48 protein-coding genes (2 of these 48 cut by a window edge) are annotated in these 57671 nt (G+C 42.4%); 25 read left to right on the top strand and 23 right to left on the bottom strand.

What is annotated here, in order from left to right; translation table 11 throughout:
- From L4C39_RS12020 to deoD, 10 genes are all read right to left on the bottom strand, one after another.
- Nucleotides 1-1627, bottom strand: the 5' portion of a protein-coding gene (locus L4C39_RS12020; protein ID WP_429746084.1) for a bifunctional metallophosphatase/5'-nucleotidase. The gene continues 362 nt to the left of window position 1, outside the view; the window shows 1627 of its 1989 coding nt (coding positions 1-1627); it begins with the start codon at nucleotides 1625-1627; the stop codon falls past the left edge of the window.
- Nucleotides 1628-1886: 259 nt separating this feature from the next.
- Nucleotides 1887-2726 carry an energy-coupling factor transporter transmembrane component T family protein gene (locus L4C39_RS12015; protein WP_017054372.1) on the bottom strand — a complete coding sequence of 280 codons (840 nt, stop codon included), beginning with the start codon at nucleotides 2724-2726 and terminating at the stop codon, nucleotides 1887-1889.
- A complete protein-coding gene (locus L4C39_RS12010; protein ID WP_429746081.1) occupies nucleotides 2713-4416 on the bottom strand; it encodes an ABC transporter ATP-binding protein in 1704 nt (567 codons plus the stop codon). Before L4C39_RS12010 ends, L4C39_RS12015 begins: the two co-directional genes overlap by 14 nt.
- 6 nt (nucleotides 4417-4422) lie before the next feature.
- Nucleotides 4423-4971 (bottom strand): ECF-type riboflavin transporter substrate-binding protein, encoded by a 549-nt coding sequence (locus L4C39_RS12005; protein ID WP_113798487.1) that lies wholly within the window; start codon nucleotides 4969-4971, stop codon nucleotides 4423-4425.
- Between the two features lie 357 nt (nucleotides 4972-5328).
- Nucleotides 5329-6459 carry an HlyD family secretion protein gene (locus L4C39_RS12000; protein ID WP_017054375.1) on the bottom strand — a complete coding sequence of 377 codons (1131 nt, stop codon included), beginning with the start codon at nucleotides 6457-6459 and terminating at the stop codon, nucleotides 5329-5331.
- Complete coding sequence (locus L4C39_RS11995) at nucleotides 6459-6896, bottom strand: DUF3302 domain-containing protein (RefSeq protein ID WP_113798483.1); 438 nt, start codon at nucleotides 6894-6896, stop codon at nucleotides 6459-6461. The genes L4C39_RS12000 and L4C39_RS11995 overlap by 1 nt, the downstream gene beginning before the upstream one ends.
- Before the next feature lie 247 nt (nucleotides 6897-7143).
- Complete coding sequence (locus L4C39_RS11990) at nucleotides 7144-8730, bottom strand: GGDEF domain-containing protein (RefSeq protein ID WP_429746078.1); 1587 nt, start codon at nucleotides 8728-8730, stop codon at nucleotides 7144-7146.
- Nucleotides 8731-8741: 11 nt separating this feature from the next.
- Complete coding sequence (locus L4C39_RS11985) at nucleotides 8742-10196, bottom strand: hypothetical protein (protein WP_371729766.1); 1455 nt, start codon at nucleotides 10194-10196, stop codon at nucleotides 8742-8744.
- Between the two features lie 206 nt (nucleotides 10197-10402).
- Nucleotides 10403-11872, bottom strand: a complete 1470-nt coding sequence (locus L4C39_RS11980) for an IS1 family transposase (protein ID WP_113798477.1) — start codon at nucleotides 11870-11872, stop codon at nucleotides 10403-10405.
- Between the two features lie 62 nt (nucleotides 11873-11934).
- Nucleotides 11935-12645 carry a purine-nucleoside phosphorylase gene (gene deoD / locus L4C39_RS11975; RefSeq protein ID WP_017054380.1) on the bottom strand — a complete coding sequence of 237 codons (711 nt, stop codon included), beginning with the start codon at nucleotides 12643-12645 and terminating at the stop codon, nucleotides 11935-11937.
- Between the two features lie 312 nt (nucleotides 12646-12957).
- Between deoD and L4C39_RS11970 the strand changes: the two genes are divergently transcribed.
- The 3 genes from L4C39_RS11970 to L4C39_RS11960 all read left to right on the top strand — a co-directional run bounded on the left by L4C39_RS11970 (nucleotide 12958) and on the right by L4C39_RS11960 (nucleotide 15795).
- Nucleotides 12958-13905: a YbgA family protein gene (locus L4C39_RS11970; RefSeq protein WP_429746075.1), complete on the top strand. Its 948-nt coding sequence runs from the start codon at nucleotides 12958-12960 to the stop codon at nucleotides 13903-13905.
- A complete protein-coding gene (locus tag L4C39_RS11965; RefSeq protein WP_171755526.1) occupies nucleotides 13895-14758 on the top strand; it encodes a MerR family transcriptional regulator in 864 nt (287 codons plus the stop codon). Before L4C39_RS11970 ends, L4C39_RS11965 begins: the two co-directional genes overlap by 11 nt.
- Nucleotides 14759-14880: 122 nt before the next feature.
- Nucleotides 14881-15795: a L,D-transpeptidase family protein gene (locus tag L4C39_RS11960; RefSeq protein WP_429746073.1), complete on the top strand. Its 915-nt coding sequence runs from the start codon at nucleotides 14881-14883 to the stop codon at nucleotides 15793-15795.
- A gap of 26 nt (nucleotides 15796-15821) precedes the next feature.
- On the opposite strand, the gene L4C39_RS11955 is transcribed toward L4C39_RS11960, so the two are convergent.
- Nucleotides 15822-16091 carry an Lpp/OprI family alanine-zipper lipoprotein gene (locus L4C39_RS11955; protein ID WP_017054384.1) on the bottom strand — a complete coding sequence of 90 codons (270 nt, stop codon included), beginning with the start codon at nucleotides 16089-16091 and terminating at the stop codon, nucleotides 15822-15824.
- A gap of 308 nt (nucleotides 16092-16399) precedes the next feature.
- Here L4C39_RS11955 and L4C39_RS11950 point away from each other — a divergent pair, with 308 nt between their 5' ends.
- Nucleotides 16400-17743 carry a DEAD/DEAH box helicase gene (locus L4C39_RS11950; protein WP_113798469.1) on the top strand — a complete coding sequence of 448 codons (1344 nt, stop codon included), beginning with the start codon at nucleotides 16400-16402 and terminating at the stop codon, nucleotides 17741-17743.
- Between the two features lie 77 nt (nucleotides 17744-17820).
- On the opposite strand, the gene L4C39_RS11945 is transcribed toward L4C39_RS11950, so the two are convergent.
- Entirely contained in the window at nucleotides 17821-19464 is a 1644-nt protein-coding gene (locus tag L4C39_RS11945) for a methyl-accepting chemotaxis protein (protein WP_429746070.1), read from the bottom strand.
- Nucleotides 19465-19812: 348 nt separating this feature from the next.
- Between L4C39_RS11945 and L4C39_RS11940 the strand changes: the two genes are divergently transcribed.
- The 6 genes from L4C39_RS11940 to L4C39_RS11915 all read left to right on the top strand — a co-directional run bounded on the left by L4C39_RS11940 (nucleotide 19813) and on the right by L4C39_RS11915 (nucleotide 26547).
- A complete protein-coding gene (locus tag L4C39_RS11940) occupies nucleotides 19813-20634 on the top strand; it encodes a phosphate ABC transporter substrate-binding protein (RefSeq protein WP_113798465.1) in 822 nt (273 codons plus the stop codon).
- Between the two features lie 82 nt (nucleotides 20635-20716).
- Nucleotides 20717-21646, top strand: coding sequence for a phosphate ABC transporter permease subunit PstC (pstC, locus tag L4C39_RS11935; protein ID WP_113798463.1), 930 nt, complete (start codon nucleotides 20717-20719; stop codon nucleotides 21644-21646).
- A gap of 71 nt (nucleotides 21647-21717) precedes the next feature.
- Nucleotides 21718-22581 carry a phosphate ABC transporter permease PstA gene (gene pstA / locus L4C39_RS11930; protein WP_113798766.1) on the top strand — a complete coding sequence of 288 codons (864 nt, stop codon included), beginning with the start codon at nucleotides 21718-21720 and terminating at the stop codon, nucleotides 22579-22581.
- Between the two features lie 63 nt (nucleotides 22582-22644).
- A complete protein-coding gene (pstB, locus tag L4C39_RS11925; RefSeq protein WP_017053521.1) occupies nucleotides 22645-23394 on the top strand; it encodes a phosphate ABC transporter ATP-binding protein PstB in 750 nt (249 codons plus the stop codon).
- Between the two features lie 247 nt (nucleotides 23395-23641).
- Complete coding sequence (locus L4C39_RS11920; RefSeq protein WP_113798461.1) at nucleotides 23642-25756, top strand: sensor domain-containing diguanylate cyclase; 2115 nt, start codon at nucleotides 23642-23644, stop codon at nucleotides 25754-25756.
- A gap of 170 nt (nucleotides 25757-25926) precedes the next feature.
- Nucleotides 25927-26547 (top strand): hypothetical protein, encoded by a 621-nt coding sequence (locus L4C39_RS11915; protein WP_429746066.1) that lies wholly within the window; start codon nucleotides 25927-25929, stop codon nucleotides 26545-26547.
- 213 nt (nucleotides 26548-26760) lie between these two features.
- Here L4C39_RS11915 and L4C39_RS11910 read toward each other — a convergent pair whose 3' ends face one another.
- The 6 genes from L4C39_RS11910 to L4C39_RS11885 all read right to left on the bottom strand — a co-directional run bounded on the left by L4C39_RS11910 (nucleotide 26761) and on the right by L4C39_RS11885 (nucleotide 33814).
- Nucleotides 26761-28431 carry a BatD family protein gene (locus L4C39_RS11910; protein WP_429746064.1) on the bottom strand — a complete coding sequence of 557 codons (1671 nt, stop codon included), beginning with the start codon at nucleotides 28429-28431 and terminating at the stop codon, nucleotides 26761-26763.
- Nucleotides 28432-28436: 5 nt separating this feature from the next.
- Entirely contained in the window at nucleotides 28437-30392 is a 1956-nt protein-coding gene (locus L4C39_RS11905) for a vWA domain-containing protein (protein WP_429746062.1), read from the bottom strand.
- A complete protein-coding gene (locus L4C39_RS11900; RefSeq protein ID WP_429746159.1) occupies nucleotides 30385-31287 on the bottom strand; it encodes a vWA domain-containing protein in 903 nt (300 codons plus the stop codon). The genes L4C39_RS11905 and L4C39_RS11900 overlap by 8 nt, the downstream gene beginning before the upstream one ends.
- A 67-nt stretch (nucleotides 31288-31354) precedes the next feature.
- Nucleotides 31355-31837, bottom strand: a complete 483-nt coding sequence (locus L4C39_RS11895) for a DUF4381 domain-containing protein (protein ID WP_113798452.1) — start codon at nucleotides 31835-31837, stop codon at nucleotides 31355-31357.
- Nucleotides 31834-32772 (bottom strand): DUF58 domain-containing protein, encoded by a 939-nt coding sequence (locus L4C39_RS11890; RefSeq protein WP_113798450.1) that lies wholly within the window; start codon nucleotides 32770-32772, stop codon nucleotides 31834-31836. Before L4C39_RS11890 ends, L4C39_RS11895 begins: the two co-directional genes overlap by 4 nt.
- Before the next feature lie 70 nt (nucleotides 32773-32842).
- The gene (locus tag L4C39_RS11885; protein WP_017053529.1) at nucleotides 32843-33814 is read right to left on the bottom strand and encodes an AAA family ATPase; all 972 of its coding nucleotides are present in this window, start codon (nucleotides 33812-33814) and stop codon (nucleotides 32843-32845) included.
- 267 nt (nucleotides 33815-34081) lie between these two features.
- On the opposite strand from L4C39_RS11885, the gene L4C39_RS11880 reads away from it, so the two are divergent.
- From L4C39_RS11880 to L4C39_RS11870, 3 genes are all read left to right on the top strand, one after another.
- Nucleotides 34082-35998, top strand: a complete 1917-nt coding sequence (locus L4C39_RS11880) for a methyl-accepting chemotaxis protein (protein ID WP_429746157.1) — start codon at nucleotides 34082-34084, stop codon at nucleotides 35996-35998.
- Nucleotides 35999-36214: 216 nt separating this feature from the next.
- A complete protein-coding gene (locus L4C39_RS11875; protein ID WP_017051643.1) occupies nucleotides 36215-36415 on the top strand; it encodes a hypothetical protein in 201 nt (66 codons plus the stop codon).
- Between the two features lie 236 nt (nucleotides 36416-36651).
- Entirely contained in the window at nucleotides 36652-37326 is a 675-nt protein-coding gene (locus L4C39_RS11870; protein ID WP_429746059.1) for a LuxR C-terminal-related transcriptional regulator, read from the top strand.
- A gap of 54 nt (nucleotides 37327-37380) precedes the next feature.
- Here L4C39_RS11870 and L4C39_RS11865 read toward each other — a convergent pair whose 3' ends face one another.
- Complete coding sequence (locus L4C39_RS11865; RefSeq protein ID WP_429746057.1) at nucleotides 37381-38097, bottom strand: LuxR C-terminal-related transcriptional regulator; 717 nt, start codon at nucleotides 38095-38097, stop codon at nucleotides 37381-37383.
- 279 nt (nucleotides 38098-38376) lie between these two features.
- Here L4C39_RS11865 and L4C39_RS11860 point away from each other — a divergent pair, with 279 nt between their 5' ends.
- From L4C39_RS11860 to L4C39_RS11835, 6 genes are all read left to right on the top strand, one after another.
- A complete protein-coding gene (locus L4C39_RS11860) occupies nucleotides 38377-38880 on the top strand; it encodes a hypothetical protein (RefSeq protein ID WP_240697149.1) in 504 nt (167 codons plus the stop codon).
- An 84-nt stretch (nucleotides 38881-38964) separates the two neighbouring features.
- Complete coding sequence (locus L4C39_RS11855; RefSeq protein WP_017051647.1) at nucleotides 38965-39453, top strand: hypothetical protein; 489 nt, start codon at nucleotides 38965-38967, stop codon at nucleotides 39451-39453.
- A 67-nt stretch (nucleotides 39454-39520) separates the two neighbouring features.
- Nucleotides 39521-40231, top strand: coding sequence for a fimbrial biogenesis chaperone (locus L4C39_RS11850; RefSeq protein WP_136995086.1), 711 nt, complete (start codon nucleotides 39521-39523; stop codon nucleotides 40229-40231).
- A gap of 3 nt (nucleotides 40232-40234) precedes the next feature.
- Entirely contained in the window at nucleotides 40235-40924 is a 690-nt protein-coding gene (locus L4C39_RS11845) for a fimbrial biogenesis chaperone (protein WP_429746054.1), read from the top strand.
- Entirely contained in the window at nucleotides 40921-43428 is a 2508-nt protein-coding gene (locus tag L4C39_RS11840) for a fimbria/pilus outer membrane usher protein (RefSeq protein ID WP_429746052.1), read from the top strand. The genes L4C39_RS11845 and L4C39_RS11840 overlap by 4 nt, the downstream gene beginning before the upstream one ends.
- Nucleotides 43418-44332 (top strand): hypothetical protein, encoded by a 915-nt coding sequence (locus L4C39_RS11835; RefSeq protein WP_429746050.1) that lies wholly within the window; start codon nucleotides 43418-43420, stop codon nucleotides 44330-44332. Before L4C39_RS11840 ends, L4C39_RS11835 begins: the two co-directional genes overlap by 11 nt.
- Before the next feature lie 73 nt (nucleotides 44333-44405).
- Here L4C39_RS11835 and malK read toward each other — a convergent pair whose 3' ends face one another.
- A complete protein-coding gene (gene malK, locus L4C39_RS11830; RefSeq protein ID WP_113798436.1) occupies nucleotides 44406-45524 on the bottom strand; it encodes a maltose/maltodextrin ABC transporter ATP-binding protein MalK in 1119 nt (372 codons plus the stop codon).
- Nucleotides 45525-46191: 667 nt separating this feature from the next.
- Between malK and malE the strand changes: the two genes are divergently transcribed.
- The 3 genes from malE (at nucleotide 46192) to malG (ending at nucleotide 49932) form a co-directional block, all read left to right on the top strand.
- Nucleotides 46192-47373, top strand: a complete 1182-nt coding sequence (malE, locus tag L4C39_RS11825) for a maltose/maltodextrin ABC transporter substrate-binding protein MalE (protein ID WP_171755516.1) — start codon at nucleotides 46192-46194, stop codon at nucleotides 47371-47373.
- An 85-nt stretch (nucleotides 47374-47458) separates the two neighbouring features.
- Entirely contained in the window at nucleotides 47459-49030 is a 1572-nt protein-coding gene (gene malF, locus L4C39_RS11820) for a maltose ABC transporter permease MalF (protein WP_017051654.1), read from the top strand.
- Nucleotides 49031-49041: 11 nt separating this feature from the next.
- Nucleotides 49042-49932, top strand: coding sequence for a maltose ABC transporter permease MalG (malG, locus tag L4C39_RS11815; protein ID WP_113798432.1), 891 nt, complete (start codon nucleotides 49042-49044; stop codon nucleotides 49930-49932).
- A gap of 327 nt (nucleotides 49933-50259) precedes the next feature.
- On the opposite strand, the gene L4C39_RS11810 is transcribed toward malG, so the two are convergent.
- Both L4C39_RS11810 and L4C39_RS11805 read right to left on the bottom strand, forming a co-directional pair.
- A complete protein-coding gene (locus tag L4C39_RS11810) occupies nucleotides 50260-50505 on the bottom strand; it encodes a hypothetical protein (protein WP_029203259.1) in 246 nt (81 codons plus the stop codon).
- 177 nt (nucleotides 50506-50682) lie between these two features.
- Nucleotides 50683-51168: an acyl-CoA thioesterase gene (locus L4C39_RS11805; protein WP_017051657.1), complete on the bottom strand. Its 486-nt coding sequence runs from the start codon at nucleotides 51166-51168 to the stop codon at nucleotides 50683-50685.
- A 285-nt stretch (nucleotides 51169-51453) separates the two neighbouring features.
- On the opposite strand from L4C39_RS11805, the gene sbcD reads away from it, so the two are divergent.
- The 3 genes from sbcD (at nucleotide 51454) to L4C39_RS11790 (ending at nucleotide 57196) form a co-directional block, all read left to right on the top strand.
- On the top strand, nucleotides 51454-52686 hold the full coding sequence (sbcD, locus tag L4C39_RS11800; RefSeq protein WP_371711715.1) for an exonuclease subunit SbcD: 1233 nt from the start codon (nucleotides 51454-51456) through the stop codon (nucleotides 52684-52686).
- Nucleotides 52686-56360, top strand: coding sequence for an SbcC/MukB-like Walker B domain-containing protein (locus L4C39_RS11795; protein ID WP_429746046.1), 3675 nt, complete (start codon nucleotides 52686-52688; stop codon nucleotides 56358-56360). Before sbcD ends, L4C39_RS11795 begins: the two co-directional genes overlap by 1 nt.
- A 254-nt stretch (nucleotides 56361-56614) precedes the next feature.
- Nucleotides 56615-57196 (top strand): acyl-homoserine-lactone synthase, encoded by a 582-nt coding sequence (locus tag L4C39_RS11790; RefSeq protein ID WP_017051660.1) that lies wholly within the window; start codon nucleotides 56615-56617, stop codon nucleotides 57194-57196.
- Between the two features lie 134 nt (nucleotides 57197-57330).
- Here the strand turns inward: L4C39_RS11790 and L4C39_RS11785 are convergent, their stop codons facing one another.
- Nucleotides 57331-57671: the 3' portion of an autoinducer binding domain-containing protein gene (locus L4C39_RS11785; RefSeq protein WP_017051661.1), read on the bottom strand. It continues 382 nt past the right edge of the window; 341 of the gene's 723 nt are visible here — the last part of the coding sequence; its start codon lies beyond the right edge, outside the window — the gene reads right to left on this strand; it ends in the stop codon at nucleotides 57331-57333.

Below are 57671 nucleotides of genomic sequence, written 5' to 3'. Positions count from 1 at the left end.
ATTTCGGTGAAGAAGGAGTACCAGTATTGATTTCAATTGAGCTCAGCTTTCCTTTAACACCAGAGATAGTTTCATCGAAGGTGTAACGAAGGTTACCGCCGTAAGGGAATTTACCAGCATGTGCACCTTCAGGAAGGGTTGCTGTAATGCTTGAGCTGATCAATGCCTTAATGTTCTCCCCGCTCATTGGAACAATAGATAAAGCATTAGAGAAAGGAAGCAGCTCAAGAGAGATATTTCCTTCGCGTAAATCCCCAAATGCGATGTCCTGACGCACGCCACCTGCACCGACTAGTGATAGATCAGCTTTGATGCCAGCAACCTTAGCGACTTCATCAGAAGCAGCCCAAGCGTATTGACCCCACGCTACAATCGGTGCGACATCTGAACCATGAGCATCGGTTCCGCCATCATTTGGACGTCTTTCGTGGTTAATTGTATCTGGAACAAAAGTGATCACATCACCATAAGCTTCATTTAGGTGAGGTTGGTATTTTTGATCAATCAGCTTACGTAATTCGCTGTTCTCTTCTGTGATCGTAATGTTTTTGGTGTTATCGATGAATGTTTCAACTTTTTTCGTCTCTTTGGCCGCGAGTTTGTTGGTGCGATATTTATCGCCATAGAACTCATCGTTACTTAATAGAGTATTGTGGCCTTTACAGCTGGTGATGGCACCTTGATCATTGAAGTTTGCCTTTACAAGACCGATAGCCTGCGCTGATTCACCCGCTTGAACGATGCATGTTTTACCGCCATCTGGGTTAGCAACAAGGTTTGCGTATGTTCCGTTATCGGCTTTACCTAGGTTTGTGAAATCACCAAGTAAAGTATGAGAGTGACCACCGACAATTAAATCAATACCGTTAACTTTTGACGCTAATTCAACATCCTTTGCATTGCCAATATGAGTGACCGCGACGACTTTAGTAATGCCCATCGCTTTCAATTTATCGACACTTGCTTGAGCCGACATCACCATGTCTGAAAATTCAACGCCGCCCGTTTTGCTGGCGATATCTTTCATATCATCCAGAGCCAGGCCAATAACACCGACTAAGTTGTCACCACTTTTAATGGTTGCCATATCCGTGATTTGAGTCTTCTTGTTACCATCGAATTGGTAAATAAGGTACGGCTGGATATTTTTGTTGCCGTTTAAATACTCGTCACCTTCGATATCGATATTGGCCGCTAGCATTGGAAAATTGATTGATGAAACAAACTCAGCGAGCTTTTCAGTACCAAGATCAAATTCATGGTTACCCATAGCCATTGCATCGATGCCCATCTTGTTAAGCAGATCGGCATTCATCGCGCCATGGTTAAGCTTGAAGTAAGCGCTGCCTTGGAATGCATCACCACCATGGAGAAATAGGAAGCTGTCATTAGCGTCTTTTGCTTGTTGCTTATAAGCAAGTGACTCTTGGTAAACTCGTGGGTAACCACCAAATTCATTGTAAACAAGTTCTTCATTTACTTTGAAGCTTGATTTAACCGCATCAAATGCAGAGTGAGTATCGTTGACGTGCGCGACAGTGAGCTCAAAAGAGTCTTGGGCAATAGCTTGTGCGCCATGCAGGCAAAAGCCAACAGATAATGCAAGAAGAGTGTGATTGAGTTTCATCAGAGAACCTTATTGATTTAATAATGGCGTTTTTATAAATCAATTAGTTACATTAAAAAGTGATCGAGGTAGTAAAAATTTGATTGTTTACTCTATTTTTCATTTATAAATGCGATGAAAGTTTTGCTTTCAATAATAAGAGTAAGCATTGGATGATGTTTGAACCGTCTTAAAGGGGATATGCAAAGTGAAGGCGTATGAAAAAGGCCGCATGTTTATACGGCCTGTTTTCGTTCTTATAAGGATGGAGCGAACGCCATTAGAATGGGTACCAAAATAGGGTTGGCTCGATAACTCGTTTGGTAATGGCTAACATAACGGTAATGCCGATTATAGCCAATAGAATATAGTCGGTTTTAGTCATGGCTTTCAGGCTATACCATGTCCGTGACTTGTGACGACCAAACCCACGTAGTGTCATCGCATTCGATATTTCATCTGCTCTGTCTAAACTAGAAAAAATCAGCGGACCCAGAATTTTGGCCACGTTTTTCATTCGAGTGAAAAAGGGGGCTTTTTTAGATAACTCCACTCCACGTGCTTGCTGAGCATGCATAATATTGACAAAGTCTTTCTTTACTTCTGGCAAATAACGCAGCGTTAAACTCACGGCATAAGCAATCTTGTATGGTACACCTAAGCGATTTAGGCTTGCCGCGAATTCCGTTGGGTGGGTTGTAAACACAAACACCAAAGCGATAGGGAACATGCTGAAGTATTTTAGAGTCACCGTTAACAAATAAAACAGTGTCTCTTGTGTCAGCGAATAACCGCCCGGTAGAGCAAGCAGTATGGTTTCACTGCCCATGAATTCAGTCCCTTGACTCGGTGCGAGCAAATACATAAATAGGGCGTTGAGTAGCAATACACTCGCCGTGCCTATCAGAAGCGGTTTGTATACTTGTACTGGGACCTTGGTCATTTTTAATAACCCCAATCCAACCACTAACAAGCCTGTGATCATACGCAAGTCAAATGTAGTGAGAACTACCGTTACCCATGCCAAAAATAGGATGAATTTAGTGATGCCATTTAGAGCATGCAGAGGGGAGTTGGTATTAATGTAGTTAATACCAAATTTCATTTTAGATGCTTTCATGCTGACCTCTTTCATGTTGAATGAAGTGCTGCATAAATGCGTCCGTTTGGGTGATACCTACCTTAAGTGCGAGTTCGTATAAGCTCGTTGTTGCTAAGTTTGCACTATCCAGTAGCGCTGGTTGGCTGAACACTTGTGTCATTGGAGCATCTGCTATCAGTTTGCTGTCAGAAAATACGATAGAGCGGGTGGTGTACTCTAAGACTAAATGCATATCATGAGAAATGATAACCACAGTAATACCCAACTCGCGGTTTAGCTTCTGAATGAATGCCAGCATTGAGGTGTAATTTCGATAGTCTTGACCTGCGGTTGGCTCATCCAAAATCAGAAGTTCAGGCTCAAGAACCAAGATAGACGCGATAGTGACACGCTTTTTCTGTCCGTAGCTCAGAGCTTCAATTGGCCAATTGCGATATTTGCTTAATCCACATAGTTCTAATATGTGCATGACTTTCTCTTGAACTTGCTCTTCACAAACTCCTCGGTTACGTAAACCGAAAGCAATTTCATCGACGATCATATGGTGCGAAATCATATGATTTGGGTTTTGCATGACTACGCCAACTTTCTGGCTTCGCTCAAAAATAGATAGAGTATCTAGATTGATCCCATTAAGTGAGATGTTGCCTTCATCTGGATCGATAACACCCATGATCAGCTTAGTTATGGTGGACTTACCTGATCCATTTTTGCCTAAGATGGAGACAAACTCGCCTCTGTTGACTTGAAAGGAAACGTCTTGAAGGGCGTTCTTCTCACCATCATAAGAGTAAGTCAGATCTTGAATCGATAGGAGTGGCTCAGTGTAGGGCGTAGGTGTTGTTTCTGGGCGAGCATTAAACCAATTATTCAGTGTTTGCTGGTGTTTCTCGATATTGAATGACACGAGTGACGATAAGTTTTCGTCAGCACTAATTGAAGCGTTTGCCGCTTTTAGTGCTGATAAATAGAGCGGTTCACGGATACCATGTTGCCCTAAAAGAGGTGAAGCAAGCAGCTCATTCGGCGTGCAGTCAGCAACGATTTCACCTTGCTCCATCAATATAATTCTATCAACATGGCGATGTAAGACATCTTCTAAGCGATGTTCAATAATGATGATGGTTTTGTGAGTGCTCTTATGCAGTTGATCAATGATTTCAATCGTCGCTTTACCCGTTTTTGGATCTAAGCTTGCCAATGGTTCATCGAACAAAAGTGTGTCGACATCATCAACGAGAACACCACCAAGTGAAACTCGCTGCTTCTGCCCACCAGAAAGATCATGTGGAGAGTGATCGAGCATCTCATCGAGATCGACCATTTTCGCAGTATTGGTGACAACACTGTGCATTTCATTGGTCGCCATCTGCTGGTTTTCCAGAGCAAATGCGATATCTTCACCAATACTAAGCCCAACAAACTGGCTATCCGTATCTTGTAATACGGTTCCAATTTGTTCGGTAAATTCATGCATGTCGAAATGACGAGTATCGTGATTATTGAGCGATAGTGTGCCCGAGACTTCGCCTTTTATTGCATGTGGAATCAGACCATTTAAACATTGGCCAAGTGTTGATTTACCGCTACCACTTGGGCCAATAATGACGATTTTCTCCCCTTGCTCTATCCGTAGATTGATATTTTTTAGCGTCGGTTTATCCAGCGACTCATATCTAAAAGAGAAGTTCGAAAATTCTATTGTCATTGCCGTTTACGCCTCAGTTAGGTTACGGCTTTGTTTGTTTCTTTTCGCCACAGATTTAAGAATGAAATAACCTACGATAGCGATAAGAACGGTGTTACCAGCAGCAATTATCGATAACTGAGTAAACACTTTAGTAAATGGTTCTGCATATAAAATGGTATCGAGGAACGCTGAACATCCGTAGCCTGCGATATTGCCGACGAGAGCAAGCAGAACGAATAGGATGAAATCTTTATGGTTAAAGTCACCTTTCTCAATGCGATTTTGTGTGAGCGCAGGGAAGAAGCCAATGACTAAACCAACAATGCCTGAGCCAAGTACCCAAGTGATCCAGACGCCCCAACCTGCAAAAAGGTCAGTGACCCAGTGACCGATGAACCCAACTAAAAAACCGACTAATGGCCCAAAAAGTACAGAGAAAAGGGCTAAAACTGCCATTGCTGGTTTAAGAGTGGTGTTGGCAAAGACTGGAACGCCAAACATTGGCAAGCCGCCAATACCGTAAAGGGCTGCGCCAATTGCGATAACAACCACGGTTTTTGCTGAAAGATTCATAGATAACCTTAATTACTAAAATGTTCTTTTTAAAGAGCGGAATGGATCTGCTTTTATTTGCATTTTTCTATTGAGATTAAATAATAAACAAATAGAAAAATAAGCCGCGCATTATACAGGACAACTGACACCCAAGGGAACCTATGTGTCTAGATGTCTAAAAATAAAAAAAGGCAGCTGAATGTCAGCTGCCGTATACATTTTTTCAGAATGTTTGTATTTAAACCGATTGAGTTACCGAGAGGCGTAGCAAGTAGTTTAGACATCGCTAGTGGTCTAGACGTCACTAATGTCTAAGTACAACTAATGGTTTAAATACAACTAATGCTTTAAATACAAGTAATGGTCTAAATGCAACTAATGGTCTAAATACAAATAGTTTTGCCAGCTTTTCATTCGTATTAACACTTTCCGCATGATGGAGACATGAGTAAAGCTATCGGAATAAACAGCCACTTCGACCGCGGTACCGAGCGGTAAATGGTAATCTGACAGGTCATCATTGACTTTCAATTTCACCAGTACGCGGCCATTGGTGCGTAAGGCTTCCGTTCCTACCAAAGTTCCACGAGCTTGAAATTGGCTCTCTCCGATAGTTGGTAGCACATCAATAATTTCACCCTGAAAGACTTTTCCAGGAAGCGCTCTGAATAGAAACTCAGCAGTAAAACCAGGTTGTAGGCGCTGCAATGAATTTTGTCTAAAGGCGGCAGTATAGATTTTGTCTTCAGTGTGGACAAAGGTTGCAACGGGTGCCAAAGGCAGAGGAACCGCCATTACACCAGGTCTTAGGGCCAGTTGAGTCACATATCCGTCTGTGGGTGCCCTGACTATCGTCTGATCTAAATTGAACTCTGCTTGCTGAAGGTCGGCCAGTAATTTTGCAACAGCGGTATTTTCACCACCAATCTCTGAGCTAAGCGCGATTTCAGCTTGATCAAGTTTCGCTTGTGTGACGTTTACAGCCGCTTCGGCCGCTTTATAAGCTTGGCGGCGGGTATCAAGTTGTTGTTCAGTGAATGCGCCTTTATCGTACCCTTTTTGATAACGTAAGAACTCCCGCTTGGCTTTGTCTTTTTCAGCAACGGCTTTGATTTTTGCTGATTCGGCTTCAAAGACATCAGACTTTAGCCCCAGAGCACCTTGGCTTGCTTGTTTTATCTGGGCTTCAATTTTCGCCACTTCAGCCTCAAAAGGAATGGGATCGATTCTAAATAGAACATCTCCTTGTTTAAGCTCTTGGTTCGGCAATACTGGCACTTCCACAACTCGCCCACGAACACCAGACACGACAGGTGTGGTGGTGAACACTTGGTTACCAACTTGGGTGAAAGGGTGATTGTAGTTCATCAACAAAATTAGAGTACCGATTAATACGACACCGCCGAGTACCGCGGTGGGTACCGTCCACTTGTTTAGTGGGATTTTAAATACTTTAAATATCGTGATACACAGAGCGGCATAGGTCATTATCAGAAGTAAGTCCATTATTTATCCTCCTGATTTTGTTGTGCGGTTTGAGATGATGCTAAGGTCGTTTGCCTAGAATCTTGGGCTCGCTCTTGCGAGTCAGGTTGCGAGGGTGCGAATTGGGCGATTTTGATATCAGAGAGCTCTTTTTCAAGTGCCGCAACTTGATCTATCAACACGTCTACACGGTGATGAATATCTTGTTGCTCTTCTTTTATTTTTGCAAATCCCCAGCCTCGATCTTTGCGCCATAATGTTGCCCAAATCCAAAGAAATGGCCAAATCGTATGTAGGGTAAATAGGCTTACCCAGCCTGATACATGAATCGCATCTTGGTGTGGGTGGTCTCGCTCTTTTGCAATCTCATATGGGATGTCATGTATGACGATGACACCATAAAAAATCACAAGAGCAACAAAAATCAAGAGCCCAAGGGCAAAATAGTCTAAAAACATACAGCATCCTTGTGTTTAGTGAAACAGTAAGAAAACGTCTCACATAATATTAGTTAAGTATTTGTTGTAAAATATAAATAATCAACAAAAAGAACTGTGACATATGCGCGAATTCATATTTTGGGTAGAAGAAAAACAGTAACGATGATATGTCAGTGGGTGCTTAGGGGGCGGAGTATGGAGATAATCAGTGAAACGGAGCAATGTGAATGAAAGGCCTAGAACCCAGTTGATCCTAGGCCCAGCCTTACTCTTCTAAACAGACTTGATTACGCCCATTCGCTTTCGCTCTGTATAGCGCTTTATCTGCTCGATAGAAGGTGCGTTGTGTATTTTCACCTTCACGGTGCGAGGTAATACCGATACTGACAGTGAGTCCTCGCTCACCTAGGATCTCATGCCATCCATACTGGAAAATACGTTCACGGTAGTTCTCGGCATGCATTTCGGCTTGTTGCATGTTGACGTTTTCTAAAATCACAAGGAACTCTTCTCCACCAAAACGAACGCATGATGCACCGCTGAATCTAAAGTAGGAGGAGAGTTCATTAGAAACACTGACGATCGCTTTATCTCCGACTAAGTGGCTCAACTCATCATTAATGGACTTAAAATGGTCAATATCGACAACCATTAATGAAAACGTAGTGTCGTGTAGGAGTAAATCTTTTAGTTTTACATCTAACCAACGGCGGTTGTGTAAATTTGTCAGAGGGTCTGTAAATACATCTTGCTGTAGTTGAGCAACGGCATTCTTTTGATTTTCAGTGGTTTCTTTTAACTCACGGTTTTCTTGCTCAGAAAGAATCAACTTGAGTTGTAATTCAAAGCGAGACAGCCTTCGTAACTGAGTCGCTCCCAGTTCACTGATAGGAATATGCTTCATTAAATCAGATTCAATGCGGTAGCCTTTTTTTTCATATTCAAGTGCTTCTTGATACTCATTTCGGCTGGCACTGATGTGGCTTAATGTGTCATAAAACTTCTTTACAACCGCCGATGAAGATTGAATTTTTATACGTTTATGAGTGGTATTCAATACGATAGTGGCCAGTTGTTGCTTACCATCTATGCAGTTTAAACATAATGCTAACTCTAAACGAATCATCAAGGATAACCAACTAGATGAAGCACTGCTTATCGAGTATTGGACTTTTGATAGGGCGAGCAATGCATCGTGATACTGTTTTTTCTGACGACAGATTTTGGCTTGGTAGAGACGAATTTGACCGGCTAAAATTTTGTCACTGACGAGAATACTGAGCTCTTCACACTCTAAGAGTAAGTCGTTGGCTGCGTTGATGCGTTTTAGGTCGATGTAACAGGCAACGATATGAAGTTTGTATCGAAGTCTCAGTGATCGACTACTTATTGCATGATCAATACTGTCAATCTTTTGGTAATAACGTAGTGCGCGGCTGTGGTCACCATAAGCATCGCACAAGTTCCCCATACCTAAAATTGATGCGACATAGTCGTCAATAAAACCATGTTCTACAGCAATATTAGAGATGCTGATGTATTCAGATAGGGCTGAAGTGTAATCACCAATATCCATTAAACGTTCACTGAGACTCGCTTTTATTGTCAGGATATCATCGACGTCTTCGGGAATGTTGAGTAAGTTAAGCGCACGGCGAAGTTCATCAATACTGGTGCTATGTTGCTTTAACTTTGCGCGGTATTCTGCGCTGATTAAATAGCAATGAGCACGTTCTTTATCTGTCGTTGCGATATGTTTACAGATATGTTCCCAAAATATAATGGCATTTTCACCAGACACGGAAGAAGGATCTAAGCCAGCATCGGAAATTTTGTTGAGTAGCGTTTCCATGATAGTACCTTCTATTGGCTTTCTTCTAATTGCTCAAGGGTGAATGGAAAAGTGAGAATGTCTTGTAGTGTCAATTTTGGTAGTTCGCCTGTTAAACCTTTACGATGCCAAGGGTAGATTTCAATCATTTGACTGAGAACGAGAAATAGCTGGTTTGCCGCGTCACCTTTCTCCGAGACTAGCATCGCAATGCGCTTGCTACTTAAGCGAGAGAGCAGATCATTGTGGTTACACAGTGTATGAGCAATCTCTGTACATACGTCTAAATAAGCCGGATCAGAGTGTTGAAGCATAATTATGGCGTGATTGGAGTGTTTAAGTTCTGTTTTAAATAGAACCAATTGCTCCCACCAGAATGTTTCAGAAACAACGTTTGAATAATGTTTCTGTGGGTCATATTCGTATTGACCACGGATTCTGTTAATTAGCTTACGTGCACGCTGCTCAAGTTGGCGCTTCGAACCTCGAGCTTTATCTAAGCTGACTCGAATGGTTTGTTCATTCAGCATTTTAATAGAGTGCTGACGGTATTTTTTAAAGGCGATCAGTGCGGCTTCAAAATCACCTTGTTTTTCAGCGACTAAAGATTGTTGGAAGCAAATTTGACTGAGAAGTTCACCATTATCAAAAAGAGAGGCCGATTGTTCAGCATCCAAAAGTAATTTTGTAGCTTCTTTCGGTTTTTTCTTTAATAGTTCAAGTCTTGCTCTGCTGATAAATGAGTGAGCTTTAATCCATGTTAAATTGTGTTTCAGAGCAAGGTCATGAGCTTTTTTCGTTGCAATTTCAGCATCATCTAGCCGCTCAAGACCAAGTAAAGCTAAGCCTCTAAAATCCCATACTTCAGCTTGCCATGTTTTGTCTTGATGACCTTCCAAAGCATCCTGGGCACCATCAAGTACTGATAGCATTTCAACGTAATTATTGAGTAGGTAATAGTCCCATGCGAGAAGAATGCGAGCCTTACCTTCAAGCCAGCCAATTCGAGCACTATTTGCAACGGTGACAGCAAGCTTGTGGGTTGAGCTGGCCAGTTTATGTTCGTTAGTGATTCGCCATACGTTGCCCAGCCCAATAAGACATTCAATCTGAATTTCGACTTCATCAACAAGGGCAGATTGCTCTAACGCATTAATCCAAAATTGTTGCGCAGAGTAGTATTTGGCTTGCCCCCAATATTGCAAGGCATGTACGTGTAGGATTTCAGGGAGGTAGTTATCAGTATCGAGGCGACTTTGCTTAGAATAAGCTTCTTTGATGGTTTTCAAGCCTTTCCTATAATCCATCAAAGACCAATAGCATCGCGCCATAATCATTAATGACTGGATAGCGCCTTCTTGAAAAAGAATCTGCTCTGAACGAACTAGGCACTGTTCAGCGATACGTAATGCATCTTTAGGCTCTGAATCAATGCGTGATTTCAGTTGTTCTATTTCGATTTCTAAAAGAGACTGATTTTTATCCAAAAGTAATATCCATGACTACCGAACATATTGATAATGTGATCATTATATTAGCGTGCTCCTCGATTAGCACTATTTATGGACTTATAAAGGTAAAGTTTGATGTCTAAGCAACAATAATTAGTGCCGACTCACACTTAATACAGCAAAGTGACGAATTGAGATAGCGGCAATCTTGCGCCATATCATTAGATTCTAGCCTTAAAGTATTAAGACAGGAGCTGTTTTAATGTAAGAGGATGCTCTGTAAGCTCTAATCTTTGTGCCGCTGTAAGCCCATGCTTATCTTGGTAGCATAAATTGTGCCAAGCTCTGAATATATCGAGAAGAGGAAGTAATCCTCCAGGGCGCAGCTTGCGTCTTGGCTCGTTTATGAAGTTATCAAAAAGAAGTTGGAAGCGTTGCTGGTAAAACTCAGTCTGTTTTACTGACGCCTTGCTAAGCCAATGTTTTGGCGCATGGTTTTCACCTGCAAGATAGCAAATGCCTTTATGAGCAGAGCCTTGATTGGATATTGCCCAACGATCTCGCCACCATCCCATATGCACGATATCTGTTTTTTCAAATTCAGTATCGTTGCTCCAGCCGTTATCTTCTTCCACATACATTAAGTCAACGTTTTGACTCAATATTCGCGGTAAGCATACGCTAAGAGCGGCAGAACGAAGAACAGGATCTTGTGGCATATAAATCGAAACGCGCTTATTTTCGTTACACATATCTAGCACATGTAGAAAATGTGCATATGACGTATAAGGCGGTCGAATAAGTGCCCCTTTTGATGGATAGTTGAATATTGTGAGGTTCCCCATTGGGTCCTCGACATTTCCACGAGCCAAAATGGTTTGATACTGTTGGTCTATTCTTTCACGTAATAGAGGTGAAGGTGCCGGTGTCGGTAAATTCGCTTCTGAAGAGTGGTCTCGAGAGACAAACCGTGAAGGTGTGCTATAAGGGTCATGATCGACTGAACCTTCAGGTTCTTCACCAGAAGAGTAGTTTACGTGTTGACATAAAATGTAGCCAGAGTGGGCTTCGCCTGTCGCAATCCATAATACGCCATTACTGCTTTTAGGTTGCAGTGGCATATAGTGAGAAGCAAATTCAAATGATTCTGCATGATTTACCCAACGAGCATCGATCATCGCCAGTTTACGACGGCAGCGACTTGCAATATGGTCAACATGGTCGTAGAACGTCTTTGGGTTGATTGAGAGTTTTCGGCAGATTTCACGTACGGAGTAACTCATAAAGAGCAACCCAAGTAAGTTTTCTTGAAAGGCTAGTTTTTTATTGATACCAGACCATTTGTCAACAAACGTGGATTGGCACTGTTTGCAACGGTATCGCTGACGATCACCACTGAAACCAAAAGCATGGTAGAGGTGTTTGTGGGTGTGAACAGATAGACCAAAGTTCTCACACTCGCCGTTACGACAAGCGGGAAGGCCATCACTGTGAAGTTGTCTTAACCTATGTAACTCGTTAAGAACTTCTTGGTTGTTAAGTAAGGGGGGGAAAGCTCCACACTCACGACAAACCATCGCCGGACGCTTAGGGTTCGCATGTTGCAAAACGTAACGTTTTGCGTCGCTCAATCCAAAGTTGTCACACGCCAATGTTTTACAAAAGTTGAGTTGTAAACCATCTGCGTCTTTTGGCAGTTTGCCGTTGGACACGATCGCCCCCTCGGGATATTCAGGCTGCCAAGTTTTACCTCAGCAGCAAAATGAATTTTTTATTAGATGTTGATTGCTGTTTCTAGAGCAACTTTCATCATGTCATTGAATGACTTTTGACGATCTTCAGAGCTTAGTTTTTCGCCACGGATGATGTGGTCAGAAACGGTAAGGATTGTCAGTGCTTTTGCACCTAAGTCAGCAGCAACACCGTAGATACCCGCTGCTTCCATATCAACACCTAGGATACCTAGTTTTTCCATTTTGCCGAATAGGTCAGCTTCAGGAGTGTAGAAAAGGTCTGCAGAGAATACGTTACCAACTTTAACTGGAACTTCTTGTGCACGAGCTTGGCTTACTGCTTCTTCTAGAAGACCGTAATCAGCAATTGCAGCGAAATCGTGGTTGTTGAAACGAATACGGTTCACTTTAGAGTCTGTAGAAGCACCCATACCGATAACAACGTCCATTAGTTTAACGTCATCACGTACAGCGCCACAGCTACCTACACGGATTACATTTTTAACACCGAATTCTGCAATGAGTTCGTGAACATAGATGCAGCACGATGGGATACCCATACCGTGACCCATTACTGATACTTTTTTACCTTTATAAGTACCTGTGTAACCAAACATATTACGAACGTCACATACTTGTTTTACATCATCAAGAAAAGTTTCTGCGATGTATTTAGCGCGTAGTGGGTCACCTGGCATTAGTACTGTTTCAGCGAAATCACCAGCTTGAGCATTAATATGAGGGGTTGCCATAGTTGTATCTCCAAAGTTTTTATCGTGGTGACAAGGATTTAAAATTCAAATCACCAATTCTGTTGAATCTGTTTCTGTCTGTTGAAGCAATAATAGCTAGATATCACAGCCTACCTTGAGACATTCATCACAGAATAGTGCAAGGTGCACTACATTGCCAATATTGATAACTCTTTTTGTTGAAAGTTGTAAGGCAATCGATTTGCTATGTGAATTATTAATAGTGGTTGTACGAAAATATTTTTTGTACAATCAGTTTTGGCATGCTATAAGTTATACGTAGGTTAATTTTGTATAGTTTTGGGGGTGTTTATGTCGCATATTGAGATCGGAGTGAGTGCATGTATCATTGGAAATCCAGTCAGATTTGATGGAGGAAGTAAATTAAATCATTTTCTTGCTCGGGATCTTGTTGACTATTTTTCTTTCGTGCCCGTTTGTCCTGAAGTTTCTATAGGTATGCCGACACCAAGACCGGCAATACGGCTGGTTTCTGACGAAGAGCGAATTCGCTTACTGCAAAGTCAAGACAGTTCGAAAGACCATACCGACAATATGATTCAGTTTTCGAAACAGAAAGTTCAAGATCTTGGTAAAAAAGAGCTGTGCGGTTATGTTGTATGCGCTAACTCTCCGACATGCGGCATGGAGCGTGTAAAAATTTACCAAGGTAACCAAGCGCAAAAAAATGGTGTTGGCTTATTTACACAAGAGTTGATGGAGCAAATGCCGTGGTTGCCTGTAGAAGAAGATGGAAGGTTACAAGACCCGGTATTACGCGAGAATTTCATTACACGAGTCTACAGCTTGCGAGATTTCTATGATTCGATGGGGGGCAACCCAACGCCTGGAAAAATAGTGGCTTTCCATTCTCGCTACAAATTGAGTTTAATGGCTCACCATCCTGAGTCATATAAATCATTGGGTCGTTTGGTGGCACATATCAAAGATTACGATGAGAATGAATTTTACCAACGTTATCGGACTGAATTTATGCAAGCGATAAAAAATCGAGCAAGCAGAAAAAACAACACTAATGTTCTGATGCATATCCAAGGTTATTTCAAAACACTGCTTACTGGGACGCAAAAAGCGGAACTGTGCCGAGTGATTGATCAATACCGTACAGGTTTGCTTCCGATCCTTGCACCGTTAACACTGATTAATCACTACTTAGAGGCGTTTCCTGACTCGTATTTACTTCAGCAAAAATATCTCCAACCGTATCCACAAGAATTAGGATTACGCTATGCACTATGAATCTGATCATGAAAAATGTGAGACAGAAGATCATAAGTTGTATGCCATACGCGAAGTGTCTGAGTTAACAGGAGTTAAACCCGTGACACTTCGGGCGTGGCAGCGACGCTACAATTTAATTAAGCCCCAACGAACCGAAAAGGGGCATAGGCTTTATACGCAGGGTAATATAGAGACTATTAAGTCGATTCAAAGCTGGCTGGCGAAAGGCATTTCCATAGGGAAAGTTAAACCGCTGCTTGAATCTGAGCTGATAAATAATGCCGGGGCCGGAACTCAAGCAAGTACCTCACCGGTTTTAGAAGACGTTGATACATTGATCTCAGCACTAGCCTCTTTAAATAATGGGAAGGCAGAATCGATCGTTAGCATGGTATTAAAAGAGTACCCGTTAGACATCGTGACCGAGCAATTTGTATTCCCTATTTTGGATGCGCTGGAGCTTGTCAAAGGCCCGCAGCGAACCATTCAAAAAAGCCTGTTTCAGTCAATTATGCTCACGCGATTGATCTCAATTATTGAGGCGGAGAGAAAAGCTGCACATAAAGGGAAATGTTTATTTGTCAATTTGGATCCGATTGGCAGTATACCGGCATGGCTTTCGTGCTTGAAATTGAGTGAAATGGGTTTTTACATGGTTATGCTAGATGGGGTAGAAAGTGTATCTGCTTTACTCAAGCATGAAACTGTTACCAGCTTTTCTCATGTACACTTTTTTTCTAATCGAGCATTGGCAGATAAACAAGTCGCAATATTGACAGCGTGGATGAGTCACGCTGAGCAGGAAGTCTCGGTATCTGACGTTATTGATAAGCTGTATCTGTCATCCGAAGAAATAGCGAGCAGTGACTGAATTTAAGCAGTATGGATGCAGGGAAGCACTTTGTAAGATCAACTATTTCGCCTCAATAGTTGATAAAACAGTCGAAAGAGAGATAACCTTGTAAAAGATAAAGTGCTAAGGAATAACGATAAATGCTGCGATTCAAACCGTTAGGGCTACTACTAACACTCATTTTAGGCGTGACAAATGGAAGCCATGCTGCCACGTTTGAGTTACCTGAAGATGACAGCCATATCGTTGGTCGTTTGCAACTGCATGTTGTTGAAAAAGGCGAGACCTTAGCCAAAGTGGCCAAGCAATATGATGTTGGTTTTTTATCATTAATGGCTGCAAACAAAGGCGTTGATCCCTTCCTTCCCCTTGAAGGGTATGTACTTACTATCCCCTCACAATTGATTCTTCCTCAAGTTCCGCGAAAAGGTATTGTCATTAACCTTGCTGAATTGAGGCTTTACTATTTTGAACCTTCCCTGAATCAAGTCCATGTTTTCCCCGTTGGTATTGGCAGGGTTGGACGCGACACTCCAGAAATGGAAACGAAAATTAGTCAGAAAAGAGCGAATCCGACTTGGACTCCCCCCACCTCAATTCGTAATGAGTACTTAGCAAAAGGCATTGAACTACCCGCGGTTGTACCGGCAGGTCCCAACAATCCGTTAGGGGAGTTTGCTTTGAGGCTTGGGTATGGCGCTGGAGATTATTTGATCCATGGAACTAATAAAGAGTTTGGTATTGGCTTGAGAGTGAGTTCTGGTTGTATTCGTATGGAACCTCAAGATATCAAGTGGCTTTTTGAAAAGGTAAGTAAAGGCGAGAAAGTGAAAGTGATCAATCAGCCGATTAAAATCGCCCTTGAACCGGACCGGAGTGTGTTTGTTGAGGCTCATGAGCCATTAACTCGCAGTGATGGAACTCAACAACCTCTTACCCTTCCTATTGAGCTAAATTGGTGGTTGGAAGAGTTTCAACTGTCAGACAGTAAAGCGAAGGCTGTCATTTTGGCGCAAAACGGTTTGCCTGTAGAAATAGCAGCACCTACTGAATAGCAGGTGCTGGAACAAAATAAGGCCGCTTATTTTGTGTAAGACTGTGCAATGTTATCGATACGCTCATTTGCACGAGCCGCTTCTTCTTGTGCAGACATTGCCGCGTCCGCTGCCATTTTTGACTTCATTTCAGCGTCAGCTTGCTCACCTTTAAGAGATGCCACTTCTTGGCTTAGTTGAGACACTTTGTTATTTAGTTCATCCATCTTTGCCATGCTCGCTTCATCTGGCCCTGAAGCACACCCAGCAAGAAGTAGTACTGATGTTGTTGCAGCAGCAAGTAACATTTTGTTCATAGGAACTCCTTGTTCAATAAGTATCGAATCGCGCGCTATACATTCTTCATCATATAGTCGCATCACCTTGATTGTAGCGACTAATTATCAATACACCTAGTTATCTGATGATAAAAAGTTCAATAGTTGAAGTAAGTATCGTTCAGATATTGAACATTCTTATATCTGAGAATCAACAGAGGGAGGCTGAAGGCGGTACTTTCAATTCCATATAATTTTTATGTGATCTCTATCTATAATGGCTGCTTTTGCGTTATCATATCGTGTTAACCAATTTTTATATCGAATCATTAAGACTGGAGAGTCCATTGCACTTTAAAGATTTAAGCCTAGACAATCGCTTACTTAAAAATCTGAAACACTACGACTTTAAAAAAGCGACAAAGATCCAACAACAAGCGATTCCCGTTGTTATTGCAGGAAAAGATTTGTTGGCTTCGTCAAAGACGGGATCAGGCAAAACCTTAGCATTTGTTTTACCTATGCTGCATAAGGCTCTCAAAAATAAAGCATTTTCTGCAAGAGATCCTCGTGGTGTGATTTTGGCTCCGACACGTGAACTGGCGAAACAAGTTTACGGTGAGTTGCGCTCAATGCTGGGTGGATTGTCTTATGATGCGACCCTAATTCTTGGTGGTGAAAACTTTAACGATCAAGTTAAAGCGTTACGCAAATACCCACGCTTTATTGTGGCTACTCCTGGTCGTCTTGCCGATCACCTTGAGCACCGCTCTTTGCATTTAGATGGTGTCGATACGCTTATTCTTGATGAAGCGGATCGTATGCTAGATTTAGGCTTTGCACCTGAATTACGACGCATTCATAAAGCGGCAAAACACCGTCGTCGTCAAACGTTAATGTTCTCAGCAACGCTAGATCATGCTGAAGTTAATGACATTGCATCTGAAATGCTTGATTCACCAAAACGTATTTCTGTTGGTGTTTCGAACGAAGAACATAAAGACATTACTCAAAAATTCTATCTTTGCGATCACTTAGATCATAAAGAAGCAATCCTCGACCGTATTATTGAAGAAGCTGAATACCGTCAGGTCATGATTTTTACAGCAACTCGTGTGGATACTGATCGTTTAACTGAAAAGCTAAACGAGAAGAAGCTTAAAGCCGTCGCTCTGAGTGGTAATTTAAACCAAACTCAACGTAATGCGATCATGAGCCAATTTGAGCGTGCAGTCTTTAAGATCCTTGTGACTACGGATGTCGCTTCTCGTGGTATCGATATTCCAAACGTGAGCCATGTTATCAACTTCGATATGCCAAAGCATACGGAAGAGTATGTTCACCGTGTAGGTCGTACTGGCCGTGCTGGTAATAAAGGGGATGCTATCTCTCTAGTGGGTCCAAAAGATTGGGATAGCTTTAAGCGTGTAGAAACTTATCTACAGCAAGATTTAGCTTTCTCTGTACTAGAAGGATTGAAAGGTAAATTCAAAGGTCTTCGACCGCGTAAGCCTGCCTTTAAGAAAGGTGGCCCTGCGAAAGGTAAAGCGAAAGCGAAATCAGCACAGACTCCGAAAAAACCAACTCAACGTGATAAGAGCTTCCATAAGAATGTTGCAGTGGGTGATTCTGTATTTATTCCAAAGAAAAAACCTGCGAAGCCTGCGGTAGATAAGCCAGCAGAAGAGTAGAGTTTGAATTAAAAAAAAACCGCCAAATTGGCGGTTTTTTTTGTTTCTAGTGTTTAGCTTTTTCTTATGTGTACTACTTAAACTTTAAAGTAATCAAGTTCCAGTTTTTGCTTCTCAGCAAGGTTGGATAGCTCATGGCTAGCCGCTGCTGCTTGAGTGACGCCAGTTACGTTTTGACTAACCAAATCGTAAATGTTTGAAATGTTGCGATTAATATCTGCTGTTACATGGCTTTGCTCTTCTGCTGCCGTTGCAACTTGAGTATTAATCGAAGCAATATCACCGACTGATTCGCTAATCTCAGATAGTGCGTGGTTCACTTGATTTGCAAGCTGTTGGTTCTCTTCTAACGTGGTTAAACTTGAAATCATGCTCTCGTTAGCTGAGCCAGACTGATGTTGGAGCTCTTCGATGATGGCCTGAATTTCTTGTGTTGATGATTGAGTTCTTGCTGCTAGTAAGCGAACTTCATCAGCAACGACAGCAAATCCACGGCCGCTTTCGCCTGCGCGAGCCGCTTCAATTGCCGCATTAAGCGCAAGTAAGTTCGTCTGTTCTGATATGCCTTGAATCACTTCAATCACATTGCCAATTTTTTCAGACTGTTCTTTCAATGAGCTAACAACACCCGCAGCGTCGCCCAACTGGTCTGCCATTTTCACATTTGCGCGGTTACTCTCTTCAAATAACTTCATGCTGTGTGAAGCACTTTCATCGGCTCGTTTTGATGCTGCATCGGCATCTACGGCATTGCTGTTTACGTTAGATGCCGTGCTTTCTAATTCATTGACCGCAGAAGCCACTTGTTCCACTTCTTGCTTTTCTTGATCTGAATTGGCACTTGATTGAGTCATGACCGCCGCCAACTCTGTTGATGCAGACGCCACTTCAACACTGATGCGGATAAGGGAATCTACGGTATGACGCAGTTGTTCAACGGTTGAATTGACATCATGGCATAGGTCGGTAATTTCATTCTTACCGTCAACATCGGCTTTCACTCGAAGATTACCTTTGGCGATCTCTCGCATTGTACCTTGTAGTTTGCGAATTGGAGTCACAATGATGCCTGCTAATAACCAGCCGCTTATCAATGCAATGGTAAGAACAACAATCAAGCCAATAGTGATCGCGCTAAGAGTACTTGTGTGTTTTTCGGTATTGATGCGTAAATCATCAAGAGAGATCTTGTTTAACTTATTTGAAAGTGCGTCAATCGCGTTAACCATCTTCGCACCAGCATCGCGATATTCAGCAGAAGCTCGGTTGTATTGCTGTTGGAAACTATCCGATAAATCGGTCGCGGAATGCTTGGTTTTTAATAGAGGGATCATGGTGTTACGTGAGTAATCGACGTAGGCATTCATCGCTTCTCGCATCGCTTTTACTTCAGATTGTAACGATGGAACACGGTTAAGAACATCAAGCCGGTCAAGGTTTGCTTGCTGACTAGTCTTCAATTTTCCTGAAAGCAACTCGACTTCATTTGGGTCAAATAAGCTGTAAATTGCGCTAATACGCATGGCGTAAGTATTGTCGACAATGGTACTAAGCCCATCTTTATATACGATGACATCTTCAGTCGATGTTGTCACGTCATTGAATGCTTCTTCCAATTTTTGACCACCAAACGTGATTCCAATAAGCAGAAGAACAACTGTGAAAAGAACAGGAACAATGACCTGTATCTTTATTGATAGATTACTGAGTAGTTGACGCATAAAAGCCTCTATTTAACGTTGTAATAAAAATATGTGTAATGTTTGGAAACGAAAGTGTTATCGGCTCAAAGATCTTTGTCTTTGTCGGCGGTAACTCTGTGATTTTGCTTCCATTTGAAGTCAAACGCCACCCTAACACTAATTTGTTCAGTACCCAATAATTTGAACGCATTCATGTTCGTTATTTTTCGTTTCGGTCTATAAATACAAAAAATAATTAAGAGGGTGAAGAGGTTATCGTTGTCATAGAGGCTTCAACGAACTGAAACACAACTGTCACATAACCTGCCTAAAGTGAGCATCGTCAAATGAAACACAACGGCAATAAGGCCACTAAAGGAATTTGTGATGAAAAAAACAGTAATCGGCGCAATCGCTCTATTCGGTGCTTTAACAGTGACTTCAGTTTCAGCAAAAGAAACTATTTCTGCGGTAGGTTCCAGTAGCGTAACACCGCTTATGGAAGTGTTTTCTGAAACATACATGAAATCGAATTCAAATGTTTATATTGAAGTGCAGGGGCCTGGCTCTTCTGCAGGCGTTAAAGCAGCAAAAAATGGGTCAGCAGATTTAGGGATGTCATCTCGAAATCTAAAAAGCTCTGAAAAGGAACCTGAATTAAAAGAACTGGTAATAGCTCGTGACGGTATTGCGGTCGTAGTAAATCCTAAAAACGGCATTCAACAATTGACGGCTGAACAGGTTACAGCAATCTATAAAGGCGAAGTGAGCAACTGGAAAGAAGTTGGTGGTGCAGATAAACCAATCGTTGCGATTACTCGTGATACGGCATCAGGCACTCGCGGTGCATTTGAAGATATCATGAAATTGAAAAAGAAAATTTCAGGTGTAAAAGTATCGGCTATTTCGCAACGAGCACAAGTTGCTAATGGTAATGGCGCACTGAAAACAATGGTTGCTTCGAACCCATATGCGATTGGCTATATCTCTTTAGGTACAGTGGATAACTCAGTACATGCGCTCCCTATCGACGGTACTGACGCGACAGTGAGTAATGTTAAGAATGGTTCATACAAAGTGGCTCGTCCATTCCTAGTTCTTTACAAAGAAGGCAAGCCTTCAGCATCAACACAACAATTCCTTGACTGGATGGTTACCGATGAAGCTCAAGCATTGGTTGCTAAAAAAGGTTACATCTCAGTTAATTAAAACAAATCATTATTGCTCAGCCCACATTTCGGGCTGAGCCTTTTTTACCCATATCGAATTATCGACATATGAGTATTTGGTTATGACCATCGCAACAAATAGTGAAAAGCTTATGAATAGCTCATCGATCTCAATGAAACGTGGATTACGGACGAAAAAGCGGGTTGATTGGAAAGAACGTATTTTTCACGGTTTATTTTTAACTAGTGCGGTTATTGGCATTGTGTCATTGTCAGTTATCGCTTATTTCATTTTTAAAGAGAGTATCCCTGCATTTCAAGCGGTAGGTGTTTCAGGCATCGTTCTCGGACAAAACTGGCTCCCACCTGCGCTTTATGGCGTTGCAACAATGATTGTTGCCTCAGTGGTTTCAACATTAGGTGCTGTGGTGGTTGGGGTTCCCATTGGCTTACTGACCGCAATTTTTATTGCTGAAATTGCACCAAAACCACTGGCTAATATTATTCGCCCTGCGGTTGAGTTACTCGCAGGTATCCCTTCGGTGGTATACGGTTTTTTTGGTTTGGTGATCATCGTCCCTCTTATTCAAAACATATTCCAAGTTCCTGCGGGTAATACGATTTTGGCTGGAATTATTGTATTGGGCATCATGATTCTGCCAACTGTTATAACGGTATCAGAGACCTCAATACGTGCTGTTCCCAGTGTTTATAAAGAGGGCTCTTTGGCGCTAGGGGCATCAAAGATATTTACTATTTTCAAACTGTTAGTTCCTGCCGCTCGTTCTGGGATCATGACGGGTGTGATTCTTGGCATTGGCCGTGCGCTAGGCGAAACAATGGCAATCATTATGGTGATGGGAAATGCTCCAGCGATGCCCGAAGGGATTTTAGACTCTGCTCGAACGTTGACAGCCAATATCGCAATCGAAATGTCTTATGCCAGCGGGATCCACGCGAATGCATTGTATGCGACTGGCGTTGTATTACTGGTTTTCATCATGTCATTAAACGCTGTTTTACTGTATTTAAATCGTGAAAAAGCGAGGTAACTATCATGACTTCACAAAATATGACCACCTCAGAGAAAAAAGCGATGTCGGCGTCAACAGCATCCGATAAATTGAAAAGTGCAAAACTCAAAAAACAGCGTCAGTTCAAAGACAATGTATTAAGTGTCTTTATTTGGGGCGCTTCAGCATTAACCGTAGGCTTCCTGTTTTGGATCATGTGGTACATCCTTTCAAATGGTTTGCAGCATGTTGATTGGAATTTTGTTACCGATGACTACACACGAACAGGGGATGAACACGGAATTTTCCCGATGATTATCTCGACGATCTATATGGTGATCGCGTCGATTTCAGTCGCCGCACCGCTTGGGATCATGACGGCAATCTACTTAACGGAATACGCCAAAGTGGGCAGTAAATTGGTTAAGATTATCCGTTTCTGTACCGAATCATTAGCGGGAATTCCATCGATCATATTTGGTCTATTTGGTATGACTTTCTTCGTGGCAATACTTGGGTTAGGTTTTTCCATTTTGTCGGGAGCATTAACGCTGAGTATTTTGATTCTTCCTGTCATTATTCGAACAACGGAAGAGGCTCTAATGGCAGTGCCGCAAACGTATCGAGAAGGATCTTATGGGCTAGGCGCTCCAAAAATTTATACGATTTGGCGTTTAATTCTACCAAGTGCCATGCCTGGGATTTTGACTTCCGTCATTTTGAGTATTGGCCGTGTTATTGGAGAGTCGGCACCTGTATTTCTTACCGCAGGTATGGTGGCGCGTATCCCAGATAGTTTATTGGATTCAGGAAGAACGTTAACGGTTCACCTGTATAAGCTCACCACGGAACTATTTTCTATTGAAGAGTGGAACCAAGCCTATGGCACGGCAACTGTATTGATTGTAGTGGTGTTACTGATCAACACCCTGACCAAACTGATAGCCAGTCGTTTTAATACTGCAACGTATTAAACATTGAGTACTTCAAGTACATAGTCGCTATCAGCCACAACAGAATTTAAGAGAACTTAAAATATGAACAAATTTGATATTCAAGACCTCGATCTTTTTTACGGTGAAAATCAGGCACTAAAAACCATTAACTTACCTGTACCAGTGCGCCAAGTTACGGCATTGATTGGTCCGTCGGGCTGTGGAAAATCAACATTACTTCGGTGCTTAAATCGAATGAATGATTTAATTGAAGGCGTGAAGATCACTGGTCGACTTGAAATGGATGGTGAAGATATTTACGGCAACATTGATGTCGCCGATCTCCGCATCAAAGTCGGCATGGTATTTCAAAAACCGAACCCTTTTCCTATGAGCATTTACGAAAATGTCGCGTATGGATTACGAGCTCAAGGCATCAAAGATAAGAAGCATATCGATTCCGTGGTTGAGCGTTCGCTACGTGGTGCCGCGCTTTGGGATGAAGTAAAAGACCGATTGAAATCACATGCCTTTGGTTTATCTGGCGGTCAACAACAACGATTATGCATTGCTCGTACTATCGCAATGGAGCCTGATGTCATTTTAATGGATGAACCAACATCCGCGCTTGATCCTATTGCAACCCATAGAATTGAAGAGCTGATGGAGGAGCTGAAAAAAGAGTATACGATCGTTATCGTGACTCACTCAATGCAGCAAGCAAGACGTATCTCTGATCGTACGGCTTTCTTCTTAATGGGAGAACTAGTGGAGCATGATGATACTGCCGTTATTTTCAGTGAACCTAAAGATGACAGAACAAAAGGCTATGTTAATGGTGATTTTGGTTGATATGCAATCATGCGCTAGTAGTAAATTCTAAGAAATCACTATAAAAATATATGCGATGAATTTTGCCTCACTTTATGTGGGGCTTTTTTTTGGAAACAAAATCCCAATAATGTCTAAGTACTCTAGGATGTTGCAAATAGAGTTTCAAAAATGCGGTGCATTTAACAATCGACATCTAGCGCCATTGATTGCATATGGTTTTTTGAGCAATGATCCAGCCATTAGATGACATTATTGGGGTCCCTTGGTGTATATAAAAACGTTCTCAAAACAAGTTTCAGCAGTAAGAGATCATAGAGTGTTGGCTGAGGTGTTATTTGCTTACCTTCAAGAGGAGCTAAGTATCGAGGGCGCGCTCATTTTTCGTGATCCTATTTATAGTCCACGAACTGTCCCGTTATTCTCAATTGGTACTTTTTCATCACTCATCTCTTATCCATCTACTTTTTGGAAGTGGGCGGCACAGTTTGATACTGCGGAAGGATTCATACCTATCGCCATGAATAGCTGTATATGGGATGAGAAACCAAAGCATGAATGCTCTTATGTCATGATGCTGGATAATTCAACGGCTTCTCGAACTTACATTATCATTCAAGGTATTAAAGATGAGAGTGTCGAAAAAATATTTGAATCTACATTTGAGTTTTTACAAATTGCGGCGGCAAAATGGCAATGCGTGCGAGCTGAAAAAAATGCGGCTTTAGAGATTAAAAATCGAGATGTACGTGAAGCGCAATACCTCGATGAGATTAAAATGCGCGAACAGTTTGTAAACAACATGAAGTTGGTACAAAAGGTCGCCTTAGAGCTGTCTAATCCAAAATCCCTTGATGAATTATATAAAGCAGCAGTCGAAGCGGTACGTGATCAGCTTGGCTTTGATCGTGCGGTATTCATGTTACTTGATATGAAGAAGCGATGCTTCAGTGGGACTTATGGAACGGACGAATTTGGGAAAACAAACAGTGAACATCAGACCCAGTATGATATTCATCAGCTAGAAGAAGAGTACATTGAAGGGTTATTCAGTAAAAAAAAGAATCTGGTTGTGATCGAAAATGCCCCTCTCTACACGGCTGGTAAAGTGGTCGGGCAGGGGTGGAATGGCATGCTGATTTTAAGAGAAGCGGGAGAGGCTTTTGGTTGGATCGCAATGGATAATTTGGTTCATCGCAATGCAATTACTGATTATCAGAAACAGATGTTGGAGTCTTTTGGTTCGCTTCTGGCGCAAATATATATCCGTAAGCGCCAAGAGCAGAGCGTTCGTATGCTGCACTCTAGTATTGTCGAGCTTTCGAGGTGCGCGACGGTAAGTGAAGTTTGTAAGTCCGCCGTCACCTTTGCGATTCAACATTTAGGTATCGATCGTTTAGCCGTTTTTCTAACCGATGAAAAATGCTCTTATATGCAAGGTACATGGGGGACTGATACTCAAGGCAATGTGGTGGATGAATCCTACTATCGAAGTGAAACCACGAATAAATCGATCGTGAATCAAGCGAGATCGGTACCAAACGAAGTGGCTTTTGAAGAGTCAGTTCCTGTTTACCATGACTGTAAAATTGTAGGTTTTGGTTGGACATCAATGACGATGCTGACCAGTAATAGTGGTGTCCCTATCGCTTTTATCGCCGCAGATAATTTGCTAACTCGTAGTCCATTAACGTCCCAGTTGAGAGAAATGATCCGTATGTTTGCATCAAGCTTAGCCGAAGTGCTTCAGCGAACGGAAGCGCAAGAGGCGATCCGAGAGTTGAATGAAAACTTAGAGCAAGAGGTCTCTAAACGAACTCATGAATTAGAACAAGTGAATAGGCAGCTTGAGGTGCTTTCAAAAATGGATCCTCTGACCCGCTTAGGCAACAGAAGAATGTTGGATTATCACTTGGAAAAATTATGTGAAATAGAGAGCGAGAGGGAACTCACTTTTGGGGTCATCATTCTTGATATCGATCATTTCGGGCTGTTCAATAATTATTATGGTCATCTTGAAGGGGATATCGCCTTGATTCGAATCGGCAATATCCTTGAGCGATATGCTTCAGGTGAAGATCAAACATTTTGCCGCATTGGTGGTGAAGAGTTTGCATTATTACTTGTAGATACCACCGAAAGAGAAGTGGAAGAGAAAGCGGAAGCGATACGTCAAGGTATCGAGAATGAGAACATTAGGCACATTGATAACCCTGACAATACATGCTTAACGGTATCCATCGGGTACACATGGACCACAATGACATCGGCGAACTTTAATTTTGACTCGCTATACAATAAAGCTGACGAAGCTCTATATCATGCCAAAAGGTCAGGACGAAATTGTGTGAGTTGTTTGGACCTATCGAGTGAAAATGCTTAGTCGAGTGAAAATACTTAGTCGTGTGACGCTGACATAGAAACATTTGATTTATCTTAGTTGGAATGTCGAGAAGGTCAGAGTTTCGGGATGTAACGAGGTAGCTTGTTTTGCTTCTGCTATGTTTAATAAATATCAGGTTTATTAAATATCAAAAGCATAAGGGCATCAAAATGGAATTTGATTGGGTTGAATGGTTTGGTTATTTAGCTTCGCTTGTAGTACTCGTCTCATTAACCATGACGTCGATTATTAAATTACGGGTGATTAATTTTATTGGTTGCTTGTTATTTGCGGCCTTTGCCTATTTCATCGATTCATACCCCACCATGTTAATGAACCTCGGAATTGCGGGGATTAATGTGTATTACCTCTACAAAATTAGCCACACTAAAGAGAAGTTTAAACTGATTTCGGCGTCGGTTGGTTCTGAATATTTTGAGCATTTCATTACAGCAAACCGCGAAGATATCGAGCGGCAAATATCGACAGAAGAGTTAAAGTCAGCAGACACTGCTTTTTATATGCTTAGGAATAACAGTATTGCAGGGTTGCTGGTGGGTAAGAGAGAGCAAAATGGAGTACTGAACGTCTTACTTGATTATGTCACGCTAGAGTATCGTGATTTTAAAATTGGTCAGTATTACTTTAAAACGCATCCTGATGTGATAAAAAGAAGGGGGTTCAACTCGTTACACGCGCACGCAAATAGTGATGAACACCGTACTTACTTAGAAGCGGTAGGGTTCTTGCCTTCGGATGCGGATGATCAGTTATTTATTAAGTATCTGTAATCTTAATTATTCTAATTAATCTGATAAAAGGGAGCCCAAAGTTCATTTGGCTCCCTTCCCTTTGTTCACTTTAACGGCTATCTCGTATTAATAACTATCTCATATTAATAACCATCTCATATCAATAACCATCTCATATCAATAACCATCTCACCTCAAAAGCGACCTCCTCACGCCAATCAGTCATGCCGCAGTAGTGATGGTTATTTTCATTTAAAGTTTCGCTAGCACTGATTTGTGTTTCGACTTTTGTGCTGTAGAGCTGATTTTCATCGCTTTTTTAATCAATTTAAGCAATGACTTGTTACTCCATTGAGACCGAGTTTCCCCATAGTGACTTTCATGCATTCGCTGGAGTTCATTCTCCATCGCATGGCGAACATCTGTGTCCAAATTGACTTGCGAGTACATCCAACTAGAGACGGCTTGTTGAATACGAATCGGATCACCGGCATCGATGGTTTGCAGTAGGCCAAGGTCTTGAGGGGCGATCTCGGCTTTGCTTGCTTGTGTACCGACATTTTTTGGCTTGGTTCTCCAAAACTTGATGGCAATAAGCACGGTGATTAGCCATAACGTGGCAAACATATAAGTCAGATATGGCCAAATGCCAGCATCAATAACCGTGATGGTTTGTGTTTCAACAGGCACAGCCTTAGTTGGCGCGCTTGGCAAAGTCAGAGCCGTTTCGTTACCCGGTTTTACCTCTAAGGTTAGTCCATCAATATTCGCTGTTTCCTGTTGTTTTAACTGAGTATTCCACCATGGGATTTTTACAGAAGGAAGTGTCACACTGCCTGTCGATTTCGGGATCAACACTTGCTTCACTGTCATTACGGTTTGACCCTGATCGGTGATGTCAAATTGAGGCTTTTCATCATAGACTCTAAGAGAGTCTGGATACGTTACATTCAAATTAGGCAATTGAGTTTCAGACAATCCATCAACGGTTAAAGAGATGGTTCGAGTGAGTGATTCACCAACTTTGGTATCGAAATTCGAGGCAGGATCGAGATTTTTACCAGACTCATCTTGCCAAGTCTGTTTGAGTGTTAGCGATGGTGTTGGTAGCCAAAACCCACGGTAATTATCGGGTTTGGCTAATACTTTGATCGTGTAGGAATCGGCTTTGGTATTCAGTTGGATTAGACGTGTGGAGCCATTGCGGTTCCCTCCATAAACCACGGCACCTTTCAGACTTGGACCTAACAGTGTCGCGTTAGTGTGCCCATTATCATCAGCGGTTATGTGATAGCTCTGATCGACAATCGTCACTTCCATTCCATCGATAACGCTTTGATATTGCTTGGAGTCCCCAATTGCTTCGATACGGACTCCGGTTGCTTTCGGTTGGATTATTTGTGGGTTTTGTAAGCGTCGCGGATCCGCCTTAATAATCAGTCGGGCATGAAACCGTGTACTTTCATTCGGGTAGAGCTCATTTTTCTCTAACTGAGTTTGAAATTCAACCATGTCGTTTTGGCTAGGAGCCGATGTGTCGATACTTGATTGAATAACGATAGGCTGGGTTGATACTCCCCCGACAGAAAAACTAGGGATTGTCAGTGTTCCTAATTTGAGTGCCGCGAGAGAGACCGTCCATTCACTGCGGACACTCCGATCACCATTGATGATATTAATCGCCGAACCGAAACTTGGGCGACCTAGATAGAAATCGGACTCTAGTGATGTAAAGTTAATATTTTCAGAGCTGAGCTTATGATCCGCGACAATTTTAAGCTGAAACACTTCATCTTTGGCGACTCTGTTTTTACTTACGCTTGCGACTAAGGACTCAGCATGAGCGATTGAGCTTAGGCCTAACACTAGGCTAAAGAGCACCGTGGAGAGTACTCTTATGAAAAATGGATAGGTGCGTTTCATTCTATTTACCACTTTTTATTGTTTTGTTGAGGGGCGTTTCTTTGTTGCGCTTGTAACAACATTTGTGCTCGTAATAATCGACTAGGATCGCGAGCACTTTCGACTTGTTCTAATCGCCTAACATCTGGGTCAACCTGTTGTACCTTACTGTTCTCTTCTGGAGAGGAGTCAGTTGATGGACGGTTGGCTGTTTGGGGATCGGTCAGGTCTTTCTCTTCAGGCAATTGAGTACCTTCAGAGGGCTTATCCTGTGAAGGCTCAGTTTGTGACTGCTCCGCTTGTGGAGACTTAGCCTGTGGAGACCTAGCTTGTGAAGATCCAGCTTGTGTATCATTCTCATCACTAGGTTCCGGTTTAGGTTGCGAGCCCGAATGATCGCTTTTTTGTTCGCTATCTGATTTCTCGCTTCCTTTATGAGGCTCAGAACGATCATTCTGTGCCGATTCGTTTTTTGAACCTTGCTGACCACTCTGTTTATTCTGTTGAGATGACTGGTCTTTGTCCGATCCTTGTGACTGAGAAGCGTTGTCATTCTGCTCTTGGTTCTGTTTAGAATCTTGTTGCTGTTGCTGTTGCTGTTGCTGTTGCTGTTGCTGTTGCTGTTGCTGTTGCTGTTGCTGTTGCTGTTGCTGTTTAGCTTGTTCAACAATGTCCAAGTTCTTCTTTGCAAGTGCATGGTTTGGATTGTTTTTTAGCAGCTTTTGATAGTGCGCAATAGCGTCATCTAGTTGACCGGATTGAGCATACGCATTGGCAAGGTTGTATTGATCATCTTCGCTGCTTAAAGGCGTTAAAGTCTCTATCGCAGATTGATAATCTCCCGCCTTATACTGAGCTGCACCTTTCCAACTTTGATTTGCAAACTGCTGAGCGGCAGATTGGAAATCTTCATTTTCAAATGACTGGTAGGCTTGTTGATCATCGGTTTTCCAAGGGTTCGCTTGACTTGGCGTTGGGTAAGCAAGTGGTAAAAACAGTAATGCGACACTCCAGATACCTCCCTTTCTAAATAGAAATAAGCCAGGGATCAACAGTAGAGGAACTAGCCAGAAACCATTATTGACTCGTTCGGTCAGTCGTTGGTCACTGTGCTTTTTAGCGCGGCCTTGGTTGCTAAGTTTCTGATTTGCAATCAGCTCTACATCACTGCTTGAATGCTGAAAAGGCGCAAAAACGCCACCCGTTGACTGGCTTAATGACTGCATGTTACCTAGATTAGATTTCGCGATAACGGTAGCCCCTGAGCTCTGTTTGAGTAGGCTGCCGTCACTGAGTTTTATTGGTGCTCCCTCTTCTGTTCCAATGGCTAGAAATGAGAGTTCCCACTGTTGGCTAGAAGTAAGTTCCTGAATCTCTTGATATTCACGGTCATCAATATCGTCACTGATAAGAATGATCTGACCTTGATGATTACCAGCATTGGTTAACATCTCGATGGCGAGTTTCACCGCTGAAGCCGCATCGGCTCCTTGATATGGCATGATATCAGGAGATAAGTTAGGAATGAGAGCATGCAATGTATTCGTATCGCTTGTGAGTGGACTGACCGTATAAGCATCACCGGCATAAGCGATGAGCCCTGTAGCCCCCTCTTTCCAAAGCGGAAGTAGATCCAAAGCTTTATAGCGTGCTTGGGTTAGCCTGTTGGGTTGAATGTCGGTGGCATAGAGAGACATCGACATATCCATGACGAGAACACGTGCCGTCGCTAAGTCGAAACTCGGCTGCTCTGCTTTTTGAAAACTAGGCCCAGATAAAGCAACAATTGCCACAATACCGCTTAGTGCAAGACCAATCGAGAGTGGTTTGTGATTTTTAGTTTGATTGAAACCGAGCTGCTTGGCTAAATGTGGCGCAATCAGTCCTGTTGAATTTTTGCGTCGAAATAGCCAAAGGCAAAGTATGAAAAGTGGAATGATCGCCACTAGCCAGTAGGGATAGAGAAAAACGAAACTAGCCATGATTTCTCCTCAGAATGATTAATATCAGAGAAAGAAGCAGTGCGAATGACAAGGGTAAGCCAAACCATTCACTTTGAGGTCGCCAAGTTTGTACCGCGGCACTGATCGGCTCTAATTGGTTTATTGTATCGTAGATGGTGGAGAGTTCTTGGCTATTGCGAGCTCGGAAATACTGCCCACCCGTCATGCTAGCAATCTCCATCAGCGTTTTCTCATCGAGATCCTGAGCAGTATTCACTTTGCGAGTCATGAAGAACTCTTTGACGACCATTTCACCTGCGCCTACGCCAATGGTGTAAATCGTGGTATTGAATTTCTTAGCAATGGTTGCCGCTTCAAGCGGGTCTAACACGCCAGCGGTGTTGCTGCCATCACTGAGTAAAATCATCACTCGTTGTGGCGCATCACTGTCTACAAAGGTTTTCGTTGCAAGCCCGATCCCATCACCAATGGCAGTTTTAGTCCCAATTAAGCGCAAAACGGCTTGATTCAACTGCTGCGAAATGGTGTTTCTATCTAAGGTGAGTGGTGTTTGTAAATAAGCGTGATCAGCAAAAAGAACTAAACCTAAGCGGTCGCCTTTACGTTTATCGATAAATTCGGACAGCACATTTTTTACGGCACTTAAACGATCGATAAAGTCATCACCTTGCTTCATGTCTTGTTGATTCATGGAGTAGGAGAGGTCAACCACTAGCATCATGTCACGATGTTTAGGTTGAAAATCAACAGGCTCACCATACCAAACCGGCCTAGCACTTGCGCATACAAGCAGTAGCCAGATGGCACAAGCAAGCACTTTTGCCAATAAAATATTTGGCGTTTTGGCTGTTGATTGTTCAGGCAAATAAGGCAGTTGAATGGCCGCTCGCTGCTTTACTGCGGGGGCAAACATATAGATTAAAAAAGGCAAAGGGAGGATGAAAAACGCTCCCCACCAAACGAATTCAAGACTAAACCAATTACTCACGACCACCTCTCTTTGGTGGCAGAGCTTGTTCGATCCAAATTTGGCAATCTTCAATCAAGCTTTGTTGTGTTTCTGAAGATGGTTTTTGGTAAAGAGCTTGCTGCCAGACGGCGCTATTTGGGGTAAAGCGAGGTTGGCTTATTTGAGAGTCCAAAAATGCATACCACTCTTCGCCAGACAGCATAGCAATGCGCTCTCTTGGGTAGTAACTGAGAGCCGCTTGACGCAAGAGTTCGATCGCTGCTGATGGGGTATGTTCCAAAGCTTGGTTGGTAATGATTTTCAGAGCCGCTTTTTTTGGTGCTAGTTTCTTCTTGCGCCAACGCAAATAAATAACAACAAGTAACACCGTAAAGCAGGCCAAAGCCATTAATGACCACCAACCCCATGCGAGCGGCCACCAACTTGGAGCGTCAGGCAGTAAAGCCGGGTTTAATGGTAACGTAGGGGGTTGGGTTGTTGTTGATTGTGTCATGAATGTGTTCCAGTAATTTGCTCAACTAAAGATGTTGCACTTGAGATAGAGGTGTAATTGATTGCGAGAGAGCAACATAAATCGTTCAATTTATTCTGTTCTTGTTGAAAAGCAGCTTCAATATTACGACGGGTATTCGGCGATGAAAAATCAAGCCATAACGCTTTGAATCCGTTTGAGACTTTTTCACTTCCGCGGTAATGGGTTTGACCTTTTTCTAAAGGGTCGTAAATATGAACGAGACGAAGTCGGTTGTGTTTTCGTAATTGAGTGAGTAATGCTCTATCTGACTCTTGATAGCGCATGAAGTCACTTAATAGGATGATTTCACTTCCTTTGGGGCAGAGCTGGTGCAATGTTTTTAACCCAGAAGCCATCGACGGCATGTCTGAGCCACGTTGATTCAGCTTGTTTTCCTGTAGCGATTCGTTATGCGCAGTAACTAATTGCTGCATGATGCGAAGAGGGCTACTGGTACGCGAAGAGGGGCGGAACTCAAACCGTTGTTCGCCTGTGTCTATAATGGCTCCGATGCGGTCTTTCTGCGCTACGGTTAACCAGCAAATTAGACTCGCGATATGAGCAAGTTGTACCGACTTAAGTGCCATTTGAGAACCGAAAAATAGGCTTGGATTGAGATCAATATATAGCACCACTGGCTGCTCGCGCTCTTCGCTAAACAGCTTGGTGTGAGGCTTACCTGTTCGTGCTGTCACCCGCCAATCAATACTGCGGATGTCGTCTCCAGGTTGATATTGGCGGACTTCAGAAAAATCCATCCCTCGACCTTTTTGGCGGCTTTGATGCTGGCCACTTAATTGAGACCATAAACTGTTCGCTGGGGGTAACCAGCGTACAGTTTGAGACTTATAGTGCAGGAGTTCATCTAAACAGAGATTCACACCATCACTATGTGGGGGTAATTGGTTATCCATAGAAATACTCAAATTCTTAAGCTCGACTTACTTCATAAGCGCTATCTACTTCTTAAGCACTATCCACACCTTAAGCACTACCAACAAGGGTCAGAAGCTGAGAAATGACAGTGTTTGGGTGAACGCCTTCTGCTTGAGCGTGATAGCTTAAAAGCAGGCGATGCCTTAAGACTGGAAATGCCATCGCTTGTACATCTTCTGGCGTCACAAAATCTCGATTTGACAGCCAAGCATGAGCGCGTGCACAGCGATCAAGGGCGATCGTTGCTCGTGGGCTAACCCCCATTTCTAACCACTGATCCAACTGTTCTGCGCCAGTGTTGTTGGAGTAAGCTTTAGGCTCTCTGGTCGCCATGACCAAGCGGATAATGTACTGCTCAACACTTTCCGCCATATGAATTTCCAACACCTCTTTACGGGCTTGGAAGATATCTTTCTGGCTCAGGTGTGCAGGTTGAACTGGCGTCGTTCCAAGCGCTTCGCCTCGATTAAGACGTAAGATCTCTAGTTCACTTTGAGCATCAGGGTAGTTGACATCGAGATGCAGTAAAAAACGGTCGAGTTGGGCTTCAGGAAGTGGGTATGTCCCTTCTTGTTCAATTGGGTTTTGGGTGGCCATTACTAGAAAGAGTTCAGGCAATTTATAGGTACTTCTACCGACTGAAATTTGTTTTTCGGCCATCGCTTCAAGCATCGCAGCTTGTACTTTGGCTGGCGCTCGGTTTATCTCATCAGCAAGGACTAATGAGTTAAAGATCGGCCCAGGTTGAAAAATGAACTCGCCCGTTTCAGGTCTAAAGATATCAGTACCCGTTAAATCTGAAGGTAAGAGATCAGGTGTAAATTGAATACGGTGAAAATCGCCCTCAATACAGTCAGCCAAAGACTTAACCGCACGAGTTTTCGCTAAGCCAGGTGGTCCTTCAACTAAAATGTGCCCGTCTGCTAGTAGAGCGACAAGCAGTTGTTTTACTAGCTCAGTTTGACCGATGATTTGAGATTCTAAATATTGCTTAAGTTGAGTGAAGGCTTCGGACTGCATGAGTGTTCTCTCTGTTATTTGTAGCATGAGCTACGTTGTGCTCGAAAATACATCTATTGGTTGATATTAAAAGGGAAAAGTTCCTTAAATCGGCCAACTTTTTCATGTCTATTATTATGGGGCCAGATTTAAGCGATCCAACCATTCAGAATTGAAAGATTAAATTTAAAAAACAATTTCAAAATGTCGCAGACAAACTAAAGTTAGTTATACTTTTGCCGATAAAAAAAGATCAAGTGATTAATCCCCCAACAGAAGGGCATAATGATGTTCAAATTGAGCTCCATGAGTATCAAACAAAAAGTTGTTTTAGGCATGACATTTGCCGTACTTGCTTCCACTGTCATTGTCGGTGTTATGGCTCAGCGCCAAGCCCGTGAAGTTCTTACCCATCGTTTAATTGATATTGAATTACCAGCCATGTTGGAGAAGGTTAATTCTGAGATCGACCAAGAAGTATCAACCCTACTTTTTGCTGCTGAACAAACCGCTAATAACGAATTCATCAAAGAGGCTGTCTCATCAACCGATCGCGATCCAAGTACCGAAGCGATGCTGGTTAAGCAGCTGAATAATATCCGTAGCCAATATAAACTAAACGATGCGTCGGTGGCTAACCGCCAAACTGCTTATTATTGGAATCAAGGTGGCTTTTTGCGCCAATTGAACCAACAGCAAGATGGTTGGTTCTTTGGATTTACTCAATCTGGACAGCAAACAATGGTGAGCATGTTCCAAGAGGCGAGTGGCGAAGTGAAAATGTTTGCCAATTTCCAACAGGTCAATGGCACAACAATGTCTGGGCTATCGAAATCGATGGACGATATGGTGCGTCTACTTAATGGCTTCAAAATTGAATCGACAGGTTTTGTTTTCTTAACGGATTCAAAAGGTTCGGTTCAAATTCATCGTCAATCAGACAAAAGCCAGTCTAACTTAAATTCACTGTATGGCTCTGCATCCAATCAGTTACTGAATAAATCAGGCTTTAATTTGATTACGACGGAATACAATGGACAAGATGTGTTTATCGCAAGTAACTACGTACCTTCAATGGATTGGTTCGTTGTTGGCGTTGTACCTGTCGATGAAGTCTTTGCTGATTTGAATGCCACAGCACAAAAAATGCTGATGACGACCATTATTGTGGCGCTTATTTTCATTGCGATGGGTGTTCTACTCGCAAATAGCATCGCAAGCCCAATCAAACTGATATCGGAACGCTTCACTGATTTAGGCAAAGGTGATGGCGATCTGTCGCAAAGAATTGAAGTGAAAGGCAATGATGAAATCGCCCAGTTATCTCAAGGCTTTAATGGTTTTATAGAGAAAATTCACGAGTCGATGAAAGAGGTCGCTTCAACCAGTCGAGCATTGCAGTCTGCTTCTGAAGGCGTCTCGAATAAAGCACACATCACTCGTGATAACAGCCACGAGCAGCGTGATCAAACCATTCAAGTTGTTGCTGCTGTCAACCAGATGGGTGCGACGATCAGTGAAATCGCGTCTAATGCGGCGACGGCGGCAGAAACCGCAAACCATGCATCAGACAATACAGAAATGGGTCGTAGTGTCGTGACTCAAGCGAAAGATGCGATCAGCCGTTTGGCGGCCGATATTGAGAACACGGGCTTAGTGGTACAGCAATTAGCATCAACTACTCAAGATATCGGTTCTATTCTTGACGTTATTCGTGGGATCTCTGAACAGACTAACTTGTTGGCACTCAATGCGGCGATTGAAGCGGCACGTGCTGGTGAGCAAGGTCGTGGCTTTGCGGTGGTCGCGGATGAAGTGCGCAACTTAGCGAGTAGAACGGCTGATTCAACTGAAGAAATTCAGAAGATGATCAACCAACTGCAAAGCGATGCGAAAGATGCGGTTTCAGCGATGGAAGCAGGTAAAGCCATTACGTTAGAAGGTGTATCTTCGTCTGATGAAGCCGTTGGTGTATTGGTGACGATTTCAGAGCGAATTATTGATATTTCAGATAGAAACACTCAAGTTGCCACCGCAACAGAAGAGCAGTCAACGGTAGTACACACCATTAATCAGAATATCGAAGAGATTAACGCGATTAACGAAGTGACGACTGGGACGGCTGAGCAATTAGCCGAAGCGAGCCAAGAACTGCGTGAATTATCCGCTCGTCTAGATAATATGGTCGGTAGCTTTAAGCTATAAGTGATTTATAACCTTATTAAATTTTAGGTTATGAGTGGTAGAGGTGCGTAGGTCGCAGTGCCGCGCACTGTCACTCAATAAGACTCGATCAAATTTGTCACGAGTCATGTTGATTACAGTGATCAGTCGGTTTGGTTTAGAAAAACTATTATGTTCTAGAAACTAAAACTATAAATAGGTAAAATTCAAATCAGATATGATGATTAGGTAAGTAAAATGAGCGATTTTGAAAAAGAACTGGCTGAGTTTTCACAGCAAGCGAGTAACGAGCCAGAAGTAAAACTACCTTCTCTAGAAGAGCAAAAAGCGGTAGTTGCTGAACTAAAGAGATTGGAAGCGGAAGGTAAACTTACACCAGAAGTGCTAGAGCAGCATTTTGGTAAATTTCAGTCTGATAACGATGCACCGATTCACTAGTAAAGCGATTAAGTTATTCAATTTAAAGGCACCTTATTGGTGCCTTTTTTATTTGCACTATTTCGTGATAGAAATAATTACGCTGTCTTCTTAAATATAAGAATTATTAATCAAGCGTATGAAAGCGAAGTATATTCTTTATGACTTTTGTCTAGGTTGGCTATTACAAAACTTGACGATTTGAAAGAGTTAACCACATTATTAACTGCAAAAGACGTTGGCTATTGGAGTAAATTATGGAAAAGCACTCAAAAGTTAAAGGCTCAGCATTTTTTATTGCTGAAAACAGTTTACAGTCTGGGTTACTCAAAGACTCACTAGAAGAGAAACTAAATTTAGCGTTTAGGCTTGTTACAATAAGCAATCTGTTTAATATAAATCATAGTGAAATATCAGAACCAGATTTTATGATTATTGATGTTTCTTCGTTGTCTGAGCAAGATATTATTCACTACTTTCAAGTTCGTAATGTTAAATTTCCTAATTGTTATGAAGTTTTGATTAATTGCAAAGATGAAATTGAATATAGAGAGCTAATCAAATGGAAAAATCTTGTTGGTGTTTTTTATACGAATGATACGTTAGAACTGTTAATTCAAGGTATTACGAAAGTTTTAGACGGTGAGATGTGGTTTAGTCGTAAATTAGCACATGAATATATTCGTTTCTACCGAGAAAGAGAATGTTCTAATACCAGTTCTAGCTATTCACTCCTTACAAACCGTGAGCAACAAATCATTAAACTATTGGGTAACGGTGCCTCAAATTCAGAAATTGCTGAAAGCTTATTTGTGAGTGAAAACACGGTTAAGACTCATCTACATAATGTGTTCAAGAAGATTAATGTGAAGAATCGTTTACAAGCACTTATTTGGGTCAAAGAGAATGTGGGCTCAGAAGAGTTTGTATGATAGATAAGAAAAAGGTACCTCATTGAAACTAGGTACCCGTTTACTGAATTCGATTTAACTGGTTAGTGTTAAGGTGGGTGGTGTTGTCTGATTTGGCATACCTGAACTGCTGGCCTGTTGTTTTTTGTTGTCTTGATTTTGTTGGCGTGCAAACCGGATAGCCTCTTTACGGCAGTTTACATTTATCTTTTTGTAGAGCTTGTAGATGTGTGTTTTGACGGTGCTTTCAGCAACAAAAAGTTCATTGGCGATTTGTAAATTAGATTGTCCACAAACCAACCTATCTAAGATCTGTTGCTCCCTTTTTGTGAGTTCACCTATGCTATTTTTAGTCGATGGGGCATAGGGTCTACAGCGTGTTAGCATCTGCGCCATTAGGTTGCGTGGTAGCCATAGATCGCCTTTAGCGACAACCTCAACGCAACGTGTGAGATGATCCACAGGCGCGTCTTCATATAAAATCCCTTTCAGACAGCACCATGAGACAATGGTGTCGCAGAGTAGATCGACAGGCACGTCATAAATGACAAGATTAAAATCAAAGGTAGTTGCTGAAAGCAAATCAGTGTAAAGCCCATTTTTTATATAGTGGTAACTCATTAAAATAACAGAAATATTTTCAACCGAATAAGGTTGAGAAAACTGTTTATCTGTTTTCTGCTGTATTACAAATTTATTAGATTTTTCTAACTCACGTTGGATTAATCGAGAATGTATATTTGTACGACTTAGTAATAATATTTTATTTTTTTCTAGTACTTTCCCTTCCATAGTAAACCTCAGCTGATACATATTAACGTTGGACTAATAACATAACTAACAGTTAGTTAGGTATAGCAGCTCTTTATAATTTGAGTTGTATCTAAAATGATACACTCATTAATATACATTTACTTATTCTCTATATTGTTGATAAGTATTAGTATTTACGCCCTATTTTTTCCTACAACTTATCTACTACTTTTTATTTTCTTCATGCTTGTTTAATACTCACAGGTTTTTTTTGAGCATTATAGTTACTTACAAGTTAACGGAACGAAGGGATGTCTCATGAATAATATAATGAAAAGTATTCATGCTTTTTTATTATTTATAGCAGCATTATCTTTTTCCAGTTTGGCAACTCAAGGAAGTCAATTATCTGTTTCTATTTCAGGGCATATCGAAAGTTATTGTGAGATCGATTTTACTGATGGCGTGAAAATGGACTTTTCAAACGAAGCTCAGAAAGTGCTTCCTTTTGATATTCAATGTAACCAAGCGTTAAGTATGTCGGTTTACTCTCGGAATGGTGGTTTGCAGTTATTGAAAAGTAAACAGGAGATTCTAACCCCTTATGAAGTCAATATTGACATTACATCACTGGGGTTGAGCCAAACACTATTAAGCCGAGAAATATCGTCACCAAGAATTATTAACAGTTCAAATGTTATTCCATTCAACACTGATGGTGTGATGCGAGTGACGTTGGAAGAAAACCTGCTTTATGCGGGGTACTACGAAGATGTCATTGAGATTGATGTATTTCCGTCAATCCATGGCAGTGGAAAGTAAATCATCTGCTAGTTGCAGAGTGTGGCTCCAGTTTGGAACAGGGCCATGACAAGTACGTCTTAAACTATATAAAGGAATCTATTCATGAAAAAGCTAACAATATGTGCAGTTGCGGTATCGGGTCTATTTGCCGCTCAAGCGAATGCTGGTGATGTTCAATTAGTTGGGTTTGTTGCCCCAGTATGTGAAGTTTCTGGGCTATATACGCAGTTACTCGATTTTGGACAAGTCTCTAGTATCCAGTCTGTCTCAACTGACCTATCCATCCAATGTAATGATGCTGATGGGGCAACCGTAACACTGACGAGTGCCGAAGGTGGTCTTGAGTCTGATGATAAAGAAGACTATGCCATCGGTTATACCGCGACATTATCACCAGATAGTCATGCGGATCTCGTATTGACGACATTAGGCGGCCCTGGCGCGAATGATGTAAGTGCAAGTATGTCTTACTCTGGTTCGCTTGCTTTAGCTGGTGGTGTTCCTACTAGCTTGTCTGTAACGACTAATGAAACCATGGGTTGGTCTGGTGGTTACTCAGATACGCTTACCGTTCAAGTAACAGCGAACTAAAGAATAATAAAAACAAAAGATGGGAGGATAGTAATCGTCCTCCCATCTATTTTTGAGGGGTATAGAGATGAACACGTTTAGAAGGCTCTCTTTAATCTGTGTATGTTTAATCAGCTTTTCAGCCTTTGCTTATAAGGTTCAGCCGATGGTGGCTGAAATGGCACCGATTGGCAAAGGTTCCCAAATGTCGATGCGAATTGATAATACGAGTAATCAACCGCTAACGGTGGAGCTATTCCCACTGTCCATGGTGATGGATGAATTTGGTAATGAAACCACTTCGCCCGCTGAAGATGACCTGTTGGTGATTCCAGTTACTGCGATTATTCAACCAGGACGATCGCAATCGGTGATGGTGCGCTACTTAGGTGAGCCTTCAATTACTCAATCAAAAACCTATCGAATTTCGGTTAAACAAGTACAAGTTAAGAATGCAGAGAAAGATGCAGCAAGCTTAGGTATTCTTCTACAATTCAATACCTTGCTTAATGTTAGACCTAAAAATACATACTCAGAGTTAAGTGTTCAGAATATAGAAAAGAAAGATGGAAAATGGATGATTGAGGTCGCCAATGATGGAGAAAGCTATGGTCGGTTAACGAATACTAATTGGACCGTTTCAGATCAAAGTCACTCTGTGTTTCTTAAAGGTACCGACGTGAGCCAAAGAATTGCTGGGACTTTGGTGCTGCCGAAATCTAAACGTATTTTTGTTATGGATCCACTGGATGGGTTTGACGCTAATTCACTCTCAATTGAGATTGTAGACACGGAGTGAACCATGATAACTCGTCGCATGCTCTTAATGGTGGTTGCCGTGTTGTTGAGCGGCGCAGAGGCTCAAGCTGTTATTATTTCCCCCACGGTTTTGGAAATCGATAGTCAATCAAGTGGGCAGTCTCAAGTTATCGTCTCCAATAACACCACTCAAATAACCCCCATCGAGGCCAGTTTGCGCCGTTTAGTATTTCAAGGCGGTGGTGAATTTGTCGCACAGGACGTGATAGACAGTCAGTTGATGGTATTCCCACCTGCGGCAATGATAAAACCTGGCCAATCTCAAGTATTTCGTTTGCAGTGGATTGGTGACGATAGCTCGGCTCAATCGGAAAGCTATTTCCTTCGTTTTAGCCAACCCTCTTTGGTAGCTACTCAGGGGAGCAAATCTGGGATTGCGGTTCAAATTCACTACAACGCCATTATTCATGTGTTCTCTCCAGATCAAGCTCCCAACGTTGAAATGCAAGTGACCAACAGTGGCGAGGCTGTGGTTAAGAATAGTGGTAATCGTTACACCTATTTAAGCTTAACCAAGTTTCTGCCCGCGGAAGAAAGTGCGACCGAGTTTGGGCTTACCCGCGTTGAGATGATGACATCGCTAGGCGAGCATTTTCTTCCACCATTTAGCTCTATTGAACTGCCTTCGAATTCATTGCTGAAACCTGGTGTTTATCAAGGAGTCCAACAATGAAAATACGCCAAGGATGGTTTCTAAGTTTTATTGTCTGTGTCATGTTCAGTTTTACAGCGGTCGTTGAAGCATCGCAGGAAACTATTCAAGAAATACAACAACCGAAAATAAACCCTACCGGTCGAGATATTGAGCTGATCTCCCTGCTAAAAATCAGTGATAGCGTCGTCGGTGAGGCCGAAGTGACGATCACCGCAGATGATGTGATCTTACTTCCCAAAGAGAGCACTCTTGCCTTGCTTATCCCTTTAATTACAGAGGACGCAATGGAAGTGTTAAAGGCAAGCAACCAGACTGAAAAACTATCACAAGAGGATTTTCGTCGTGCAGGTTTAGATTTAAATTTTGACTTTTCGACACTAGAGTGTGTGGTGACGGTTCCTGCGCAATATCGACGGACTCAACAGTTGTCCGTCGCCTCTTCCCCCTCTTTTGGTCAAAATTATTTATCACCAGCATGGATCAGTGGGTATTTGAATGTCTCTCTATCGGGGACTCAGTCTCAGACGGTTGAGGAAACCTCCGAAAATATCACAAGCTTTAATCACCGCTTTGAATCGGCATTAAACATAGGCGCGGTGAACTTTGAGTATGAGTCTGCTTATGATGATGTTGAAGGGGACTCAGCCTACGTTCGGCGTGGGACTCGAATGAATCTTGATTTCCCATCTCAAGGGACGCGCTTGGTTGTGGGTGATATGTTCAATTCTGGAAAAAACTTGCAAGATGGCACGGATATTTTAGGTCTGGGTCTTACTCGTGATTTTACGTTGATACCAACCAGAAATGTGCGCCCAAAAGCCACTCAGACCTTTACGTTACAGCGAACATCGAATGTAGATGTGGTGGTAGACGGTGCGATTGTTCAGAGGCTAACGTTGAATGCTGGTAGCTACAGTTTGAGTGATATCCCGTTGGCGCAAGGCACGAACGATGTCGAATTGGTGATTACGGATTCTAGCGGTCAAGAGGAGCGTATTCAATTCTCTGTGGCGACGGGGAATGACCTATTAGACAGCGGAGAGTTTGAGTATAGCGTTATGCTCGGGGTACCAAGTGAAACGGTAGCGAATGAGATCGATTATTTAACGGATCAACAGCTTATTCATGGTTATTTAGATGTGGGTGTCGCGCCTTGGCTAACTCTTGGTGTTAATGGCCAAGTGAGAGAGAAACTCTATCAATATGGCGTCTCTAGCTTACTGGCAAGTGATATTGGGGTGACGGAGTTTATTGTATCCCAGAGTCATCATCCTACGTTGGGTGATGGGCATGCGGTTCGTGTTGCTTACGATGCAGAGTTTTCTGACGAACTCGACTTTAATCCTCAGTTTAGTGTTATTTATGACTATCAATCGGAAAATTTTGCGGGTGTAAATGATGATATGGCTGCTACATTGCCACTGAACTCGGTCGAGCATTATGTGTCACTGTTTAGCTCTATGGATGTTACCCCTAGGTTGCGAACGGCTCTTTCTGGGACGTATAGCTCAGGAAGAGAAGATGCCGATAATTTTTGGTCACTAAGCCCCAGCTTTTCAGGCCCATTCTTTAGCACTCCAGCCACTTGGAGTGCTCGTTTCAATTACCGTAATTACCAATATAGTGATGATGAATACAATACGACCCTAACGCTCAGTTGGCCTTTGAGCAGAGCAACCCGGGTGGTTGGTCGTTATCAGAGTGATAAGGATTTCGGCTCCCTTGATATGAGTTATAAGAAAGGAATTGGGAACACGGGAGGGATTTCTGCCTTTGCTACGCTGGAAACCGAAAGAGAGACAGACTCAAACATTGACGCGGGCGTGAATTATACCGCTAATCAATTTCAAGTGATTGCTGATCATACCACGCGCTATCAAGATCTCAGTGAAGACAAACGAAACCATAATACTCGACTTGAGATCTCCAGTGCGATTGCGTTCGCAGGTACTTCTGTCGCGGTTGGACGTAAGGTTGGCGAGGCCTTTGCCGTGGTTAAGAAACACCAAAGCTTAGCTGAGAATGAGATTGCGATTGACCCTGAACGAAACACTGATTATGCCCGTGTATTTAGCGTTTCCGATCATAATATGTTGGTTTCAGATCTCGTAGCTTATACCCCACAGTTGATTGGGTACGATGTGGAGGATTTACCTCCCGGCTATGACCTTGGAGATGGGGCATTCTCTATCTATCCAGGATACAAAAGAGGTTATCAGCTAGAAATAGGTTCAGATGCGGTACTCACCATACTGGGGAACCTATTTGATGCGCAGACTAAAGAGCCCATTTCCTTAATTTCAGGTGTGGCTCTGTACCTTGGCGATGAATCTAGCGGTGAGAGTAACAAAAGCAAACCACTTGAGTTTTTTACCAATCGGACAGGGCGGTTTGCTATTTCCGGAATGCGTCCAGGAGCTTATCGATTGGAACTGAACATGAAACCAAAACGATCGCTTGAGCTGGTGATCTCAGAAGATGGTGGTGTATTGATTCGAGTAGGAGATCTCTATGTTGAATAACCCTATTATTAGCGTGATGGGCTTGGCGCTTAGCGTGATGACAGGCTCTGCAAATGGTACGACAATGACTCATAGTTCTGGGGCGAATGAAGCGTGCGCCGCCAGTTTGATCAGCTTAGATCCTGTTTCCGCTCAGTCGACTTATGATGTTTTTTCGACTGCGACGTCCCCATTAGTAAAAGGATATCAAGTGAGGGCGGATGTTATGGGGCAAAACTGTTCCATTGTTGTGGAGATCGATGTCGACGACGGCTCGACAGTATTACGAGGAAGTTCTCAGCAAGCGCTTCGCTTTGAGTGGGCCGGTGGTAATGGATACCAAAAAGGAGGGCGCTGGTATGTCACTTTAACGGATGCGACACCAAATGTGCAATTTCAGTTGAGGTTTCCTTCAGATCAGTGGGCGACTGCGGGACAATTTAATGGCCAAATGACAGCTTCGATACAGCCGAATAACTCAAATGAGCCTATTTCAGAAGAAGAGGTTTTTCTAGAAGCAGAAGTCGATGTTTTACCCAGTGCGAAAATTCAATTTTATGGATTATCTCAGCGGTATTACGATTTGGACTTAGGGAAATTAGACTCGCATAAAGTTATCCAATCGGTGCCTAATTTATGGGTTCAAAGTACGGGTGAGTATGCCATTTCGATTGAATCAGAAAATCGTGGATACCTTCGTCATGAATCATTGAATACTCAATGGGATGTGGCTTACGATTTTTTGATCAATAATCAGGAAATATCGTTGGTGAATACAAGTAAACAGTGGCGATCCAGCCATGCTACGCAAGGGAAAGCATTACCTATGGCGTTTGTTATTGGAGATATAAGTCAAAGGCCCGGAGGCGATTATAGCGATATATTGCATATTACGATTGAGCCTGAATTGTCTCAAATACCGTAATAGAAGATAGAAGAAAAAATCCCTCTAACTTGCGTTGGAGGGATTGTTTCTTGAGCTTGCTCAGTGGGTCAGCTTAGTCTCTTGTTACGCCATGCTCGTCGAACATACGACGACATGCGCGACCATCACTGTGGAACAGGTGACAACGATGAGCTGGAATACCAATCGCCAGTTTGTCACCAGGTTCAACCGTTAGAGTATCTGGTTGGCGGTAAATAACATCAGCATCCGCACCTTCAAGGTTTAGGTAAACTTGAGTTTCATTACCCAGTTTCTCAACAATCATCACTTCACCTTCGATGGTTGCATCACCTGTTTCAGACGAAACCAAGTGCTCTGGACGAACACCTAAAGACATGCGGTCGCCAACATTAACTGTTGTGCCATCAACGGGTGTCCAGAAAGAGAAGCCATTTGAAAGTTGAACTTTTACTTGTTTTGCTTCAGCTTCAATAATAAGAACGCTCATGAAGTTCATTTTTGGTGAACCGATGAAACCTGCAACAAAACGGTTTTCTGGGTAGTGGTAAAGCTCAAGTGGACGACCAACTTGAGAAACATAACCGCCATCAAGAACAACAATTTTGTCAGCCATTGTCATCGCTTCTACCTGATCGTGTGTAACGTAGATCATGGTACAACCAAGTTGACGTTGAAGCTTAGTGATTTGCGAACGCATTTGAACACGTAGTGCAGCATCTAAGTTAGACAGAGGTTCATCAAGTAGGAATAGGTTTGGTTGTGAAACAAGAGTACGACCAATGGCAACACGTTGACGTTGACCACCAGAAAGAGCTTTTGGTTGACGGTCAAGTAGATGGCCTAATTGAAGAATTTCAGCTGCGTGTTCAACACGTTTGTCGATCTCTTTTTTGTCAGCTTTCGCTAATTTTAAGCCAAATGACATATTGTCATATAAGTTTAAGTGAGGGTATAGAGCGTAAGATTGGAATACCATACCAACGCCACGTTTGGATGGCTCTACATCGTTCATGCGTTCGTCGCCAATGTATAAGTCACCTGACGTAATATCTTCTAAGCCAGCGATGCAACGTAAAAGTGTTGATTTACCACAACCCGATGGGCCAACGAAGATAACAAATTCGCCTTCCTCGACATGCAGATCAACATTTTTAGAAATTAGTACGTCGCCATACGCTTTACAAACATTTTTTAACGTGACACTCGCCATTTAGCTCGTCCTCGAACAATATCAAATTTTTTATAAATCACTGCCTATCATTATATGAGTTTTCTTGCAGGCAATGACAGTAGGAATTGGTAAGTTTTAGAGAAAGAGAGTAAGAAAAAATGGGTGGTGTCTACGAAATGCGTAGAAATGCACCACCCATCAAAGCCAAGGACAAGTTTGTATTCCCCGACACCAATGAAATGCCTCCCCCGTGAGTAATAACTACCACTTGCAATTCAATTGGTGACAACAAACTAGCCCGGCAATGTAAAACCAGTACTCTAGAAAAGGTAATACTGGAAAAGGGTTCTTACTATCCACTCTTGGATGACTAAAGTTTCTATTATTTGTCTTCTAGCGTCATCCTCCCATAGAAATATTTTAGAGGGGGAGTAGGAGGGGAGGAGCAAGAAAAGAGGAAATAAGGCGTAGTTGGATCAACTTCAAAAAAAATAGGCTTCAAAGAGTGAAATTGGTCACATAAAGATTCTTTTTTGTGATTGGCGTCTCTAACCTTAATCGATGGTGATCACGAAAATGCGCCATAATACCAAGGGCGTAGCCAGTAGGATGATGAGTAAATTATGATTTTCTTCGATGATATACATGAAATAACGGCTCATCCTCTGTGGTGACCCTACTCAAAAAAAATAAAAAGGATATGAACATGAAAAAAGCCCTAAGCACTGTTGCGCTAAGCACTCTTGTCGCTCTAGGTTCTTTTGGTGCACATGCTGCCATCGAAGAAGGACAACTTACCATTTGGATTAATGGTGATAAAGGTTATAACGGACTTGCAGAAGTAGGTAAACAGTTTGAAGCAGACACTGGCGTTAAAGTGACAGTGGCTCACCCAGACGGTCTTGAAGCTCGTTTCCCACAAGTTGCAGCGACTGGCGATGGTCCTGATATTATCTTTTGGGCTCACGACCGTTTCGGTGGTTATGCAGAAGCGGGTCTACTTGCAGAAATCAAACCCTCTAAAGAGATCAAAGAAGGCGTTGTTGATTTTGCATGGGATGCAGTTCAATTTGACGGTAAGCTAATTGGTTACCCAATTGCTGTTGAATCTCTATCTCTAATCTACAACAAAGACTTAGTGCCTAACCCACCAAAAACATGGGAAGAAGTTGAAGCTTTAAATACTAAACTTCAAAAAGACGGTAAGTCTGCAATTATGTGGAACCTAAAAGAACCTTACTTCACATGGCCACTAATGGCTGCTGATGGCGGTTACGCATTCAAATACACTTCTGAAGGTTACGACATTAAAGACGCTGGTATCAACAAACCAGGCGTTAAAGAGTCTATGAACTTCATTAAGAGCCTAATTGAAAAAGGCGTGATCTCTGCAGATATGGATTACTCAGTATCTGAAGCGGCATTCAACAAAGGCAACACGGCAATGACTATCAACGGTCCTTGGGCGTGGGGCAACATTGAGAAGTCAGGCATCAACTACGGTGTGGCTACGCTTCCTAAATTTAAAGGTAAAGCATCTAAACCATTCGTTGGCGTACTAACGGCGGGTATCAGCACTGCTTCACCAAACCAAGATCTAGCAGTTGAGTTCCTAGAGAACTACCTAATGACTAATGAAGGTCTACGTAAAGTAAACAATGATAAGCCACTAGGTGCTGTTGCGCTTAACTCGTTCCAACGTGAACTTGATAGCGATGCTCGTATTGCAGCAACAATGGACAACGCAATGAATGGCGAAATTATGCCAAACATCCCACAAATGAATGCATTCTGGGGTGCTGCGAAAAACACTATCGTGAACGTTGTTGATGGTCGTCAAACTGTAGATGCAGCTCTTGCAGATGCAGAAAAGCAAATGGTTAAATAATTTCGGTTTTTCATAAACCTTTTTAAGGAGGGGGTAACCTCTCCTTACTTTTCAATTTTTTTATATATCGCTAGCAGGTTCTTCTATGCAGTCAGTTCAAGGTACAGATGCTGTGTCAGCACCACCAAGCCTACCAACAAGCAAAAATGTATTTATAAAATGGGCACTTCTTGGCTCCGTTGGTATTATTAATGGCTATGCAACCATCCTAATGTATTCTCGCGGTGAGCTCGCATTTGCGATGCTTACGGTGATTTTAACCACTCTAGCGCTTTACATTTTCGGTAGTAAAAAGACATACGCGCACCGTTACATTTACCCTGGTATTGCAGGGATGATTCTTTTCATTCTTTTCCCTCTTGCATACACAGTCGGTCTTGCATTCACTAACTACAGTGCCAAAAACCAATTATCGCTAGAGCGAACTCAATCGGTCCTTTTAGATAGAACTTACCAAAGTGGCGAAAGTTTCCCTTTCACCCTTTATAAAACAGATAATGGGCACCGCCTATCTATTGATACCGGTGATCAAATCTTAGCAACGAAAGAGTTTGTACTTGAAGGCTTTACAGGTACGAATCTGGACCTTGCTCCAGTACCATCGGTTTCTGGTAAGAAAGAGTCAATTAAGACGATCATCAAAAGTCGACCTATTCTAGGTGCGATTGATCTTCATACGCCTTCTGGTCAAGCAATTCGAATGAGTGGCCTGCGTAAATTTGCGGCTGTTAATTCGTTATATACAATGCAAGCCGATGGCGAAACATTAATTAACAACGAATCCGGCGAAACGCTTAAACCAAATATGGAAGTGGGCTACTACCAGCCAATTTCAGATACTGGTGAATTCATTGGTAGCACTGTTTCTCCAGGTTTTGTGGTTCAAATTGGTACTCATAACTTTGAGCGTGTATGGACTGATGACGGCATCAAAGAACCGTTCATCAACATCTTTGTATGGACAGTGGTCTTCTCGGCAGTCAGTGTCGGTTTAACGCTTGTTATCGGTTTGATTCTAGCAAGTGTTGTGCAATGGGAAGAGTTAAAGGGTCGTGCTATTTACCGCGTACTTCTTATCCTTCCATATGCGGTACCAGCGTTCATTTCAATCCTGATCTTTAAAGGTTTGTTCAACCAAAGCTTTGGTGAAATAAACATGGTACTAGAGAGTATGTTTGGCTTTAGTCCGAACTGGTTCTCAGACCCTGTCATGGCTCGTGTTATGGTGTTGATTGTTAACACATGGCTTGGTTTCCCTTACATGATGATTCTATGTATGGGCCTATTGAAAGCGATTCCAGAAGATTTGTATGAAGCATCTGCCATTGATGGTGCTGGTCCTCTGATGAACTTTAAACGCATTACTGTGCCGCTAATGATTAAACCATTAACGCCACTTCTAATCGCAAGTTTTGCCTTTAACTTTAATAACTTTGTAATGATTCAGCTATTGACGAACGGCGGTCCAAACATGATTGGTACCTCTGAGCCAGCTGGTTACACAGACTTACTAGTGAGCTACACCTACCGTATCGCATTTGAAGGCGGCGGCGGTCAAGACTTTGGTTTGGCAAGTGCAATTGCAACGCTAATCTTCCTACTTGTTGGTGGCCTAGCACTACTCAACCTTCGTTTCACTAAGCTATCTCAGGATTAAGGAGCAATATAATGGCAATGGTACAAGGTCAATCACTTAAATACCGTGTATGGGCGACCCATATTGCGCTTTGGATATTCCTATCAATGATTATCTTCCCATTATTGATGGTAATCGCGATTTCATTCCGTGAAGGTAACTTTGCGACAGGTAGCTTGATTCCAGAAAACCCATCACTGGAACACTGGAAACTAGCGTTAGGTATTGCAGTCACTAATGCAGATGGCACAGTAACACCGCCTCCATTCCCAGTATTAACGTGGTTATGGAACTCAGTGAAAGTAGCAGGTATTACTTCTATCTTAGTGGTGTCGCTGTCTACAACGTCAGCATATGCATTTGCTCGTATGCGCTTTAAAGGTAAAGAAACTATCCTGAAAGCGATGATGATTTTCCAAATGTTCCCAGCAGTACTCGCGTTAGTTGCACTATACGCATTGTTTGATAAATTGGGTCAGTACATACCTTTCTTAGGGTTGAACACGCATGGCGGTCTGATTTTCTCTTACCTTGGTGGTATTGCACTGCATGTATGGACAATCAAAGGTTACTTTGAATCGATTGATAACTCGTTAGAAGAAGCCGCTGCTCTGGATGGCGCAAGCCCATGGCAAGCATTCCGTTTGGTTCTGCTTCCACTGTCAGTGCCAATTCTAGCGGTTGTATTTATTCTGTCATTTATCGGTGTGGTGGGTGAAGTTCCTGTAGCGTCACTACTACTTTCTGATGTAAACTCTTATACATTAGCAGTAGGTATGCAGCAATACTTGTACCCTCAGAACTATCTTTGGGGCGATTTTGCGGCAGCAGCAGTGTTGTCAGCATTACCAATTACCGCAGTGTTCTTACTTGCACAACGTTGGCTTGTTGGTGGCCTGACAGCTGGTGGCGTGAAAGGTTAAGAACAGTTCGAATAATAATAGAGCGATCTTTAGATCGCTCATTTATCGATACTTCTATTACACTTTTGGTTTGGCCGCTGATCAGTAGTAGAAGACGAACACTGGCGTTACGCATAGCTGGCTGTTAGTGAGGTTCCTTACGCCGTTTACACTAACAGTTTTGTAACTCAAGCCTAAGCATCTGCTTAGGCTTTTTTGTATCGGTAACATGCCGTATTCGTTAGTGGTTGAGTATAGAGATTTTACGGTGTCTCAAAAGTGAGTGACTAAACGAGTGCGTGAGACCTCAAATAATAAACTGCAACCGTTCACGTTATTACATAAAACTTAGAGTTCGCGATTAGAAGGGGCGTAGCCTAAATATTGCAGTAACACGTAAATGCTTTCTTGCTTTAATGCGACTTTTCGAAAGAGGTTTGCAAACGTATTATCCCCACCGAAACAGGTCTGAATGTAATGGTCAATTTCCTCATTCGGATAACCCTCAACATACATGGTTCTTACCCACTGATATTCAACGGCACTGGTGTCGATAATGGTCGATTCACTAAGAGTGGGTTTATGTATGCCCAATTTTTATTCCGCCTGAAGATAAATAACTTTAGTTACAGCGAATTAGAACAAATCAAGATGAAAGAAAAATGACAAATCAGTAAAAATTGTTGGATTAAAAAGGCGTTGGAGCAAGGTTTACCACCGCAGAAAATAGAAAGCGGTGGATTTAGAGGGAAGTGTTGTCTTAAATTGCGATTACTTGAGTAGCTTTACATGCGCTTCCATCTCTTCACCAATCTGTTTACGCATATTCATCAGTTTGATTGCGGATTCTCGTAACATAATATCTTCCTCTGTTACTGGAACCCACTCCGGGATCTTGGTTGGTTTTCCGTTTTCATCAACGGCAACCATAATCACAATGCAGTGCGTTGTCAGGCGTTTATCTAAATCTTTTGGATCACTGGCCTGCACATCAATCGCAATATGCATAGATGAAGAGCCGGTATAAATAACCTTCGCGCTGACCTCAACTAAATTGCCCACATGAATCGGCGCGACGAAACGGATACCACCAGCATAAGCGGTAATACAATATTTACCACTCCAACCTGCTGAACACGCATAGGCAGCTAAATCGATCCACTTCATGGCGGCACCACCATGTACTTTGCCCCCAAAGTTTACATCGCTAGGCTCTGCTAAAAAACGTAACGTAACATCTCGTTGACCACCACTCATTAGCCATCCTCACTTGAGCTATTTGCATTTAAACTATTTGTATTTAAATAATTTGTATTTGAACTACTTGTGAGTTGATAGTACGCGATATATCAACGCAACAAAAGTGCAAAGTTAATGCAACAAACAGTGGCTTGGTTGGCTATAGATTCGCTTTAATACGCAAATACAGATAATTAGATGAGTTGTGCTTTTATCTGGCCATCTAAGTTGGCACAATCATGCCATCTCCGCTCTGGTTTCATGACGATGACAGAGCTTTTTTATATTGGGATCTTTCTCGCTATGCGCATTCTTCACACTTCCGATTGGCATTTAGGGCAAAATTTTTTCACTAAAAGCCGTAAACAGGAACATCAACAGTTCATTGCTTGGTTATTACAGTTAGTCCAAAGCCAAAATATCGATGCCATCATTATTGCTGGTGACGTGTTTGACACTGGTTCGCCTCCTAGTTATGCCCGAGAAATGTACAATCAGTTCGTGGTGGATCTCAGTCAGTTGAATTGTCAGCTGGTGGTTCTTGGTGGTAACCATGATTCCGTCTCAACCTTGAATGAATCTAAACAATTATTAGCGTGTTTAAATACCCATGTTATCGCCAATACCAGTGATAACTTGTCTGAACAATTGATTGAATTGAAAGATGAGCATCAACAAGTAGGTGCTCTGTTATGTGCCGTCCCTTTTGTGCGGGCGCGAGACGTTGTTGTCAGCCAATCTGGAGCGAGCGGGACGGATAAGCAGAGAGCGTTGGGTCAGGCGATAGAATCACATTACCATCAACTTTTTGAGTTCGCGGTTGAACAACGATCAGAAAAACAGCTCGATGTTCCAATCATTACTACGGGCCACTTAACCGCCCTTGGTGTTACAACAAGTGACTCTGTTCGCGATATCTACATCGGAACCCTTGATGGCTTTGATGCTAAAGGTTTTCCGCCTGCCGATTACATTGCGCTTGGTCATATTCATCGCCCTCAACTCGTGGCTAAAAAAGAGCATATTCGTTACAGCGGATCGCCTATTCCTCTTAGCTTTGATGAACTGAAGTCTCAAAAACAGGTGGTTATAGTTGAATTTGACACTAGCCGCAATGCACTGGTCTCAACGGTTGAAGTACCCATGTTTCAAGCCATGGCGATGCTAAAAGGCAATCTCGTAGAAATTGAAACCCAATTGGATGACATTACGAACACTGCCGAGAATGCTAGCGTATGGCTCTCTATCGAAGTGAAAGAGCAAGATTATCTCTCTGATCTACAAGCACGAGTACAAAGCATGGTTGAAGGTAAGCCTTTTGAAGTGCTGCAACTACGTCGAGCTCGTGGTCCAAAACAGGCGGGTTTAACCCAAGAGAAGAGTGAAACCTTAGCTGAACTCACGCCTTTTGATGTGTTTGGTAAACGAATTGAACTAGAGACGTTTGAAGGGGAAGAGGAGCAGGCAAGGTTGGCTCGAATGAAAGATAAATTCCGCCAAATTGTCTCCGAAGTAGAACATAAGGAGGCAGACTAATGAGAATTCTAAGTTTATTTTTTGGCAATCTAAATTCCCTTAAGGGCGAATGGAAGATCGACTTTACTCAGTCCCCATTTGTCGATAATGGCCTGTTCGCGATAACGGGGCCAACGGGTGCAGGAAAGACCACGCTCTTAGATGCTATCTGTTTAGGGTTGTACCACAGCACTCCGAGGTTAGGGCCGTTATCGACATCGAATAATGAGGTCATGACTCGTGGCACTGCGGAATGTTTTTCAGAAGTAGAGTTTGAAGTAAAAGGCGTGGCTTATCGCTCGTTTTGGCGCATGCGTCGTTCACGCGGAAAAGCGGATGGTAACTTACAAGCCGCACAAGTGGAGCTTTCTGAAGTTGAAAGTGGCAAAGTTCTGGCTAATCAGATTAAGAAAAAAACAGAGCTGGTAGAAACTATTACGGGGCTCGACTTCGCTCGATTCACAAAATCTATGATGCTGTCTCAAGGTCAATTTGCCGCCTTCCTAAATGCTAAAGAGTCGGAAAGAGCTGAGCTATTAGAAGAGCTAACGGGAACTGAAATTTACGGACTGATATCAGAAAAAGTCCATGAACATTTCAGTACTGCCAAGCAAGAACTGACAGCCTTAGAGTTACGAGCTCAAGGTGTACAGCTTCTGACTGAAGAACAGAAGAGCGAACTCCAGAAGTCTCAGAGTCAGGTTCAAGCTTCAGTCGCTCAAGCTCGTTTGCAAGTGGAAAACTGGTTAGCGCATAGAGCCTGGTGGGAGCAAGTTGAGAAAGAGAAAATCAATCTGACTAACGCAGAACTTGAGTTGAAGGGGGCAGAAAGCGATAAGGTAGCAGCGCAGGCGGAATTGTTACGTTTGGCTCAAAGTGAACCAGCAGAAAAATTGCGAACGCCATTTACTCTTCTCCAAGACGCTCAATCGCAACAGAGCAAAATTGAGTTGCAACTTACGACCAAGCAGCTGCAATTAGAGCAGATCAATCAACAGAAAACGCTTGCTGAAAATAGACTCAATACGGTGAAAGCGAAACACGAAGAACTTCGATCTGCACATAAAACGCAAGAAAAACTGCTTAATGATCAAGTGATCCCTTTGGATAATCAACTGGCGACGTTGGCATCCCAACTCAGCAAGCTTGCAGAAGAGAAGGCGAAGTTAGAGCAGCAGTTGCAACACTTAACTCAAGGATCCACAGTATTAAACCAGCAGTTGATGGATTGTCAGAGCACGTTAGAAGTGACAGCGCAGTACCAAGCGCAACATCAAAGTGATCGTGACGTAGCAGAGCAGCTCACTGGATGGAAGCAGCAACATAAGCAGTGGCAAGAGACAGAGAAACAAAAGGTGGAACAAGCGGCACAAGAAGGGAAATTCGCAGCTGCGATTGCTTCAGAACAGGAAATTCTAGAGGGTAGCACAAAGGCTCAGTTGCAAGCCGATCTCGAATTGAAGCAGGCGAGTGAGCATCATGCTGCCCTGAATCAACAGTGGACGGTATTACTTCAATCGAGTGATAAAACATCTTTAGAGCGTCATTTAAGTCAAATTAGTGAAAAGCTAACATCTCGCCATACGTTGACCAATTTAAACAGTCAATGGCAGCAGTACAATAAAGAACGCAACGACAAGCAAGCTGATAATCAAACACTAGAGGCGAAGCAACAGCAGTTAAATTCGACTCGTGAACATCTAAGAACGCAATATCAGACTAAGAAGCAGCTAATCACTTCTCTTGAGCAACAGGTGGGGCAAGAAGAACATTTAGCTTACTACCGTTCATTACTTAAGCCGAACATGGAGTGTGCGCTATGCGGCTCTGTTGAGCACCCGAATGTGGATTATGCAAACCCGGATCAAACGTCAGATTTATTAGAGCAAAAGCGGAGCGTCGTTGCCGAGTTTGAAAAAATCGAACAGCAAGGGAAAGAGGTGGCCGTTGAATTAGACTCCATTGCTAGGCAGCTGAAAGACAACCTTGAACGCCTAGCATGGCTTAGTACTCAGTTGGATAACGTTCAGCGAGAGTGGCGAAGTCAAACGGCACGTTTAGAGCTTGAGTTAGACATTACACAGCTGGATAAGGTCGCAGAGTTAGGTTCGGTATTAGAGCAAGAGCATAAGCAGATAACCCAGCAACTTGAACAGCTATCACAATTAGAAAAGCAGTGTCATCAAGCTAGCCAAGCTCAGTTAAAAGCGGAGAACGAGCACAATCGCTGTGTTAGCCAAGTTCAATTGCACCAGCAACTTCTTGCAAATCATCAGCAAGCGCAGGCAGATGCGAATGAATCGTTACAGAGATTCGACGTAACATCAAAAGAGCAAATAGCAGTGCTGCTAGAGGCTATAGAAAGCTTAGGCTATCGCATTGATGATGTATCGAAAATTGCGAATTGGTTTGTGAATAAAGAGCAAGACGTTAAATCTTGGCAGGAAAACCAAGATAAGAAGCTTGAGTTAGAAAAGCAGATCGACGCTATTCAGATGGAGCAGAAGCATGGCCAACAGCGCAGTGTTGAATTGATATCTGAAACTCAACAACTGGTCAAAAAATCAGAAGCGCTGACACAAGATCAGAAAGTCGCGACGCAGCAGAGATATACCCTATTTGGTGACAAATCGGTCTCTCAAGAGCGCTCTAGTTTGCAGCGCAATCTTTCTGATTCTGAAAATCTGCTTTCGCAACATTTGGCGACAAATAGTGACTTATCGCAGCGTTTTTCAACCATTAGTGGTGAGGTGAACTCACTAGATGAGTCTCATAAATTGTCCGTTGTGAGTGTCGAGAGTAAGCAGAAAGAGTGGGAGGCATTATTGCAACAGAGCCCATTTTCAACTCAAGCAGATTTGGAAAAATCCTTGTTAAGTGAAGATGAAGTCAAGCGTTTGACCGATCTCAAAGTGGGGTTAACAGCGCGATTTGACGGTGCTGGGGCACTGGTGAAAGCTGCACGAGAGAGATTGGATACCTTACAGCGTCATGAGCAAGCTACACAATGGAGCGCGATTGAGCTTGCTGTAGTCTTAACTGAATGCGAAGTCACTCAACAACAAGTGGAACAGTTGACTAAGCGTGAAGGTGAAATCAGCAATGAACTGCATTCAGACGCGCTTCGACGAGAAGGACAACAATCACTATTTGAACAGATTGACGCTTATCGAAAGCAGTATGATGATATCCAGTATTTACATTCGCTTATTGGTTCGCAGAAAGGGGATAAATTCCGCAAATTTGCTCAAGGGTTAACGCTGGATAACTTAGTGTACCTTGCTAATAAGCAATTGGATCGTTTACATGGTCGATACTTACTTCAACGCAAAGAGAGTGACGGTTTAGAACTTGCTGTTCTGGATACCTGGCAAGGTGATTTATCACGAGACACCAAAACCCTTTCTGGAGGAGAGAGCTTCTTGGTGAGCTTGGCACTTGCGTTGGCGCTGTCTGATTTGGTGAGCCATAAAACCAGTATTGATTCCCTCTTCTTAGATGAAGGCTTTGGTACTTTGGATGCCGAAACGCTCGATATTGCCTTGGACGCTTTAGATAACCTGAACGCATCTGGCAAGATGATTGGGGTGATTAGTCATATTGAAGCGATGAAAGAGCGAATTCCTACTCAATTAAAAGTAACGAAAAAAAGTGGCTTAGGGGTAAGTGTTTTGGATAACCAGTATAGAAATTAATAGTTTGATAAATAAAGCATTTATTTTAAACATAAAAAAACACCTAGCTAATGCTAGGTGTTTTTTTAAGCCGATTCGGTACTGTATTTTATTTTAAGGTGTACCTTTTAAAAGCCAACTGACAGTTAGTTATTCTATCAATTTACATTCGATTTTAGTCTAGATATTGAGAATGCGGTACTGTCCGATCGGACAGGTTTGTAGAATGAGATTATTGCGCATTGTTGTATTTCCACATACAAGGAGATACAACAATGACAATACAAATCCATTCACACAACCTCAATGCAATACCAAAGCATGATTACATCAACTTACTGAAATTGCGCTACAAAGTTTTTTCTGCCCGTTTACACTGGGATTTAGAAACCAGCGAAGAGATGGAAACAGACCAGTATGATGTTGAATTAGCTCACTATTTATACGCAATGGAAGACGAAGGTAGTATGGTGGGATGCTGGCGGATCTTACCGACCACAACGGACTATATGTTGAAGAACACCTTTCCCGAACTGTTGGGGGGGATCAGTGCGCCTGTTGATGAGAAGGTGTATGAATTAAGCCGTTTCGCGGTTGATAAAGACTTCTCGCGCAAAGCTGGAGGTGTGAGTAATATCACGCTGAAGATGTTCCAATCTCTTTATTACCATGCACAAGACAAACAGATCGATTCTTATGTCACGGTGACATCTGCAGGAGTAGAAAAGCTGATTAAACGTATGGGGATCCCTTGTTCTCGAATTGGCGACCAAAAGGTTCATATGTTGGGTGACACAAAATCGGTCGCTTTGCATATACCAATGAATAATCATTACCGGGAGAGTGTAGGTGCTTAAACGACATGTGTTTAGTCATCTAAATAGGTGAATGAATCGTCACTTTAGTTAGGTGATAAAGATACAAAGCATGAGCACAAGTGATTAATCGCTTTGTGCTCATTTTTAAAGGATAATGTTAACAGAGGGTATTGTTAAAGTAGTGGGTTGATATAACCACCTAAAATGGCTTTAGTGATGGCTTGATATCGGTTGGTCGCATTAAGTTTTTTGCAGGCATTACTGATATGGAATTTCGTCGTACGTTCAGAGCAACCAATTATGGTCGCAATTTCCCAAGCACTTTTCCCTTCCGCCGCCCATGTTAGGCACTGGGTTTCTCTAGCAGTGAGAACCGCTCTTGGTGCTGCATCATTATGACACTTTGCGATGTTGTGGATGTTATTAGACAGAAGGGGAACAATAAGCTGCGATATTTCGATGCTACGGTTTTGCAGTGAGTAGGATTTTACATCCGATGTTGCAAAACTAATCA

Source organism: Vibrio clamense, assembly GCF_050337905.1.
Taxonomy (GTDB): domain Bacteria; phylum Pseudomonadota; class Gammaproteobacteria; order Enterobacterales; family Vibrionaceae; genus Vibrio; species Vibrio cortegadensis.
Note: the sequence above shows the minus strand (reverse complement) of the source record. Positions and strands in the feature narration are given on the sequence as shown.

Coding starts and splice junctions, on each gene's coding strand:
- L4C39_RS11910 (WP_429746064.1), bottom strand. CDS start 28,431: ATGAAACGCACCTATCCATTTTTCATAAGAGTACTCTCCACGGTGCTC.
- malG (WP_113798432.1), top strand. CDS start 49,042: ATGGCAATGGTACAAGGTCAATCACTTAAATACCGTGTATGGGCGACC.
- L4C39_RS11960 (WP_429746073.1), top strand. CDS start 14,881: ATGCTGCGATTCAAACCGTTAGGGCTACTACTAACACTCATTTTAGGC.
- L4C39_RS11840 (WP_429746052.1), top strand. CDS start 40,921: ATGAAAATACGCCAAGGATGGTTTCTAAGTTTTATTGTCTGTGTCATG.
- L4C39_RS11955 (WP_017054384.1), bottom strand. CDS start 16,091: ATGAACAAAATGTTACTTGCTGCTGCAACAACATCAGTACTACTTCTT.
- L4C39_RS12000 (WP_017054375.1), bottom strand. CDS start 6,459: ATGGACTTACTTCTGATAATGACCTATGCCGCTCTGTGTATCACGATA.
- L4C39_RS11790 (WP_017051660.1), top strand. CDS start 56,615: ATGACAATACAAATCCATTCACACAACCTCAATGCAATACCAAAGCAT.
- L4C39_RS11900 (WP_429746159.1), bottom strand. CDS start 31,287: ATGTTTGCCCCCGCAGTAAAGCAGCGAGCGGCCATTCAACTGCCTTAT.
- L4C39_RS11845 (WP_429746054.1), top strand. CDS start 40,235: ATGATAACTCGTCGCATGCTCTTAATGGTGGTTGCCGTGTTGTTGAGC.
- L4C39_RS11835 (WP_429746050.1), top strand. CDS start 43,418: ATGTTGAATAACCCTATTATTAGCGTGATGGGCTTGGCGCTTAGCGTG.
- L4C39_RS11870 (WP_429746059.1), top strand. CDS start 36,652: ATGGAAAAGCACTCAAAAGTTAAAGGCTCAGCATTTTTTATTGCTGAA.
- malE (WP_171755516.1), top strand. CDS start 46,192: ATGAAAAAAGCCCTAAGCACTGTTGCGCTAAGCACTCTTGTCGCTCTA.
- L4C39_RS11970 (WP_429746075.1), top strand. CDS start 12,958: ATGTCGCATATTGAGATCGGAGTGAGTGCATGTATCATTGGAAATCCA.
- L4C39_RS11850 (WP_136995086.1), top strand. CDS start 39,521: ATGAACACGTTTAGAAGGCTCTCTTTAATCTGTGTATGTTTAATCAGC.
- L4C39_RS11940 (WP_113798465.1), top strand. CDS start 19,813: ATGAAAAAAACAGTAATCGGCGCAATCGCTCTATTCGGTGCTTTAACA.
- L4C39_RS11905 (WP_429746062.1), bottom strand. CDS start 30,392: ATGGCTAGTTTCGTTTTTCTCTATCCCTACTGGCTAGTGGCGATCATT.
- L4C39_RS12015 (WP_017054372.1), bottom strand. CDS start 2,726: ATGAAAGCATCTAAAATGAAATTTGGTATTAACTACATTAATACCAAC.
- L4C39_RS12005 (WP_113798487.1), bottom strand. CDS start 4,971: ATGAATCTTTCAGCAAAAACCGTGGTTGTTATCGCAATTGGCGCAGCC.
- L4C39_RS11965 (WP_171755526.1), top strand. CDS start 13,895: ATGCACTATGAATCTGATCATGAAAAATGTGAGACAGAAGATCATAAG.
- L4C39_RS11995 (WP_113798483.1), bottom strand. CDS start 6,896: ATGTTTTTAGACTATTTTGCCCTTGGGCTCTTGATTTTTGTTGCTCTT.
- L4C39_RS11885 (WP_017053529.1), bottom strand. CDS start 33,814: ATGCAGTCCGAAGCCTTCACTCAACTTAAGCAATATTTAGAATCTCAA.
- L4C39_RS11860 (WP_240697149.1), top strand. CDS start 38,377: ATGAATAATATAATGAAAAGTATTCATGCTTTTTTATTATTTATAGCA.
- L4C39_RS11855 (WP_017051647.1), top strand. CDS start 38,965: ATGAAAAAGCTAACAATATGTGCAGTTGCGGTATCGGGTCTATTTGCC.
- pstB (WP_017053521.1), top strand. CDS start 22,645: ATGAACAAATTTGATATTCAAGACCTCGATCTTTTTTACGGTGAAAAT.
- malK (WP_113798436.1), bottom strand. CDS start 45,524: ATGGCGAGTGTCACGTTAAAAAATGTTTGTAAAGCGTATGGCGACGTA.
- sbcD (WP_371711715.1), top strand. CDS start 51,454: ATGCGCATTCTTCACACTTCCGATTGGCATTTAGGGCAAAATTTTTTC.
- L4C39_RS12010 (WP_429746081.1), bottom strand. CDS start 4,416: ATGACAATAGAATTTTCGAACTTCTCTTTTAGATATGAGTCGCTGGAT.
- deoD (WP_017054380.1), bottom strand. CDS start 12,645: ATGGCAACCCCTCATATTAATGCTCAAGCTGGTGATTTCGCTGAAACA.
- L4C39_RS11795 (WP_429746046.1), top strand. CDS start 52,686: ATGAGAATTCTAAGTTTATTTTTTGGCAATCTAAATTCCCTTAAGGGC.
- L4C39_RS11865 (WP_429746057.1), bottom strand. CDS start 38,097: ATGGAAGGGAAAGTACTAGAAAAAAATAAAATATTATTACTAAGTCGT.
- L4C39_RS11990 (WP_429746078.1), bottom strand. CDS start 8,730: ATGGAAACGCTACTCAACAAAATTTCCGATGCTGGCTTAGATCCTTCT.
- L4C39_RS11915 (WP_429746066.1), top strand. CDS start 25,927: ATGGAATTTGATTGGGTTGAATGGTTTGGTTATTTAGCTTCGCTTGTA.
- L4C39_RS11945 (WP_429746070.1), bottom strand. CDS start 19,464: ATGCGTCAACTACTCAGTAATCTATCAATAAAGATACAGGTCATTGTT.
- malF (WP_017051654.1), top strand. CDS start 47,459: ATGCAGTCAGTTCAAGGTACAGATGCTGTGTCAGCACCACCAAGCCTA.
- L4C39_RS11880 (WP_429746157.1), top strand. CDS start 34,082: ATGTTCAAATTGAGCTCCATGAGTATCAAACAAAAAGTTGTTTTAGGC.
- L4C39_RS11895 (WP_113798452.1), bottom strand. CDS start 31,837: ATGACACAATCAACAACAACCCAACCCCCTACGTTACCATTAAACCCG.
- pstC (WP_113798463.1), top strand. CDS start 20,717: ATGACCATCGCAACAAATAGTGAAAAGCTTATGAATAGCTCATCGATC.
- L4C39_RS11890 (WP_113798450.1), bottom strand. CDS start 32,772: ATGGATAACCAATTACCCCCACATAGTGATGGTGTGAATCTCTGTTTA.
- L4C39_RS11805 (WP_017051657.1), bottom strand. CDS start 51,168: ATGAGTGGTGGTCAACGAGATGTTACGTTACGTTTTTTAGCAGAGCCT.
- L4C39_RS11875 (WP_017051643.1), top strand. CDS start 36,215: ATGAGCGATTTTGAAAAAGAACTGGCTGAGTTTTCACAGCAAGCGAGT.